The sequence below is a fragment of the Synechococcus sp. CC9605 genome, assembly GCF_000012625.1.
Taxonomy (GTDB): Bacteria; Cyanobacteriota; Cyanobacteriia; order PCC-6307; family Cyanobiaceae; genus Parasynechococcus.
Genome location: NC_007516.1, coordinates 2,286,893 through 2,344,563, shown reverse-complemented (window position 1 = coordinate 2,344,563; position 57,671 = coordinate 2,286,893). Strand labels below are relative to the sequence as shown.

Here is a 57,671-nt window from a genome sequence, read left to right as displayed (position 1 = left end):
CGCAACACCAACGGCATCGTGGGTCCCGTGTCTCTGACCCAGGCGCATCCGGTTTTGGTGGAGAAGCTTCGGGTGGCTCAACCCGGGGTTCTGCTGGAACCCTTTCGGATTTCGGATTGGTGGCTGGTTGTGCGATTGGAGCGTTATTCGCCTGCCACGTTCACCGATGAGGTCTCCGACCAGATGTGCCAAGAGATGTTCGACCTCTGGGTTGATGAGGAAACTGCCGCCAGTTTGAACCAGCTGGCTCCCGAAACGTCGGCGCCGGAAGCCACCAGCGCCTTCACTGACTTCAGCGTCTCGCGATGACCCAGACACCGTCTTTTCCTTTGTTGGAGCATCCGGCGTTCTGTGGCGTCTCCGACGCCTCGGTCTCCAGGTTGGAGCGTGAATGCAACGTGTTGCGTTTTGATCTCGGGGGTCAGTTGTCTGATCCCAATGAGATCCCTGCTCGGATCCTGGTCATCCTCCAAGGCCAGGCCAGGCTGGTCGGACGTCACAACGGCCGACTCACCACGGTGGGCAAGTTCGGCCCGGGCAGTGTGATCGGAGCGGCCAGCCTTCTCGCATGTTCCCCCTGCGAGAACGTGATTGCCGCTGAGGAAGTGATTGCCTGCGGCATCTCTGATGAGCTGTGGCGTGAGCTCTACGCCACGGAAGCCTCATTCCGTCACTGGTGTGATCAACAACTCTGGCCCCAGGAGCTGCTCAAGCTGCTGGAAGCTCTGGAGCAGAACACCCCGGAAGTCGAGAGTTCTGCCCTCGAAAAGCTCGAGGATGCTTTGCAAACCGCAGAGCGTTGTTCTCCTGACCCCGCGGCGGTGGATGCGGCTCTGGCGGCTGGGAAGCTCCTCTTCGTCACAAGTGCCTGGGGTGAGCTGACGTTCGGTCAGCCCATCCGTTCATCCGTGGATCTGCCGGTTTGTGAGCCGTTTTCGCTGCGGTTGGTGGCTCTGCCGGCCTCTGGGGTTTCCGATAAAGCCCAAGAAACGATGGACGACAGCTCTGGCTCACGCGTCTCAGCTTCGTCCATCCAGGACGCAGAGGTGCTGCCCCCCGTCAGCAGCTTCAGTCCTGAGCGCAATGTTGTCGATAGCCTGCGTTTGATTCGGGCCGATGGTTCGCTTCAGGAAACCCTGGCCTGTTTCCAGATGCTGGCGCAGCTGATGAAGCTGCCGTTCCGCCGTGATGCGATCGAGAAAGTCCTGCAGGACAACCTCCGCCGCGGTCTTGCCCCCAATCTCCAGCTCTGTGGTCAGCTGGCGGCAAGCCTTGGACTGCATGTGATGGCGTCACGGGTGCCGGCTCGTGCCGGCACCCGGCTGCAGGTGCCGTCAATGCTGCCCTGGCATGGGGGATTCGCGCTGGCGATTGCCAGCAATGAGCGGGGGCTCAAGCTGGCCTCGCCCAACCAGGGCATTGTGACCTTGGCGCCGGATGATCTGGCCGAGCAGTTCCCTGAGGGGATCGAACTGCTGTTGATGGAACGATCCAACAGCAGCCCCGACCAGACATTTGGCCCCGGTTGGTTCTGGCCCGCCCTGAAGCGCTACCGCGTCGTGCTGATTCAGGTGTTGGCCGCCAGTTTTGTGGTCCAGCTGTTCACACTGGCCAACCCGTTGTTGATCCAGGTGATCATTGACAAGGTGATCAGCCAGCGCAGCCTCGACACCTTGCAGGTGCTGGGCATTGCCCTTGTGGTCGTCACGATCTTGGAAGGGGTGCTCGGCAGCCTCAAGACCTTTCTGTTTGCTGAAACCACCAACCGGATCGATCAGCGCCTCGGGGCTGAGGTGATCGATCACCTGTTGCGTCTGCCCCTGGGCTATTTCGACCGTCGCCCTGTGGGTGAACTCGGGACACGGGTGGCCGAACTGGAGAAGATCCGCAACTTCCTCACCGGTCAGGCCCTCACCACCATCCTCGATGCCGCCTTTTCCGTGATCTACATCGCGGTGATGCTGATCTACAGCTGGCTTCTCACCTTGATCGCCCTTTCGGTTCTGCCGATCCAGATAGGTTTGACCATGCTGGGGGCCCCCCTCTTCCGCCGTCAGTTTCGTGCTGCCGCAGAAGAAAACGCCAAGACCCAGAGCCATCTGGTGGAGGTGCTCACCGGCATTCAGACGGTGAAGGCCCAGAACGTGGAGATGGTCAGCCGCTGGCGCTGGCAGGGGTTTTATTCGCAGTACATCGCTCGCACCTTCGAGAAAACGATCACCGGCACAGCCCTGAATCAGACCAGCCAGGTGCTGCAGAAGATTTCTCAGCTGATGGTGCTCTGGATCGGTGCCTCCATGGTGCTGAATGGCGATCTAACCCTTGGCCAGCTGATCGCATTCCGGATCATCTCTGGGTACGTCACCCAGCCCTTGCTCCGTCTGTCCACGATCTGGCAGAACATCCAGGAACTGCGCGTCAGCTTTGAGCGGCTGGCGGATGTGATTGATACTCCGGAGGAATCCGATGAAGTTGATAAATCGAAGGTGATGCTGCCGCCGCTCCACGGAGATGTGCGGTTTGAAAAGCTCTCGTTCCGATTTCGTCCCGGGCAGCCCCAGGTGCTCAAGGAGGTGAATCTTGAGATCCCTGCTGGCACCTTTGTGGGCATTGTCGGCCAGAGCGGCAGTGGCAAGAGCACGTTGATGAAACTGCTGCCTCGGCTTTATGCGCCAGAGGAAGGCCGGATCTTGATTGACGACTACGACATTGGAAAGGTCGAGCTGTATTCCCTGCGTCGTCAGATCGGCATCGTCCCCCAGGACCCTCTGTTGTTCAGCGGAAGTGTGAGCGACAACATTGCGCTCACCAACCCGGAAGCCTCCAGTGAGGAGATAGTGCGGGCCGCACGTCTCGCCAATGCCCACGACTTCATCATGGATCTGCCCAGTGGCTACAGCACCCCTGTGGGTGAACGGGGTGCAGCACTCAGTGGGGGCCAGCGGCAGCGGGTTGCGATCGCCCGCACCTTGCTCAGCAACCCGAAGCTACTGGTGATGGACGAGGCCACAAGCGCCCTCGACTACGAGACCGAACGGAAGGTTTTCGACAACCTTCTCAGCAGCCTCAACGACCGCACCGTCTTTTTCATCACCCATCGTCTTTCGACTATTCGCCAGGCCGACATGATCGTGATGCTTCACCAGGGAGCTGTTGTTGAGATCGGCACCCACGACGACTTAATCAGCCAGCGCGGTCGCTACTACGCCCTTTACCGCCAGCAAGAGAGTTCCTGATGAAGTTGAATCCTCAAAAGGTGACGGCCCTCGTTAAGCAGGGCTCCAGCAACCTTGTCACCACATCACGTGACCTCCTGCGCCGCTTCGATCCTGGGGCTCCGCAAGACGCAACTGATCTCACGACCTACGACGAGTCGATCCTCCAGCAGGGTCGTTTCTGGATGCGCACCGTCACCTGGGCCCTGATCGGGAGCACTGTGTTCGGGGTGGCCTGGCTGGCCCTTGCACGCACCGAAGAAATTGTTGTTGCCCCTGGACAGTTGGAACCAATTGGTTCCGTTCAGGACATCCAGATGCCTGTGGGTGGTGTGGCCGATCAGATCCTTGTGCAGGAAGGTGATCGGGTGGAGGCTGGCCAGGTGCTGATGAAGCTGGACACCGAAGCCAGCGAGGAACAGCGCAACAGCCTGGAGAAGACGATCAAGCTCAAGCAAGAGCAATTGACGCTGAAGGAGGAGGAAAAACGCAACACCATGCAGATGAATCAGGAAGAAGTGGTGATGCTGGAGAACAATCTCGCGCTTCAGGCTGAAATTCTTGAGCGCTACGAACAGTTGAATGCCGCTGGCGCTTTTTCGGAGGTGCAGTACCTCCAACAGCAAAATATCGTTGCTGAAACCCGCGGCAAACTGTTGCAGAGCAAGGCAGAACGGCTGCGTCAGATTGCTCTGCTCGACCAACAGACGGCCCAGTTGAAGTCGGAGCTTGCCGATCTCAATGGGCGCTTGGTGGAGAGCAGGGTCACCCTGCGTTACCAGCAGCTGAGGTCGCCTGTTGATGGTGTGGTCTTTGATCTCAAGCCCACCTCACGTGGCTTTACGGCCCAATCCACCCAGACGGTGATGAAGGTGGTGCCGATGGGTTCGCTCGAAGCGAAGGTGGAGGTGCCGAGCAACAAGATCGGTTTCGTCCAGGTGCCGCAGGGTTGCCCTGACGATCGTGATGCCTGCATGTCCGCAGACATCAGCATCGACTCCTTCCCCGCCAGTGATTTCGGAGTTCTCAAGGGCAAAGTGATCCGCATTGGCTCCGATGCACTGGAGCCTGATCCTCAGGAGCAGCGTCAAGAACTCAGTTTCCCTGTCACGATTCAGCTGGATGATCAACAGCTCAAGCTCAAGACCGGATCGTCTCTACCCCTGCAGGTGGGCATGAGCCTGACAGCGAATATCAAGCTGCGCAAGGTGTCCTATCTGCAGCTTTTGCTAGGAGAATTTCAGGACAAAGCGGAATCGCTGCAGCATCTCTAAGTCGGTCAAGCCACGCTCCAAACTTGTCATTTTTCGCCTGATGACATAAGTACGAACATTGGCTGATTGGTTCAAGTAAAAACCCCTGCCATGGGCAGGGGTTAGGCTTCCGTTTTTCTCTTCTTGTTGTGTTGGGCTTGTTCAACTGAAGGCTGATCAGCCGTCGATTTTCACGGAAACACTGGTGTGCTCCACAGCTTTGCCGGCGTTGATTTCAAGAATGCCGTCCCGATAGCTAGCCTTGAGCTGGTCGCGATCGAGGCTGTGGGGGAAACGGAAGCTGCGGCTCCAGGCGCCGCTGCGGAATTCGCTCAGCAGCAATGCGTTGCTGTCATCGCTGCCTGTTGCTGTGCGTTCGGCGCTGATCACCAGGTTGCGATCGGTGGCCTTGACGTCGATTGAGTCGCGGTCCACCCCGGGCAGTTCCAGTCGCACGGTGTAGCCGGTTTCGGTTTCGCGGATTTCGGCGTTGGGAACGCGCTCAGCGGTGGCCAGTTGCTGCTCGAGTCGCTCGAACAGATCGAAGGGGGATTGGCGAAGGGTCAGCATGATGATGGCTCCGAAGTATGAACATCTGCGGACTGGGTTGATCGCCCGCCATCACAATCTGCGCCGGTTGGATGAGAACCAGAAGGATGAGAACCGTCCGTTTTGATTCGGTCTCTACCACCAGTTTCGGCTGACACCACAGGGATGGTGTTGAAACCGAACAGGGTTCATGGCCAACGGCTAAAAAAGGCTTCTTTGGGATGGTCAGACAATCGTGAAATCTGATTCGCTGAGTTCAGGTGCGCCCTTTAGTTTCACGAAGAGGCCGCCATCGCCCCAGCCGTCTTTCTTGCCATTTTCGTTGTACCAGAGAAGCCCTTTCTTCTCTTCGTATATAAAGTCTGCTTTCGAATCATCTTGCTTTTTTGCTTCTTTCTTGTTTTTGATTGCTTTTACTTTTAGGTTGTTGCCGAAATCAAAGACGTCCTTGTCGATTAGTAGTGAGTCGCCTTCTTTGGGTGTGAAGTCGAGAATTGTATCTCGTTCTTTTTTGCCAAAATTATTGGGATCTTGAAAGAGGAACCCGTCTGATCCTCCACTGCCTTTGATTTCGTCTTTGCCAGACATGCCAGCAATGATTTCCCCGGAAGATGTGCCGGTAATTTTTTCCTTCTTTTCGGTGCCAACGATGATGCTGTTGATTTCTTTTTCGCGGACTTTGGTGGGATTGATTAATTCAAAGGTGGACGTCTCTTGTTGAGTTGTGGCGTCATCGATGGAAGGAAGCTTTACGTTGCTGCTTTTGGAGGAAGGTGTAGGACTAGTCGAAGGGTCTGGCGAAGGCGAAGGTGTTGGACTAGTCGAAGGGTCTGGCGAAGGTGAAGGTGTTGGGGTTGGTGAAGGTGTTGGGGTTGGTGAAGGTGTTGGCTCGTCAGCACCAGTGAGGTTGACGGTGTAAGTGGCTGATGTTGTGTCAGTGCTGTCAGAGGCGGTGAGTGTGAAGGAATCGGCGGCGGAATCGCCGTCATCGAGAGCTTTTACGGCGGAGGAGTCTGGTGTGTAGGCGTAAGCGCCGGTGGAGGTGTTGAGGGAGAGTGAGCCGTAGGAGCCAGCGAGAGTGGAGACTCCATCGGTGGTGGATCCGCCATTGATGGCGTAAGTGAGGGTGTCTCCATCGGCATCAGAGGCGGAAAGGGTGCCTGTTAGTCCTGATGTTGTGTTGTCTGAGGATCCAGCGGTTTCTGCGATGGAGCCAGCTGTGGGTGTTGTGAGGACAGGCGCGTCATTGACGGCAGTGATGGTGACCCTTGAGGTGACAGCGGAGGAAGAATCGGTGCCGTCATTGACGACCCAGGAGATGCTGCGGTTTTCGGTGTTGGGGTTGTCGGAAGTGTTGTTGTAGGTGACGGATTCGAGAGCTGTCTCGTAGTTGGCAAGGGTGTCGGAGCCTGTGAGGGTTAAGACGCCCGTGGATGTATTCCAGGAGCCTGTGATGGCGGAGGTATCGGAGAAAGCGAGGACATCTTCTGCGGACTGGTAACCGGAGGAGATGGTGATGGTGGCCGATTCGATGTTGGTGTCATCGTCATCGGTGATGGTGAGGCTGGGATCAATGACGGTTGCACCATCACCTTCTGTGAATGCAAGGGTGCCGCTGGCGCTGCCTGTGACGGGCGCGTTATTGAAGTTGGAGACGGTAATCGCGTTTCCTGTGAGGTCCGCGATATCGGTGGATGCATCAGCTCCCGGCGTCCAGTCTTCTGCTGCGGCAATGTTGTAAGTGGTGCCTCCGCCAGAGGAGGTGCCGTTTTTATTTAAGAGTCCGGCAAGTTGGAGTTGATCGGCGGCATTGAGGGTGATTGAGAACTCAGTGGAAGAGGTGAGTTCAACATCATCAGAAGTGAGGGTGTATGTCGCGCCGCCTTCACCGGTGAGGGTGAGTTTTGAGATATCGATATCGTTCGTTGCTCCGGAATAAGCCGGAAGGTCGATTCCAGTGACGGTTAGTGCACCGGTGGATGCGTCGTAGCTGGCGGAGGTGAGGGTGGGAGCGGCAACGTTGGAGACGGTAATCGCGTTTCCTGTGAGGTCCGCGATATCGGTGGATGCATCAGCTCCCGGCGTCCAGTCTTCTGCTGCGGCAATGTTGTAAGTGGTGCCTCCGCCAGAGGAGGTGCCGTTTTTATTTAAGAGTCCGGCAAGTTGGAGTTGATCGGCGGCATTGAGGGTGATTGAGAACTCAGTGGAAGAGGTGAGTTCAACATCATCAGAAGTGAGGGTGTATGTCGCGCCGCCTTCACCGGTGAGGGTGAGTTTTGAGATATCGATATCGTTCGTTGCTCCGGAATAAGCCGGAAGGTCGATTCCAGTGACGGTTAGTGCGCCGGTGGATGCGTCGTAGCTGGCGGATGAAATTACGGGAGCGCCAGGGCTACTAGGCCACCCTGTATAGGCAATGTAGGCGTCACCTCCATGGGGATAGGTGGCAAAGCTAGTGGAGGTTTCTTCGGTGAGAGTGCCGGTGCTCTTGTTAATTGAAAAGAGCTTGCCGCTTGAAAGATTAGTCCCGTACAGTGTGTTGTCTGACGTGACTAGAAGCCCCATCAGCATAGAGGTGGAAGTTGAGCCCAGCTGCGTCGCCCCGGCTGTTGTGGTTCCATCCAGTGAGATCTGATAAAGAGCTCCGTCTCCATCGACGGCAAAAAGATTGCCCTCGATATCGAAGGCAATATCCATCGCGCTTGTTATTTTTGAGTTATCGCTCTTGCTTGTTTCTGCGACGTAGGTTGCGGCACCTGTCGTAATATCAATTGAGTAGATGTAGCCCCTAAGGTCGAGTGCATACATCAAGCCGTCAGAGTCAACGTCCACGGCATGGAACTGGATCGGTCCACCTGGGTCGCCAGCAACGCTTGAGTCTGTGGTGACTTCGATCCCCGCTTGAGTTAGGACGGTTGTGGCGGGATCGGTTGATGACGTGAGATCTACTCTGTAGATCTTGGTACCAGTGCCCGTTGGGTCATGAAAGAAACTGGCGAATTCTTGCGTTACATATAAATTCCCGTCTTGGCTAAAGGCGAGCCCCCAGACCCTGGTCAGATTGTCAGTTCCGTCGTTAAAATTACCAAGGTCTGTGAATGAATTATCGGATTTTTCTACATAACCAAGTTTAGTGCCATTTTCATGGGTTGTGTACATCTTTTCGCCTAACTGGTGCGCCCACCTGCTCAGATGTGCTGAGTCAACCGGAATTGTGATAAGGGTGTCTCCAAGCTTCCACTGTGTAATTGCTTCGCTTGTGCGGCCAAGGACGTTTGTGCTGGCAAAGACTGATGCTCCGGTGAATCCCTCCAGCAGGCTGACGGCCTCCGGCTCGGCGCCATAGCGGCAGCTCCACAAGGCCAGATTTTTGATTCCCCACGTTTCCAGGTCAGCGCGATGCAGAAACAGCGTTTGACGCGTGATTTCGTGCGCGGCCACCTGCAATACCCCAGGTCGTCCATGGCTCACCCAGTGCAGCGTCTCTACTGGCTGCCCCTGCTGTCGCCGCATCTCCAGTGCAGCTGTAACGGTCTCAAGGGGGTGTTGCCCGGCCTTCAGCCAGAGCACAGGTACGAGGGCTTCAGCCAGCAGCTCTCGAATCTTGGGGCATTCGCCATCGGCGACGAGCAGGTTGCTCATAAGGCCTTGATTCATTACGCGCTAAGCTTCTGCAATAGTATTCATTGCTACAAATTTTGTCGCCACTAATTATTCTGCATGTAATGTATATCAATTAACTAGTAAGTACAAAGGTCTATTGATAGCAATGTTGGGTTGTGGCCAATTGCTGATAATTATGACTGTTCCTGGATCTAGACCTTGAAGTGTTTTGGTCGTCTAGATTTTGTTAGAAGTTGGTATTTTCTTGTGGTCGATTGATGCTCAGCTTTGGGCCTTTTGATCTTGTCCACCATGTTGGCTTGCGCATGGATTCACGATGATCGCGGCCTGTTATGCCTGGCTTTCTTCATTGATTCGGAGGTTTTTGTAACCTCTGTGTAATTTGATTCTTGGCTGAATTATCTTTAAGGGCTAGTTAATTACGAGTTGAATTTTCTTCTTGGATGGGTCTCGTTGTATTGTCTCTTCTCGCGCCATGCCCTTGGATTTGTAAGGCTAGAAATTTATCTATTCAATCTGTTTGAGATGCTTGTCTTTGGCTGCGCCGCCTTACCTGTTGCTGTTTTGATGTCGCCGACGGTCATGGCTTCTCATTACTTGAAGTTGGCCAGGCTATTGATATGGCGGTCGTCATAACAGGCGGGGGGTGGTGCTGCCTGAGGATTCGGCTTGGGGTTTGGATCGTCAGACGGGTGATTGGTTGTTCCCGCTGCGGTGCCATCGCGTGAACTGTTCGACTAGTGAAGTGACAAGTACCGGTACTGGATCGGGTGGACCCTTTCCTTTCGCTTCTCATTGTTTTTAAAGCCACCACCAGTCGCTGAAGCAGGCCGCCTGGCCGCAGACCCGTTCTTCTGCATCCCAGAGGGTCCAGATCCGGGCCTTGTTGATCATGAATCGCCGCCCTTTGCGGCTAATTCGAATGCCGCGGTAGTTCTGCACTGCATCGAGGCGCTTGGCCTGGCTCAGTGCGCTGCTGCGTTCCGCCCGTTCGCTGTCCGGGGCGGTGAGCCATGAGGGCATGCCGATCAGTTCATCCCATTGGCTGTCCCACAGCTGCAGAGCCGCAGCGTTGGCGTAACTGAGCTCGGGATCCTGCTCCGTGCCGTGGGCCAGCACCGGAAAGCCGCAGGCGAACAGGTTCTGGCAGATCAGCCGCTTTGAGTGACCCGGTTGGTGTGTGGCGATCAGCGGCCTGCTGAAGGCCCGTTGATGCGATTGCAGCAGCACTCCGGCGAGCTCTTGTTGGTCGGTGGTGAGCCAGGCGGCTTCGCAGGCCATGGCGCCACTCCGCTTCAGCTGCCCGCTGCCATGGCCTGCAGCATCGCCTTCTGGGCACTGGCCTGGCCATGGGCCTTCAGGTTGCTGAGGAAGGTGCTGCGCGCATCGGCGAAGCGTGGGTCCTCCGCCAGCGGTAGCTCTCCGGCAGCATCGAGGCCCGTGTCGCCATCCATGGCTGGGGTGATCACCACCAGGTCGCCATCGAGGCTGCGGTTGTAGCGCCACCACAGAGCCGGGTCTTGAACGGCTGCATGGGGGGGTAAAGGAGTGGCTTTACTGGCGATGTTGCTGTTTGTTTTTTCCTTCGCTTGTTGGGCTAAGTCCGCGAGGGCTTTGCGTCGGTACTCCGCCAGGTCTTCCAGCAGCCTGGCCCGGTTGCGGCCCCGCAGTTGGAACAGCACGAAGGGATCTTCACTGAAGCGATCCCCCATCAGGAAATACACCGCGCTGATGTGTTTGCAGGGGTTGGCTTTGTCTGGACAGGTGCATTCGCTGCGCACCTCCTGCAGCTTGAACGGGAACAGGCGCTTGCCGCTGGCGGCGAAGGCCCGCTCGATGTCGGAGGGCATGATCCCCGCCAGCAATTGGGCCGACCAGCGTGCTTTCTGGGCTAGGGCTTCCAGCACATAGCCCCAGTCCTCATCGTTGAGCACGTCCAGCCAGAGCTTCACCTTGTAAGGCGCTTCATCGGTGCCCTGGACGCGGGCATGCAACGGCGGCCTTCGAAGCGGATCGAGGTCACATGGCCCTCGCGGGCGTAGCCCCAGGCCCGCTCCAGCCGTTTCTTGAAGCGGTAGCCGTTGATCAGCTCCATCCATTGCTCAACCCACCAGGGCTGTTGGCCTAGGCCGTCGTCGCCGATGGCGGTGCTGCCGTTGGAGCTGACGTTGGTGAGGGTCATGGTCAGGTGTCCTCCAAAGAAACGAGATCGCGCAATTGATCGCCACCGAGGCTTCCCAGCCAATCTTCGCCGGAGCCGATCACATCTTCGGCCAGGCGTGATTTCTCGCGGATCATGCGATCGATTTTTTCCTCCACCGAACCGCTGGTGATGAATTTATGAACCATCACTCGGTTCGTTTGGCCGATCCGATAGGCCCGGTCGGTGGCCTGGTTTTCCACGGCAGGGTTCCACCAGCGATCGATGTGGAACACATGGCTGGCCCGCGTGAGGTTGAGGCCCACACCACCGGCCTTGAGCGAGAGCAGGAACAGCTGTGGACCGCGGGGATCCTCCTGGAAGCGATCCACCATCGCCTGGCGTTCGTTCTTGCGGGTGCCGCCGTGCAGGAAGGGCACTTCTGATTTCCAGCGCTGCTGCATCCAGGCCCTTAGCAAATGCCCCCATTCGGCGAACTGGGTGAACAGCAGGGCCCGATCGCCCGCTTCGATCACCTCATCGAGGATCTCCTCCAGCCGCTGCAGCTTGGCCGAACGGCCCAGGAAGCCATCGTCCACGGCCCCTTCGCTCAGGGCCAGGGCGGGATGGTTGCAGATCTGTTTCAGCCGGGTGAGCAGGGCCAGCACCTGCCCGTGGCGCTGCCCGCGCGGCGCCCGGGCAATGGCATCGAGGGTGTCTTCCACGGTCTTGCTGTACAGAGATTTCTGCTCCTTGCTCAGCCCCACCCATTCGCTCAGCTCCACCTTTTCAGGCAGGTCGGAAATGATCGTCTTGTCGGTTTTCAGCCGGCGCAGGATGAACGGACCCACGCGGCCTTTCAGGTCCCGCAGGGACGACATGTCGCCGTAGCGCTCAATCGGCATCCGATAGCGCTGGCGGAAGAAGTCTTCTTCCCCAAGCACCTTTGGGTTGAGGAAGTCCATCAAGGCCCACAGTTCGCTCACCCGGTTTTCCACGGGGGTGCCGGTGAGTGCGATGCGGAAGCGGTTGCTCTTGATGCGGCCGGTGCGGGCCAGATCCCGGGCGGCTTGGCTCTGTTTGGCGCCAGGGTTCTTGATCGCCTGGGCTTCGTCAATCACCACCCCCTGCCAGTCCTGGGTTTCCAGCAGTTCGCTGTCACGCTGCAGCAGCCCGTAGCTGGTGAGCACCAGATCCACCTCCTTCAACGCTTTTTTGAGTTCGGCGGGTGTGGAGGGCCGGCGAGGCCCGTAATGCTCGGTGACCTTCAACTCTGGAGTGAACGATTCCGCCTCCCGTCGCCAGTTGGTGAGCACCGATGTGGGGGCCACCAGCAGCACCGGGCGTTTCAGTTCTTGCTCCGCTTTGAGGTGCTGCAGGAACGCTAGCAACTGAATGGTTTTGCCCAAGCCCATGTCGTCAGCTAGACAGGCCCCTTGATCGAAGCGGTGCAGGAAGGCGAGCCAGCCGAGGCCCCGCTCCTGATAAGGCCGCAGCTGCCCGCTGAATCCTTCCGGGGCCGGCAAGGGGTCGGGGGCCTTCTGCTGGTGGTATTGCTGCAACACCGATTGCAGCCGTGGGCCGGCGTCGAAGCGGTGCACCGGCATCCGCATCAACAGTTCCCCTTCCGTCCCCGTCAGCCGCAGCGCGTCGTCGAGGCTCAGTTCAGGTTTCGCCCCACAGAAGCGTTCGGCATTTTTGAGGTCGTTGGGCCGCAGTTCGATCCAGGCCCCCTTGTGGCGCACCAGGGGGCTGCGCTTGCCGCTCAGGCGCTCCAATTCCCGCAGGGTGAGCGTCACCCCGCCGATCATCAGATCCCACTCCCAGGCCAGACACTCACCCAACGTGAAACCGCTCGAGCGTTCGGGCAGTTCCGCTTTGATCGACAGGCCCAGTCGGCTGGCCAGGCCACCGGAGAGGCTGGGCGGCAGCTCCACTCCCACGCCGGCATCCCGCAGCTGCCGGGCGGCCGTGCGCACCAGCACGAAGGCCTCGGCCGGGGTGAGCTGCATCGTTTCAGGTGTGGCGCTCTCCAGACCCCGCTCAATTGCCGGAAACACGCTCAGGGCGCGGCCCATGCCTTCCAGCAGCACTTCACCCGGTTGGTCCACCCGGATCTCTCCAAGCTGTAGCGGTTCCGCACCAGCCGCCCAGGCCGCGGCGGCCGGGAGCTTCAGGCTGGGGTCAGCTTCCGCCTGCAGCCCGAAGCGCAGCTCCCAGAGATCCTCCCCATCCGGTGGGGTGTGCAGTTCAAGGCAGGTGCGGGCCGCAGCAAAATCGCCGGCGATGCCCTCCCGCCAGTGATGGCTGGCGGTGGCCAGGCGTTCGGCCTCTTCATCGCCGATCTCGATCACCCCGGTCTCCGACCCCAGGGCCTCCTGCCAGAGGGTCAGCAGGGGATCAAGCCCATCGGTGGAGGGTTCAAAGTCCTTGCGCAGCTGCGCGTCCACTAGATCTTCCAGCAGCGTCGCCACCCGCAGGCGTCCGCTGCGGGGCCGGCAGCTGGCCACAGGGTTGGCGGCTCGCATCGCCTCCGGTCGTAACCGGGTGGTGCGGTTGCTGCGGCGCCCCAGGGGTTCCCGCCAGGGCAAGGCGCAGGTGGCCACCAGCGGCAGGCTGGCCGCCAGATCCTCCAGCCGGCGCCGGTCTTCTTCCCGGTTGAGAAGCGGCACCCAACGGGCCCGATGGGGATAGCCCTCCCCTTTGCTGAACTCCATCTGGGGAATCCAGCGGCCCCGGGCCACCAGACTCAAGGCCCAGCGCTGCAGATGGCTCCACCAGCGCAGTTCATCAGCCAGGTCTGGATTGGTGCCGGAGAGCGGCAATCGGGACAGCCACTCCGTGGCTGCCGACGGTTCCACCGCGAGCCCCTGCACCTGCCAGGGCCACCATTCGGTTTGCTTGGGGATCGGTTCGCCGGCCTGCATCGGTAGCCCGGTCCAACCCGGTGGTTCCGGTGTTGGCTCCTCTTTTGTGCTGCGGCTTTTGCGCAGCTTCACCGTGCGGCTCGGCAGGGTGAGGCACGCCGTGGCATCGATGCAGCCGCCGGGCAAGAGGTCGCGTTCGCTCAGCCAGGCCCTGAGGTCTTCATGGCTTAGGGTGAAGGGGTGCAGCGCTGGGGTAAGGCCCGGGCCTTCCGGTGTGGCCACCCGCCAGGTGTCAGCCCAAACGAGCAGTGCCGGTTGACCGGAACTGCTGGAGGTGCGGATGGCGGGAAGCCAGGTGGCGTGCAGCAGGCTCATGGCCGCGACGCGGGCAGGAAGCGGAGGGTGCCGTGGAGCAGGAGAGCACTGCCGATCAACGGCAGCCAGGCCTGAAGAAGCTCCAGTAGTAATGATGTCAGGCCATCGACCTGCCAGTTGTCAAGGGGTAGGGGCATGCCGAGGCTGCGCAACCCGCAGACCGCCCCCACTAGACCCGCCTGCAGATGCCCGTCATCGGGATCCACCCGTTGCAGATGGAAGGCCAGCAGGCCGTAGAAGAGACCGCAACCGCCGGAACGCACCGCAGCTTCCAGACCCCAGGGCAAGCTCAGCAGCCCAGCACTGATGCCGGCAGCCAGCGCCCAGCCGATCGACTGCAGCCGCAGTCGCTGGCGAATCTCGGGATCACTGGGTGGAACGGCCAAGGGCGCCGGCGGTTCAAAGGCGATCATGACGGCAGGATCCCCCTTTCCTGTCATGGTTGCCGTCGCATCGTCGTCTTCTGCAGCGTCTGCACCGCGCAGTGGGGAGGAGATCCGTGAAGCGTTCCTCAACTTCTACGCCGAGCGCGGCCACAAGCGGATGGCCAGTGCCTCGTTGATTCCCGACGACCCAACGGTGCTGCTCACCATTGCTGGAATGCTGCCGTTCAAGCCAGTGTTCCTCGGCCAGCAGGAGCGACCTGCGCCACGGGCCACAAGCTCGCAGAAGTGCATCCGCACCAACGACATCGAGAACGTGGGGCGCACGGCCCGGCATCACACCTTCTTCGAGATGCTCGGCAACTTCTCGTTTGGGGACTACTTCAAGCAACGGGCGATTGAGTGGGCTTGGGAGCTCAGCACCGGCGTCTATGGCATCGATCCCAAGAACCTGGTGGTGAGCGTCTTCCGGGAAGACGACGAAGCCGAGCTGATCTGGCGTGATGTGGTGGGGGTGAACCCCAAGCGGATCATCCGCATGGATGAGGCCGACAACTTCTGGGCGTCGGGCCCCACCGGCCCCTGTGGCCCCTGCTCGGAGATCTATTACGACTTCAAGCCCGAGCTCGGGGATGAGGACATCGATCTCGAAGACGACGACCGGTTCATCGAGTTCTACAACTTGGTGTTCATGCAGTACAACCGCGACGCGGAGGGCACCCTCACGCCGCTGGCCAACCGCAACATCGACACCGGCATGGGCCTTGAGCGGATGGCCCAGATCCTTCAGAAGGTTCCCAATAATTACGAAACCGATCTGATCTTTCCGCTGATCCAAGCGGCCGCCGATCTGGCGGGGGTTGATTACCACCAACTCAACGACAAGGGCAAGACGTCGTTGAAGGTGATCGGCGATCACAGCCGTGCGGTGACGCAGCTGATCTGCGATGGCGTCACCGCCAGCAACCTCGGCCGCGGCTACATCCTGCGGCGCTTGCTGCGCCGGGTGGTGCGCCATGGCCGCCTGCTGGGCATCGACAAACCCTTCCTCGTCACAATGGGCGAGGCAGCGATCGCCCTGCTGAAGGGGGCTCACCCCAGCGTGATCGAGCGTCAGGAGGTGATCCTGGCCGAGCTCCAGCGGGAGGAAGCCCGCTTCCTTGAGACCCTCGAGCGCGGCGAGAAGTTGCTGGCGGAGGTGCTGGCCTCCAAGCCCACCCAGATCAGCGGTGCCCAGGCCTTTGAGCTGTACGACACCTATGGCTTTCCGCTGGAGCTCACCCAGGAGATCGCGGAGGAGCAGGGCCTGGCCGTTGACCTCGATGGGTTCGAGGCGGCAATGGAGGAGCAGCGTCAGCGCGCCAAGGCGGCCGCGGTGAGCATCGATCTCACCCTGCAGGATGCAATCGACCAGGTGGTGGCGGATCAGGCGGCCACCTGTTTCGAGGGGTATGAAGCCCTCGATCACGCCTCCTGCGTGCAGGCGTTGGTGGTGAACGGTGGACCATCCACCACCGCTAAGGCGGGCGATGCGGTTCAGGTGGTGCTCGACACCACGCCGTTCTATGGAGAGGGCGGCGGTCAGGTGGGCGATCGTGGGGTGCTGGCGGGCAGTGATTTGATCGTTCGGATTGAGTCGGTGAGCCGCAGTCGCGACGTCTTCGTCCATGCCGGGCGGGTGGAACGGGGTGAGCTCGCCCTGGGCGACACCGTGAAAGCTCAGGTGGACCGCGCCTGCCGGCGTCGGGCCCAGGCGAATCACACAGCCACCCACCTGCTGCAGGCTGCGCTCAAGCAGGTGGTGGATCCAGGCATCGGCCAGGCCGGATCACTGGTGGATTTCGATCGCCTGCGCTTCGACTTCCACTGCCCCACGGCGGTGACGCCGGATCAGTTGCAGCAGGTTGAAACCCTGATCAACGGCTGGATCAACGAAGCCCATGCGCTGCAGGTGCAGGAGATGGCGATTGATCAGGCCAAAGCGGCCGGTGCGGTGGCGATGTTCGGTGAGAAATACGCCGATGTGGTGCGGGTGGTCGACGTGCCCGGTGTGTCGATGGAGCTCTGCGGCGGCACCCACGTCACCAACACCGCGGAGATCGGCCTGTTCAAGATCGTGGCGGAAAGTGGCGTGGCGGCCGGCATCCGTCGGATCGAAGCCGTCGCTGGTCCTGCCGTGCTCGCTTATCTGAACGAGCGCGATGTGGTGGTGAAGCAGCTGGGGGATCGCTTCAAGGCCCAGCCGGCCGAGATCGTGGATCGTGTGGCGGCCCTTCAGGAGGAGCTCAAGGCCACCGGCAAGGCGCTGGCCGCGGCTCAGGCGGAACTGGCGGTGGCCAAGGCCGGTGCTCTGGCCGCAAAGGCCGAGGCCGTGGGCGACTTCCAACTGCTGGTGGAACGCCTTGATGGTGTGGATGGCGCCGGTTTGCAGGGCGCAGCCCAGAGCCTGGCGGATCAGCTGGGGGATGGTGCTGCCGTGGTGATCGGCGGTCTGCCGGATCCCGGCGACATGGGCAAGGTGATCCTGGTGGCCGCCTTTGGCCAGCAGGTGATCGCCGCCAAGCTTCAGGCCGGCAAGTTCATCGGCGGGATCGCCAAACAGTGCGGTGGTGGCGGTGGTGGACGCCCGAACCTGGCCCAGGCCGGCGGTCGTGATGGTGCTGCCCTGCCTGGTGCTCTTGATGCAGCTCAAGCTGAGCTGACGTCGGCCTTTCGTGCTTTGTGATTCTCCCCCACGCCTTTATTAATCTTCATTGAATACACACCCTGAACGCAAAAACAAATACTTTATCCCGCTTCAACCACCTTTGTCTGGCCTTGAATATAGGTCTGAAGCACGTGGTTGGGGATTGACTCACGCTCAGATTTTCCTGAAAGTAGATAGTCGAGAATGGCTTCTCCACTTTGTGGATTAGTGGCAAACGGAACCTGATAGACATCGCAAAGGCGCCCTAGGGCTTCAATGTCGGCATGGTGAGGATGTGGTGAGAGTGGGTCTCTGAAAAAAATCACGCCAATAATGTTTCGCGTTGAGATGAGCGTGCCAACAGCTTGGTCGCCACCAAGAGGTCCCGAAGCCACTTTTTTGCTCAGGACAAGACCTGTTTTTTTGTAGAGCATGCTTCCGGTCGTACCCGTTGCCATGAGTGGAAATTTTTCCAATTTTCTGCTGTGCATGCCGCAAAATTCCATCAAGCTTTCCTTCATGTTGTTATGGGCAATCAGTGCCAAATATTTGCGTGTATCGGTGTAGTTTTCTGCGGCTTTCTGCTGTTGACGTGCGCGTGTGATGGTTCGAAAGTATTCTCTGAATTTCAGGGCAAGTGGCTGGTTTTTGTTGAGAAGGTCTTCGAAGTCGTGAACTGAAAATCGTCCAACCGTTGTCTGTTCGATAGTTCGAGTATCTGCAGTGCGTGTTGCCTCGTCAGAAAAAAGACTTTCCCCAACTATTGAGCCTGGTTTTTCAATAGCGAGTTGTCGATCTCCGTCAATGACCTGAACCAGTCCATCCAGGATGAACACCATGCTGCAGGAGGGTTCCCCTTTTTTCATCAAAACTGTTTCTGCTTGAACTGTCTCGATGGATAGATGCTCAGCGAGTCTTTCAATCTCATCGTGGCTGAAGCAATGCTTCAGGTTGCCTTCCTGCTGAAGAATTTCGATCAGTGCGTTGCGATTCATGTCTGAAGCGACATTTTCCTCACTTTAAGGCCTTTTTTCCTATCAATCTTGTTGTTTGTTGGAGCGTCCTGATGGTGTGGATTGCATCGGCCTGTAGGGAGTGGTCCAAAACTTACCAAGTAGGTTCGGAGAAGTTGTGCCCTTTTGATTGTTGTCTTTCAGATCTTGAAGGCTTAGTTAAAGCACTACTGGTTCTAACTTGCGGTAAGGCAATGATCACCGACAAGAGTTCTGGATCCGTTGGTCTCGATTAGACTGTGATTGGTGGAGTGTTCACTTAGGCTTGATTTGTTTTGGGACTAGATTGTAGTGAGAGAAGTGATGAGTATCTAAAATTTATGCATTTATAGTTCTCATTAGGTTGTAGTCGCGAGAAAATAGCATAACATTTTTGGTAAAAAATTTGGCTTGGTCGTATGCTTCTTTCGGCTAATAGTTGCTGCTTTTGCCAGTATGCTTAATACTATTTATCTGGTCGTCTTTTGAAGGGTTTGCCTGATATTTGCTAAATTAAAAATCTCTCAATTTGAATTTTCATTCAGCTGTTTGGAGGGGGATTTTCTTTTAGTCCAGATTTTTTGGGCCGCATCGGTTGTGGCCTCAAGGGATGTCTGAGAGTTATTTGCTGCTTAATTTCAGCATAAAGTTCATTTGTTGCTGCTGATAAGCCGACGCTGATTTTAGTCGTGGCGCTTAGAGTGCTTATTTAGAAGCGTCTATTGTGATGCATCAGGTTTGAAAATAAAAATTTTGAATTAGTGCTTAGAAATTTTTATTCGAGTTTTGGGGTGGGTTTAGGCGCAGGTTTAGGCGCAGGTTTTGGCGCAGGTTTAGGCGCAGGTTTTGGCGCAGGTTTAGGCGCAGGTTTTGGCGCAGGTTTTGGCGCAGGTTTTGGCGCAGGTTTTGGCGCAGGTTTAGGCGCAGGTTTAGGCGCGGGTTTGGGCGCAGGTTTAGATTCTTTGACTGAATTTGTTGTGGGATTGTCTTTTTCTTCTAAGTCTTCGTCTGCTTTGTTCTCTTTTTTGGGAAGTTTGTTGTCAGGGACAACGAGATTGTTGGCGCCGCGAAGTCGTGGATACGGAGTTCTTGCTTCAATCAACCAGTCAGAGCCCAGGATGGCCAGCAAGGTGCGGTTAGGTAGCCCATAAAGCTGTTGGTAGATCAGGTTGATTACATGGCTTTCTGGCAGGAGGTTCTGCCCGCCCATGGTCTCGATGATCAACTGAGAGAAGCGTTCTTTGCTCATCATCTGTTGACTCAGCAGTGTTCCATCTGGGCTGAATCTCGCCTCTTCACCAGCTTTCAGGCGAATGATGGCGTCGGCATTGCTGATCAAGTTGTTGAGGTTAGTGCTCGAGATCGTTGTTGCTTCAGATGTCGGTTGTGAGAATGTCTGGCCTCGATCTTGATTGAGGGCCACTTGTGTCGCCCTGCCGGTGTTGAATTCGCCGGCTTGCCATGGTGCGGGTGATGCGGGTGTTTTGGCGCGAAGGTTCGGGTCGTTGACAAACCCTCCATTCGTGGCGAATCGATAGTTGACCTGACCGCCCACCACTGTGTCGAGCAGCTTGTCGTATTGACCGTAGGCGGACAGGGTTACTTGGTCGCCGACAGGTACATTCAAGCCGACCCGTCCACCGCCATAGGAATCACCTGTGCCGTGGAGCACGTAGGGCGAGAGTGACAGGGTGATGGATTGGTCGCCCAGATCAGCCACGGGGATGCCGACCTGGCCGATGGCGAATCCCAGCTTGTTCGCGCACTGATCCAGAGGGATGCCTCCCGTAACGCCGAACTGCCAGCGATCTTTCTGCCACTGGCCTCCCACCGCGAGCTGAGAGTGGAAACATCCAGGTCCATCCCAGCCGTCGTAGCCAATCAACAGGGAGCTGATGCTGCGGTCATCGGGGTTGAACCACTTGTATCCCAGTTCTGTACTTGCGCCCCAAGCACCATCAAAGTTGCTGCTGGCCGTTGAGTAGCTGTAGAGAAGCGTGCTGCCCAAGTTCTGGCTGAGCGGGACGAACACTGAGGCGTCGCCAAGGATGAGGCCTGCAGCCTCCCCCAAGGCACTTCCAGAACTGTTGCTGCCCCAGCTGCTTGCACCGAAGCCGATCACTGGGTTCAAGGTGGGGTACAACGAGAGGATGTCAGTGCTGCTCAGGCTGGCTGGTGTTTCCAGGGCATCACCCACCGTTGCTTCACCACTCAGCACTGCGAGGTCATAGTTTCCGTCTTCTCGGACGCTCAGAACGTAGGTGGTGCCCCGGATTCCCAGCACTTTTGTTCCCAGACAACTGTTCTGAGGGCCGTTGACCAGCACCTGACCGCGATCCAGGCGAAAGCAGTCTTCCCCTAGACGGATCAGGCTGTTGTTTCCCAGAAAGCCGAGTGCCCGTCGGTCAAACAGCACTTCGGCCCTGCTGCTGCCGGTGCTCAGTTCCTGGCCACGGTCTGCGATGTCATCAACCGTTGCCGGTTGTTGGTCGATGAACACTTCTGTGCCATCGATGATCCGTCGAATTGTGGCATTGTTGAACGGAGTTGCTACCGCTGCTGCAGGAAACAGAGACGCCGCGCAAGCGATAGCCAACAACTTTCTGTACACGAACACCAACCGTTGACCACAGATTCGTCTTACAGATCTGTGTCCTGTCGGGTGACCTCCGCGGTGTCAGTTTTTAGTGCGAACACCTGTTGCTGGCCTTGCCCACGTATTGGAAAGGTGCCCAGGTTCTGCACACGCCAATCACTGGGTAGATGTTCTGCCACCGCAGCACTCATCACAATCGACTGGCCGCATTGCTTGGCAATCGCCTCCAATCGGCTGGCTGTGTTGACGGCATCGCCGATGACGGTGTAATCCATGCGGCTGGAGCAGCCAATGTTGCCGCTCACAACCCAGCCATAGCTGAGCACCACCACTTGCTTCCATGGTGATTGCCCTTGAGAGACCCAGGTGCGATTTAGAGCGGCGAGGCGCTGCTGAAGGGTTATCGCCGTTTTGACTCCAGCAATCACGTTGGTGCTGCTTGTTTTTTGTAGCGGCGCTCCAAACACCGCAAGAACAGCATCCCCAACGAATTTATCAACGGTTCCTCCCTGCGAATGTACGGCGTCCACCACCTCGCTGAAGTAGGTGTTGAGTCGATCAACCAGTCCTTTCACATCACCTCGTTGGGTCATCTCCTGGGTGAACGTTGTAAAGCCACGAATGTCGCTCATCAGAACTACTACATCCATCAACTTCCCACCCAGCAGTTCATCGGCTTCTTCTGGCTGGTCGGCGATCTCGGCTGCGACTGCGGGAGAGAGATAACGACCCAGCGTTCGGCGCAAACGTCGCCGTTGCCACTGGAGTCGAAGGGTGGCGTCGGCGCTGGAGACAATCCCGGTCAGGATCAGGCACACCGTAGGCCCCAGCACTGGTAGCAGGAGGCCGCCCCAGGCAATCAGCCAGGCACCTGCTGTCACGAGGACACCGGAGGCTGCCAACAGGACTCCAAGTCTTGGCAGAGGCCGCTCCTGGCGCGATGTGGAGATGCCTGCAACGAGCACCAGAAGCGCCATCGCAAGATTCCAGCCCGGTGGAGCAGGTATCCAGCGAAGTGAGCGATCTTCCAGTCGGTTGGCGACCTCGGTGGCATGCAATTCCACGCCCGGCATACCTTGTGCACCTGAGAAGACGGCTGGATGGAGGTCTTGAAACACGGCTGCTGTCGGTCCCACGAGCACCGTGGCATCCCTGAGCACGCCGCTTTTCTTGATCGTGAGGAAGGCGTTGGCGTCGAGAAGTTCCCAGATCGAGATGGTTGGAATCGTTCCAGGAGGTCCGTAGGGATCCAACAGATCCAAGAGTTTGTCGTCGAGATTGATGTCAGCGTTGGCAAGTTCGAGCAAGGTCTTGGCCAGTCCATCGGGGACGGAGGAACCCAGGTGCTGGCGCATCTCCGCTGCACTGTGTCCAGGCCGCCGACGAATCACACCGTCTGGATCTGGAGATCCATTGAGAAGCCCTCGGTTCAGTGATTGGTCAGCTGGTTGTAGGGCGGGAGTCAGGTCCAGCAAGGACATGCTTGCCACGGGGCCCCGGCCGCTCAACACCTGCACACCAAGTGCCACGCGGTCGCGATAGCGCCTCAATGCACCGGCGAATGCTGCATCGTCGTCTGTTCCGTGGCTGCTGGGTGCTTCGAACAGCAGGTCAAATCCAACGGCGGAAGCGCCTGCTTCAAACAGACGTTCCAACACTTTCACGTGCACCCTCCTTGGCCAAGGCCATTGGTTCAGGTTTTGGAGCAGAGGGTCACGGCTCAGGTCGGCGTTGGCAGCTTGCTGAAGGCTGAAGTCGTCGATCGCAACGATCACCACTCCTTTTGGTGCATTTCGGGGCCCTCGGGTTTCTTGGACCCAGTCAGCAAAGCGCAGGTCAAGTTGGCTTAACCGCTCCTTACCGACTCCCCCGACCGTGAGGACCAATCCGCTGAGCAGCAGCGTTGGGCCAAAACGTCGAATCCATTCGAAATGGTGTGACCGTTTCATGGCTTTTCTGAGACTTGCACTGTGGAGGTGATTCCCGTTCAATGCCATTCCACTTGAGAGTTCATTGGCATAGACAGCAGCCGTTCAGTGGGAGCGGCCTGTTGAAAGAGCACGTCACTTCAAGATGGCTTGCGGATGTGTTGTCAGAGCTGTTGGTGTGCGATCTACTTCTGTAGATAAATGGCCATCCTGATGTTGGTGCTTGTCGCGTCGTACCCGCATTTCATTTCTGAATCATGTCTGCGCTCACCCCCGAGGACCTCGCCTCCACTTCTTTGTTCGCCGACTTGGCTGATGAGCAGCGCATGCTTCTTCTGGATCGACATCGTGAGACGAGCCATCAGGCGGATCAGCTGATTGTTATGGAGCAGGACTGGGGCGAGTCAGTTTTTCTGCTTCGATCCGGTTTGGCCAAGGTGCGTACCTACACCGCTGATGGCGACGAGGTGGTGATGTCGTTGCTCGGGGATGGCGATGTATTCGGCGAGATGGCCGTTCTCGATGGCTCGGCTCGCTCCGCTGATGTAGTCGCTCTGACGCCACTGCATTTGGTCAAGCTTCGCTCGGCACCATTTGCAACTCTGTTGCAGCAGCAGGCGAACTTTGCCCTCGCCTTGGCTCGTTTAGAGGCCTCTCGTCTGCGTGATTTGAATCAGCGCTTTGCTTTGCAGAGTGCTGATGCCACAACACGATTGCTCGACGCCCTCGCTTATCTGGCGCGTAAGTCCGGGCCTGAGGCGCAGCCCACCGCCGTGATCCCACCACTGGCGCAGAAGGAGATTGCTCTGATCGCAGGTTTGGCCCGAGAAACAGCTTCCAGAACGCTCAGCAAGCTGCGAACGCGGGGCACAGTGATCGTGACGGATGAAGGCGGCTTGCAGCTGGCGGATCTCAAGCCACTCGTGAAGCGGGGGCTGTTGCCTCAGTCTTGAAGGTAGGTCGTTTGTCGCAGGCTGCTTTCGAGGTGATCCAGCAGACGTCTTGACTCATCGATGCGGAGCTGGCCGTTGTTGATGGCCGCTTCCGCCGCCACCCGCAAGCGCTCCAGCAAGGTACGGGGGTCGTGCTCCATGGCCTCCAGCACATCGGCATTGGTGTCGCCCCGCACCACGTGGTCAATGCGATAGCTCCCTCCTGGACTGAGGCGAATGTGCACGGCATTGGTGGTGCCAAACAGGTTGTGCAGATTGCCCATCACCTCTTGGTACGCCCCGCTGAGGAACAAGCCGATCAGATAAAGGTTGTCACCGTCGAGCTCGTGGAGCTCCAAAAGTTGCTTTGGTTGTCCGTCTCCGATGAAGCGATCGAGGCGTCCATCGGAATCGCAGGTGAGGTCGGCGAGGTTGGCCAGTCGGGTCGGTCGTTGATCCAGCTGCTGGATGGGCACCACCGGAAACAGTTGATCGATGGCCCAGGTGTCTGGTGCTGAACGAAAGATCGACAAGTTGGCGTAATACGTTCCAGCCAGAGCCTTGTTGAGGGCTGCGAGCTCCTCAGGAATGGCTTGATCCTGGGGCAGTCGCTGGGCAATCCCATCGGCACAGGCCCACGTCAGTTGTTCAGCGGTGGCGCGGTCGGGCAGACTCATGTAACCGAGCCGGAATGCGGCCAGCGCATCCTGCTTGAACTTCAAGGCGTCGTTCCAGGCTTCCTGCAGCCGCACCAACTGCGCATCCGTGGTTGCCGATAACTCCTGAATCGTGGCGAGGGTGTCCCGCAGGTTGCGAACGGTCAGTGGTTCATCTCCGCTGGCTTTGGGAACCGATGCCGGCAGTGAGCTGCTTCCCAGAACGTCGAACACCAGCAGGGAGAAATGGCTGGCAATGGCACGGCCGCTTTCGCTCACCAGCGTGGGTACCGCAACACCATTGGGTTCGCAGCATTCCCGCACCGTGGCCACAACGTCGTTGGCGTAGTTCTGCAGCGAGTAGTTCGTGGATGCTGCAGACGCGGTGCGGCTGCCGTCGTAGTCGATGCCGAGTCCACCACCCACATCGAGGAACCCCATCGGGGCCCCGAGTCGGGTCAGCTCCACATAGATCTGTCCCGCCTCTTGGAGAGCGTCTTTAAGCACGGCAATGTCGTTGATCTGGCTGCCGATGTGGAAGTGCAGCAAGCGCAGATCTTGGAGCAAATTGTTGTCCCGCAGCCGCTCCACCGTTGCCAGCAACTCGGGAATGGAGAGGCCGAATTTGGCCTTGTCGCCAACCGAACTGCCCCAGCGCCCCGTGCTGCGGCTGGAGAGCTTGGCCCGCACACCGATGTAGGGCGCTGCCCCCAGGCTCTTGCTGGCTTCAATGATCCGGTCCACTTCGTCCGGCTGTTCGATCACCACCACCGGCTGCCGTCCCAGACGTCGCGCCAGGATGGCGGTCTCGATGTAGAGCCGATCTTTGTAGCCGTTGCAGATCAACAACGCCTCGGGGTCGTCCAGCAGTGAGAGGGCGATCAGCAACTCCGCCTTGCTGCCTGCTTCCAGCCCAAAGTTCCAGCGCTTGCCGCAGCTCACCAACTCCTCCACAACATGGCGTTGTTGGTTGCACTTCACCGGAAAAACGCCTTGGTACCGGCCGGCGTAGCTGTACTGCGCGATGGCGCGTTCAAAGGCGGCGTGGAGCCGCTCCAAGCGGTCTTCGAGGATGTCGTCGAAGCGAATCAGAAGTGGCAGCGCCAGGTTGCGGCTTTTCAGCTCTGAAACCAGATCCACCAGATCGAGGCTGCCGCCGCGATCTCCCTGGGGTTGAACACTGATGTGTCCGCGCCCATTGATCGAAAAATACGGATCGCCCCAGCGGTCGAGGCCGTACAGCGCAGCACTGTCCTGAATCGACCAGTGTTCGCTGTCTGACACTTGTGTTTGCGTGAAGTGGATGGCCGGAATCTAGGGACATTCCCCGCACGGCCCAAGGCCTGTGCTTGCCAAGCGGGGTGGCCAGCGTTGACGATGGCGGCGCTTTTTGATTACACGAATCCATGGCCGAACGCACGTTCATCGCCATCAAGCCCGATGGTGTCCAGCGCGGGCTGGTGGGCGAAATCCTCGGCCGCTTTGAGCGCAAGGGTTTCAAGCTGGTGGGCTTGAAGCAGATCACCCCCAGCCGGGCATTGGCTGAGCAGCATTACGGCGTGCATAAGGAGCGTCCTTTCTTCGCTGGTTTGGTCGACTTCATCACTTCGGGCCCTGTGGTGGCCATGGTGTGGGAAGGCGACGGTGTGATCGCCAGCGCCCGCAAGCTGATCGGTGCCACCAAGCCCCTAGAAGCTGAACCCGGCACCATTCGCGGTGACCTGGCGGTCAATATCGGACGCAACGTCATTCACGGGTCTGATGCTGCCGAAACCGCCCAGTTTGAAATCGGCCTCTGGTTTCAAGCTTCCGAGCTGAACGACTGGAGCCCTTCCGACCAGGGCTGGCGCGTCGAAGGCTGATCGGCTGACGGTTCGTTCTGCTCTGCATACCCTCGGGACGAAGTCCCGGGGGTTTTGTTTTGAATGCTGAATCGCTGCTGTTGTTGCAGGCCCTCGAAGGGGTGGTGAATCAGGCATTCGCGGATGTTCAGCCCTGTACCTTTGCTCCAGGAGAATGACTGGTGCAGGAAGGCGAGGGAGCCGATGGCTTGCTCCTGATTTCGTCGGGTGTGGTGCAGGCCCAATGGGCCGATTTGGTTGATGCTCAGGGGCCGCTCTTGGGTCCAGGCAGCGTGCTCGGTGACATCTCTTATCTGCTCGACGGTGTGGCGCGCGCCAGTGTGATTGCCCTGGAGTCTGTCGACGCTCTGCGGTTGTCTCGCCAGGGTCTTGATACCTTGATGGAGGGAGATCCCGCCCAGGGGCAGAGGCTGTTTCGAGCTCTGGCAGCCATCAATGCCCAGCGCTTGTTGCTCCAGACCCACTCTCAAATGGGCGACGGCGTGGCCGGACACGGGGCTGCTTCGTTGATGCCCGAACCTTTGGCTGCGGCCGTGCAGCGCTTTAAGCAATGTGCGGCTGCGGTGGAGGTGGATCTACGCCGCAGCAGCCCCGATCCAGTGCTGAGAAGCGATTTGATGACTGCCTTCGACACCTAGGTGTGTCTGACCGGCAGCCTGTTTCCGCCACTCTCGGGAGGGACTCCGGCGCCTGACACTGCTGCCCTCCAGGCGTTGCGCCTTGAACTGCTGCCCTATCTGCTGCTGACCCGCTCCGCAGAACGGATGTACCGCAAGCCGAGGGGCTATGCGGGGGATTTCCTCACGATTGCTTGGATGTATGCCGACGAGCCTGGCAGAGCAGGGGAATTGGGCACTCTGCTGGACCGATGTTTTCTTAATCAGCCGGCGGCGCGGGCTGTGCGCAACCGGCGAGGGCTGTTGCGTGAGGAGTTGCAGCGGGCTCTCACCCTCACGGATCAGAGGCCCTTACGGGTGACAAGCTTGGCTTGCGGCCCGGCTGCGGAAGTGTTCGACATCCTCTTGCACAATCACGATTTGCCTGCCCAGGTGCGCTTAACCCTCGTGGATGTGGATCAGCAGGCCCTGGAGTTCGTCCGTGAGCGGTTGATTCGCGAGGGGCTGGAGTCGGTGGTGCGCTTGGAACGCCGCAACCTGCTGCATCTCTGTATCGGCCGTCAGCAGCTGGAGCTGGAACCCCAGCACCTGATCTATTCCATCGGCTTGATTGATTACTTCGATGATCGAATTGTTACGCGTTTGCAGACCTGGATGCGTGGCTGCCTGGCCCCAGGAGGGCGCTCCATCCTGGGCAATTTTCACATCAGCAACCCCACGCGCGTATTGATGGATCATCTGCTCGATTGGCGACTCATCCATCGGGATGAAGGCGACATGGAGCGGCTGGCGGAGGCTGCGGGCTTCGCTCCCGGCACAACGCAGTGCCGTTTGGAGGAGGCCGGCGTCAACCTATTTGCGGTGTCAACGCGTTGAGCAGCCAGGCATTGGCTCCATCCCTGCTCCATCACCAGGACCAATCGGCGACACCGATGGGGCTCAAGCGTTAGCCACGATGCTCTGGGTACAACCACAGATCCTTGGGTCCGTTTGACAGATTGTTTATTGATTTCTACAGGCCTCGAGGTTGCTTCTGCTGCTTGATCCTCTGCTCATGCGCATTTCAGAGCGGGCTCGAGGCAGGTTATGAGTTGACGTGGCCGATTCCTGATGACTGCCCTACTGAAGTTTGATAAGCCTGAAGTTTCAGACGAGCTTTGCACCACTGAAACGATCTCGAGTCTTTCCACTATTATTCAGGCAGGGATGGTCATGGAAGATAGTAATGATCTTGCTGTCAGCATGTTTGACGTAGATTTCATGTAGAGAGATTCAATTGTGCTGGAGGGATCAAGGGCTTATTGATGATGAAAGTTGTGCTGGATCTTGCTCATGCCAATTCAAAACCGTCATTCGGATACAATCTGCGATTCCAAGTAAAACAATCGAGCTAGGTATTGATTCAAAGAACTAGCCTCTAGATCCATCACAATAGATGGCAGACACCCTGGGCATTGAGGATCAAATGCAACAATCTGTTGAAATTCTATTGTCCATCGCTAAAATATTCAATATATTCATGTTTACGTGATGATAAAGAAAATTTTTCGGACAATATCTGCCTATTTTGCTCATTTAAGTCAAGCTAAGGTGATTGATATTGATTATTTTGAAAGACTCTTGTCATTGGCTAGAATGGGCTTTAAATTGCCAGTAATAAAGGAAATGAAATATCCTCGAGCCGTCAAGCAGATTTGATTAACTTGCTGATCAAATCAAATTCACAAATTGGAGCTGATCTAATCTGCTTGCATCAATTGAATTATAAGGAAAACGGTTATTTTGTTGAATTTGGTGCGTACGATGGTATTGATCATAGTAATACTTTATTGCTAGAATCTGAGTTTAATTGGACTGGTCTTCTTGTAGAGCCTTGCAAAAGAGTCAATTATTAATTGAGAATCAATCGACCACAATGCTTGATTGACGGCTCCTGTATTACAGGAAAAAGCAATACAAATGTGGAATTTATTGATTGCACTGATGGTGAATTGTCTACACAAAAAAAGTATCTAAAAAAGGGGGCAATATCTAATAGGAGAATTAAAAATACAAGCCATAAGGTTCCTACCTTATCCCTAATAGACCTTCTAGATAAGTATTGTGCTCCAGCTCACATCGAGTTTTTATCAATTGATGTTGAGGGTGGCGAACTTGAAATATTGAAAGCATTTAATTTTCACAGGTATACATTCTCTATGATAGCGATTGAGCATGGCTGGACTGATTCCGAGGCTAAAATGGATAAGATTTTAAGTCAAAATGCATATAAGAGCAATTCAAGAATCTTCCGAAGATAGATGCTTGGTATTTTTTAGAATCGTGAAGCTGAATCAAAGATAGGAGATATCTCATGTTCCTAGAGGGTTGAAATCAATACAGGGATAGCTTTTATTGTTTAAGCATGGCATCTGCAATCTGGTGCAAATGTGAGAGGCTCAAATGTCGTGCTGTAGTTGCTCGAATTCAATATAATTTGAGTACCTTTTGTTGCTATATCAAGACCAAGAAGGTATCTGATTACCTCATTCACTGCCATTGCGGAAACAATCGTGTTCAGAGGTCCATAAGATGTTGCTTGTACTTTCTTATTGATTTGCCGGCCAGATGGAACATTCCCCTGGAGAATCCTACACTGATGACACGGTGTTTCGCCGGGAATTATAAAAGGGCCTACCATTCCATTGATTTCAGCGTACCCAGCTGAAATATAGGGTGTATTGGTATCTAGAGAGGCTGCATTTGTCCATTCTTGAATGAGCTGAGTTGGAGTATCTGCTGATAATATCCAAGCATCGCAATTTCCGAAGAATGCCAGAATATCGTCTGGGCCATTAATTTTTGACCGAGTTGCTTCAATGATTGTGGCGCTATTTCTGGCATTGATTCTCTCTTTGATCTGGTCTATTTTAGGCAGGCCAATGTCTTGCTCTTCTAGTAGCACGACTCTTGGTAGATTGGTTTCCTCTAAAAGGTCATCATCTGCCAGTGAAAGAATTCCAATACCTGCGGCGGCAAGGAGCAGTGCACAGGTGGATCCAATCCCGCCGGCTCCAATTAAGCCAACCTTCTTTTCTGCCAGACAGCCATAGTGTTCGCGATTGACATTGAAAATATCATAATATAATTCATGACGGTCATATCTTCCAGCCTTTCTAGGCTCTTCCAGAATATTTAGGTCAATTAATTCTTGCCATATCTGGCTGATTTCACTTGGCTTCCAGTTCTGGTTTTCCTGTGTTAATTTTTCAATTACTTCTTCTAGAGATTGTGGCTTATTTAGAATCTCTAGAAGAAGGGCAAGAAAGGGTGGTGGGCTTTCCAGGATAAAGTGTCGTGGTGGTGCCATCCCAAAGGTCAACCCACCGTTACGATCTTGTCTAATTGAGATTGATCTCTTAAGTTGTAATTGCATAATGGTTTTGGAGTGGCTTAACTATTGTAATTAGCTGTTTGCTATTTAGTGATTTTTTATCAATTCATCATGTCAGCCCAGAGTTGATTTTTAGCCACTTTGTCGAGTCGCTTGGGTTGTAGGAGTGTTTTGCGTGAGGTGCGTGGTTTGAAGAACGTGCGGCGGAAGAGGCCAGCAGCAACGTCAGAGAGCTCTTCATTCGAGAGTTGACGGTCGTTAGGTTGAGTCATTTTCAGAGAATGTGAGAGAAGTTCAAGCTGTTGATCAGCTTGTCTATAGGATCATCGAAGTGTGGAAGTGATGTGTTGATGTTGATCAAGGGGGTCTGTGATGTTGATCAAAGATGGTGAAATGAGCGACTAAAAAGCTACCGCTGCTGCTCTAAACAAAAGAGAGCAACAGCGGTAGCTGAGATCGAGGAGATGAATGATCGCGAGAGCGATCAATTCATCATGTCAGCCCAGAGTTGATTTTTAGCCACTTTGTCGAGTCGCTTGGGTTGTAGGAGTGTTTTGCGTGAGGTGCGTGGTTTGAAGAACGTGCGGCGGAAGAGGCCAGCAGCAACGTCAGAGAGCTCTTCATTAGAGAGTTGACGGTCGTTAGGTTGAGTCATTTTCAGAGAATGTGAGAGAAGATCAAGCTGTTGATCAGCTTGTCTATAGGATCATCGAAGTGTGGAAGTGATGTGTTGATGTTGATCAAGGGGGTCTGTGATGTTGATCACATCCCAACTGGTCTAGTCCCTCTTCATTCTTATATTTTGCATGCTATATCTAGCTATTAGATGCTGATGTCTAGAAAAATCCTGCTACGCTAGGAATTCCTGCCTTGCATTCTGTATTCTCTTTTGGTTAATCCATAGACGATGTGATCGATATAGCGATCTTTGATCCATTCACTTTCCTTTAGGAGGCCTTCTCTTCTCATCAAGAGCTTTTCGGCGATTTTTCTACTGGCGATGTTGTTTTCTGCGCATCGAATCTCAATTCGATTGAGCCTAACCTCTTCGAACAGGTGCTCGATGAATTTCTTGCTGCATTTCTGCATCAGTTTTTTGCCGGAGTACTCTTCACCAATCCAGTAGCCGATCGATGTTTTTTTATTGCCCCAGTCAATAGTATGGGTTGCAATACATCCCGAAAGTCTTCCCTGAACAAAGATGCCATAGGTGATCTCATTTTGTTTTTGCATCTCCTCCTGTTGGTGTCTAATAAAACTCGAGCTGTCTGTCTGTGACTTCACGCTTGGAACCCAAGGCAACCATTCCGCTAAGTATTGATAGTTTGATCTAACTAGATTGTATAATTCTTCTGAGTCCCATTGCATTAGGCCCCTTAGGATGATCCCTTCTTCAACAATTAATTCAGAAGTAGTGGCTTTATCTCTCAAAGTAATATCTCTCTATCTGTGTTGATTCTGTCTCATTTGCCTCGGGCTTAAGCATCCACTCAGCTTCTTTATGCCTTCTCTCGATGAGCCGTAGATTGATGGGTAGGGTTGAGTCCAGGCATTGAAATTTTGCATGTCATACCCCCCGGTTGAACCAATTGCGATCCAATCTCCTATTCTTAAGTCCGAGGGGGGGCCTTCAAGCTCATCAATTATTAAGTCTGATTCAAAGCAGTTGCAGCCATAAACTTCGTATGGGGTACTCTGCTCCTCATCAATTTCTTGCCTCAAAAAAATCACCGGGTGATACCATGAGTGCATTGATTTTACTAAATTTAACCCAGCATTTGTGACGACAATATTCCTATCTTCTCTTTTCTTGATCTGCTCTACTCTAGCCAGCAAGAGTCCATTGTCCTCAACTAAGCACCTGCCTGGCTCAATCACAACCGTTTTATTGTTGAGGCTCAGATTTTTCTTCGAGATAATTGATTTGATGCAACTAGAGAATGCTTCAGGCGTAGGTAGTTCCTCACTCTCATTCGCTAGTGCTGTATTTGCTGGAAACCCTCCTCCAAAATCAATCCAGGATAATTCATGCCAAGTCTCCGTTATGCAATCGATGCATGACATGATACTTTCTCGGTATTGATTTATATTGGTAATATTTGAACCACTATGCAGGTGAAGGCCTGAAAAGGATATTCCTGTACGCTTCATGATCGTCGTTGCTTCTTTGAATTCACTCCTTGTCAGTCCAAACCTTGAGTTTATTTTGTTTTTATAGGGCATGCTTAGACGCGCACCTACCTTTAGCTTGCTTGGATCGGATGTGATCTCAAGCAGATCGATTAATTCTTGTACTGAATCGACCTGAATATTTACGTTTAGCTCCGCAGCTCTTTTGTGCTCCTTTTTTGATTTGACAGGTCCATCGAAGTAAATATTGTTCGGCTCAAAGTTATCGGATAGTGCCCATTCCAATTCTTGGCCACTCACGACCTCGGCCCCCATTGATTTTGAATGCATGAATGTTGTAATGGCTTGTAGGCTATTTGTTTTAAATGAATACGCTAGCCTGACCTTTTTGAAATCTGCATCGAATGCTGATTTCAGGCGCATGATCGAATTTTCTATTCCGTCAAAGTCGATAAGATAAAAAGGCCCCGTTTCCGAATCTCTGATTTTCGCAGTGATCTCAGAGAGTGTTGGCTCTGTCATTTCTTTGTCCAGATTTGAATGCAGAAGCCTTGATAGTCTCGATGTTTATTCAGTGTTGATCTTATTCTCAGCAGTTTTGCGTAGCAGGCGTCTAAAATATCGTTGTCTTTGATTTTCTCCCTAAGCTCTTGGGTGTAGATTTGCTGCTTGATTAGCTTCTCGACCATTATTTTGTCGTATGTTGGTAGCTCATAATGTTCTTCCCACATCTTGTGAAATTGTTTAGAGAAGAGTTTGTCCCAATATGCTGCCGTCCATTCGGGATTTGGCTTGAATCCAATGGCTTGATACACCTCTTCCAGTAGCTCTTCTGGGGGTTCTTTTGTGTAATAAAAGCTTGAAATACAAAGTATCCCTTTTGTGCGGAGTGTTCGCGCACATTCCCCGAGTGCTGCTTCTCTATCTTGGATAAAGCTGAAATTACATCCGCCTAGAACGTGAGTGAATGTTTTCTCTTTAAATGGAAGATTACATGCATCAGCTACTTGGTAACTTAAGCGGTTCAGCTTATTTGTTTCTGCTTCTTGCTGGGCTCCTTTAATTGCTTTGCTAGAGATGTCTATGCCGTCAGCGCTGCAGCCCGTGCTCAGGGATATTGTTCTTGATGAAAATCCGGTGGTGCATGCTAAATCAAGAATGTGGCTATCTTTGTTGATGCATCCATTCTCTGTCCATGCGGTGGTTGTTATTTCTCCTCCAGGCGGAGTGTTCTTCTGATTGATGAAGGCTACAAAATCTGGATAGTTTAATTCTTCGATATCCTTCTTCGAGATTTTATGATTTGTGCTCATGGTGTTGATGTGATTGATTAAATTCTCTACCCTTTATGACCCTGTCGCGGTGATGTGGGTCACGTTTTGCGTTGATGCTGCTCACATCTTCGCTTAGTGTCCATTTAGCCAGAGGCTCGCAAATTGGCCATGAGGCTTCATATCGATTTACTTTTTGCTATCTGCGTTCGCCCTCAGCCTGTAGGAAAGGCCTTGCAGCTTCATCAGATGGTGGCTCTTTCCCTCGTGTGTAGAGAGTTGTAATCTCTTTAGCTCTTCGTTTGTAGACGCTTCTACTGTCCGGTCTATTTCGACGGTTGCTGCTGCCGTATCTATGCTTCTCTTGCGTGTGTTGTCGGCTTTCTCGGCAATTTGCCTTTTCTTGTTTACTGTGAATCCATCAGTAATTGCGTGTAGAGGCCTGATGTTTCCGTAATAAGTTGTTCATGATTTCCTTGTTGAAGGATGTTTCCTTGATCCATGACTAGGATTAGGTCGGCATCGCGAATTGTGCTCAGCCGGTGAGCCACAATCACTTGTGTGCATCCACGGCGGGCGAGGTTTGCAATCACCTTTTGCTCAGTATCGGCGTCTAGAGCGGACGTTGCTTCATCCATGATCAGGATGCTGGGGTTGGTGACTAAGGCTCGGGCCAGTTCAAGTCGTTGACGTTGCCCTCCTGAAAGGTTGCGGCCGCCTTCGCTGAGCACAGTATCGAGTCCATTGGGCAGGCCGCGAACTACGTCGAGAATCTCCGCATCCCCGCATGCCGTCAGCAGTTCGCGCTCATTGATCTCTGGATTCCAGAGACTGAGGTTGTCGCGCACGCTGCATCCGAAGAGCTGGATGTCCTGTTGCACCATTGCCAGTGAGCTGACGGCCACCGCACGCGGGATGGAGAGCAACGTATGGCCGTCGAAGAGCAGCTCTCCTGTACTGGGCTGATGCAGGCCTCCCAGTATTTTGGCCAGCGTACTTTTACCGCTGCCGCTACTGCCGACAAGGGCAACCCGCATCCCTGCCTCAATCGTGAGAGAAAGGTTGTTGATCAGCGGGGCTTGGATTGTGGTGAATGCGAAGCTCAGTTGCTGGAGCTCGATGCGTCCACTTAAGCGAGTTGGTGTGTTTGCTTGATCCTGGCCTGAAGCATTTGTAATTAACGGATCACGTGGTTGTTCGAGAACATCCTCGAGTCGGAGAACACCTGCTTCAAATTCAGGTAGATCCTGCACGAACCCGATCAAACTCTCGATTTGCCCTTTCAGGCTGAAGGCAATGGTTTGGGCGGCCAGAAGCATGCCCAAAGTCAGGTCTCCCCGGATGACGAGAAGAAAGCCCAGAAGGAGGACGGCAACCTCATTAAATGTGGTCAGACCGTTGGGAACTAGTCGCAATTTTGCATTGCGAAGTTGAATGGCCTGAAGGGTGTTGAGCAGTCGACTCTGGTATCCCGCAAAGCGGCGGAATACATCGTGTTCGATTGCAGCAGCCTTGATCGTTTCGATGTCGCGCATGGCACTCACCACCACGGCACCGCTTTTGGCTGCATCCTTCTCCAGCGTGAGGCTGGCATCCTTTTGGGTGCGAAGGTTGAGTTGCACCACGATCGCGTTGATGGAGGTTGTGCTGATGATCAGTACACCTAGCCATGGGCTGTAGAGAAAGGTGAGGATGAGATAGAACACCAGCAGCAACAAGCCAGTGACCATCGGGATCAGACGTCCTCCGATGAACTCGGCGATGCTGGCGTTGATCTCCATCCGACCAGCGATATCCGATGCATGGCGCTGGCTGTAGAAGCGTTCAGGTAGGGCGAGGATTTGATGCTCGAAGCCAATGGCGAAACGCCGGGTCAGGCGCTTTTCCAGCCGGCGGGTCCCCACCAGTTGCAAGTGCTGGAGCACGACTTGCACCCCAATGCTCAGGGCCATCGCCCAGAGCATTGGTTTGAGCCATTGGTTCATGTTGTTGCCTATTACCTCGTCCAGATAGATCTGTGCGAAGACCGGCATCACTAGCTGCGGCAGAATCAGCAGAAGCCCGGCGATCAGGATGAACAGAGCCGCGCTCGGTTCGCTACCGAGGCGCCGCAGCACGATCGGCCAGACCGACGGAGCTTTTCCGCCGCGTTTGAAATCGGGCCCAGGTTCCATCGTCAGGACGATGCCCGTATAGCTGCGGTCGAAGTCCTCTCGACTAACGCTGCGGCGGCCAAGGGCGGGGTCGTTGAGGGCGACGCGATCGCCACGAAATCCCTCGAACACCAGAAAATGATTGAACTCCCAGAAGAGGATCGCCGGCGGCTTCAACTCTTCCAGAGCCGTTAGTCCTTTTTTGAATCCCTTGGCCTCCATCCCAAGGCGGCGGGCCGCACGGATGAGATTGGCTGCATCGCTTCCGTCTCGCGAGACGCCACACATCTCGCGCAGTTGGGTGAGGGGAACGTAGCGCCCGTGGTGCTGCAACATGATGCTCAGGGAGGCAGCACCGCACTCGGTGTTCTCCATTTGCAGAACCGTGGGCGTTCGCACCATCAGTAGATCCCCGTGAGATCCCGCAGGATCGGGATCACGTAGCTGATCGGGCGCCGTTCTTCCACGAGAACCCGAACCTCTGTCGGTGTTCCTGTGGTGAGTTGCATGGCTGGTCCTGGGCCACCACCCCAGTCGTAGCCGCTGATGGTGGCTGGATCTCTCTGTAGAGAGGTTTGGACTTCAATCAGCGGTCCCTTTGGATCGATCCTTATCGCGTCGAGTAGGGACTCGAGCCCTAGACGTTTGGTCAGGGCATTGTCACTCACTGGTAGTCGTCGGATGCTGAGGACCTTGCCTTCGATTCCACCGTGGCGTTGTTGTTTGGTGCTGGTCGGGCTGATACGTACCCGTTGGCCCACGCTCAGGCGTTTGCCATCTCCAGCAGGGAAGAAAGCCAGACTTTCCAGCGGGGCTTGCCCTGGATTGGCCTCGATGGTGAACACAGTGGTGCCCTGTTGCAGCACCTCGCCTCTGTGAACGTTGCGATCAATCACACAGCCGTCGATTGGAGCGCGGATCTGGGCGATTCGTGCGATTTCCTCATTGCGCGCTTCGACCTTGGCTCGTTGTTGCAGGATCTGTTGCTCCCGCTGACCATTGCGGGCTTCGAGGGAATCCACCAGGCTGCTGAGTTCCTTTTGGCGTTCGCTGAGTTTATCGATTGACATCGCTCCTAATTCGGCCAGGTGTTTGATGCGCGCGATATCTGACTCTTGTTGTCGGATTCGGATCGCTCCCAATTGGTCTTCGTGTTGGTCTTGATTGATGAGTTGTTCCAGTTGCCGTTCGGCTTCCTGTTTGGTGACTTCCTGGTTGACGGGGTCAACCCTTGCCATCAATTGGCCGCGCTGCACACAATCTCCGATCGCCTGATTCAGTTCAAGAATTCGGCCAGCTAATTCGCTCTGAACCACCATGAGACTGTTGGTGCGGATCAGCACTCCCTTGCCGCTGATCCGCACGGGCAGTCGGCCAAAAATGGACCAGATTGCGATCGTGAGACAGAATCCACCCAGGGAAAGGAGAAGCAACCACTGACCTGGACGAAGCAGTCGCAGCGGTTGATCGAGTTGTTCAGGACTGGACAGTGCATCCAGTGCTTTTTTGCGGAAGAGGCTCATGTGATCTGCCGTTCCATCATCCGGGAAAACAGCCCCTTGGCTTGCATCAGGGTGTCGCAGCTGCCCTGCTCCTGCACCTGGCCCTGCGCGAGGACAACGATCTGATCAGCCTGTCGGATCGTGCTAAGGCGATGGGCGATCACAATCCGGGAGATGGAGAGTGATGCAAGGCTGCGCGTGACGATCGCCTGAGTGCGGTTGTCGAGGGCGCTGGTGGCTTCGTCAAAAATCAGGATTCTGGGCTGACGTACGAGGGCCCGCGCGATTGCGACCCGTTGTCGCTGGCCGCCCGAAAGAGTGCCGCCTCCTTCCGGAACCATGGTTTGCATGCCCATTGGCATGGCCCTGATTTCATCGGCCAGGCCTGCTAGCTCGGCCGCGTGCCATGCCTCCTGTTCATCGATCACGCTGCCGCCTGCGATCGCTTCCATCAGGGTGCCGTTGAAGAGGGTGTTCGTTTGGAGCACCGTTCCGATCTGTCGCCGCACGCTGTCGATCCTTAGACCGTTGAGCGGTTGGCCATCGAAACGGATTTCACCGTCTTCCGGGGCTGCGAAGCCCAGTAGCAGGCGAACCAAAGTGGATTTACCTGACCCCGAGGGGCCAACAATGGCGAGTTGCTCCCCCGTTTTGATCTCGAGACTCACGCCATCCAGCACGAGCGGTAGCTCTGGTGCATAGCGATAGCTCACGCGATCAAGCTGTACGTGGCCTTGCAGAACGCCTGCTTCCTCAAGCAATTCGGCAGTTTCTGGTTCGGTTTGGAGGATCGGTCGGGCCCGTTCGTAGATCACAGGCATGTCGAAGGCGCCAATCAACAGTCCGGCGAAGCCGGCGGCCGCACCGATGAAGGTGCCAAATGCCGAGAAGAAGCCGAGGAGTTGTCCCACGTTCGGCGCATTCAGGGTCGGAGCATTGGCTGCCTCAGCGATTAATCGCGTTACAACGATGTATATGAGCAAGGTGCCGAGGTTGGGCATGACCGCCTTCAGCAGGGAGGCACTGGCTTCCTTGGCATCAAGTGCATTTTCAAGATTGACGATCTTCTGGAATTCCTGACCCCACCATCGGGCCGCAGCCTGTTCAGCGCCGGCCAGGCGCAGCTTGGCTACAGCACCGAGCAGTTCCAGATTTCGGCTTTGTGCCTGACCTTCCGCTTCTTCCTGTTGTCGTTGCAAAGGCCTCGACTGCAGACCAATCAGCGCAGTGGGAAGGAGGATCAACGCGGCTACCACCAGCGCTAAGGCTGTCAGCTTCACGCTGATGCGCAGCATGAACAGGATGTAGATGCTGGTCAGCACCAGCCGCAGTAGCCCTCCCTCCAGAAGTTGTTGGATCTCAGCGCGTAGTTCGTCGAGAGCACCAAAGCGCAGCTGTAAGTCACCAACATTTCGCGTTCGGAAAAAGTCGGTTGGCAGGCGCAGCAGGCGGTGCATGCCGGCCAGTTGCGAGCGGGCGGCACCCCTTTGCTGGCTGAGTTGAACGGCCCTGGTTTGCACCCATTCGAAGCAGACGCGGGCAATGCCTGCTGCCACCAGGATCAGGCTGATCTGGAGCAGCAGGCCCAGGTCTCGATCGGGAAGAGCCTGGTTGGTGATCACCGTGTTGAACGTTGGGGTGAGAAGGGAAAGCAGGGTGGAGAGCAGCATCACGCCAACTCCCAAGCGGAAGCCCCCACTGAGGAATCCCAGAGTGGTGCCGGTGAGCAGTCCGGCAATCCCCATGCCGAAAATCCAACGGGCGGCTCCAACGTCTCTGCCGATTGCCAGAAGGAAGCCGATGATCACTCCAAGCAGGAGTCCGCCGATCACGAACGCTGTGGTGTGGCGTGGCTTGCCATAGGCAAACCGCAGCAATCCAAGAGTGCTCTGATCCTTTGAGCCGAAGGCTGGGCTGACCGACAGCATGCGGGGGGAAAGATTCTCGAGCCATGGGCTGCACTGGTGTAGCGGTAATGGCCTGGACATCTGTCCAGGCAGCCAGGCGCGATACCCCTTGGCAGTGGATTTGAGCACCACGATGCTGCCGGGTGTTTCGGATTGGTCGTCTTGTTCGTCGACAAAACCGATCAGGTCTCCACAGTCGTGATTCAGATCGCTCGCATTGATCACCACCTCCCGAGCGAACAGATCCGTGCGATTGAGCAGTTGTTGCAGCCGACGTCTCAGGTTCGGATCGGCCAGGTGAGAGGGAAGCGGTAGCAGCTTGCCTTGATCCCTGCAGACCAGGGAGAGTGCACTGAAGACCGGATCGCTCAGGTGCTTCCCCTGTTGCGTTGCACCGTCGGGGGATTCAAGATTGTCTGCGCCGCTGATCTCCATTTCCACGAACAGCTCCTGTTCGCTTCCATGGCTCAGAGGTTGATAGCTCTGCAGCAACGTCTGATGACGCTGGTCAGAGACGCCATGCCGCGCGATCAGTTTCTCGATTAACTCCTGCTTGCTTGGGGGGAGCGAGACGTCTTCACCTTGTTCTTCACCAAGCTCTTCGCTCAGGCGTTGTCCTAACCACTGACGGCCCTCTGTGTCGTCGCCATCGGCCAGCAACTCCACCCGGCTTGTTTGGATGGCTTGTAGTTTCAGTTTGATTTCGCTTGATATCGGCTCTGGCAGGCCTGGATAGATGCGTTCAGCTTCCAGACGCAGTAGTGCGAAGTCGCGCTCGCCAGAGGAGACGAGCAGCATCTCCCCCTCTATGATCCGAAAGGGCAAGGCAGGCCATGGCTCCTGTCTGCCTGCACCCCAGCTCATGGCTCTGTGGTCTCCTTGGTCTGAAAGTGATTGCAGAGCCAGTCGACGTGGCGAGCGGCTCGACTGATGCCTGTGAGCTGAGCGAGATCGAGACGATCGATCTCGCTCAGCTCAGCTTGTTGGCTGTGGGTTACGCCTCGGTAGCGTTGGAGTTGATCCCGACTGTGTTGGGAGAGCAGGCAGGCCAAGCCTCGATCAAAACGGCAGGGGAGGGAAAGGTCGCTCTCCAGTTCGGCCAAAAGGAGTGTGCCATTGATCGTCAACAGAGCCATGCCATCGGGGCAATGCACGCCTGCTGAGGCCCCATGTTGCTCCTCCAGTACCAAACTCATTTCCCCCTCAACAACTCTCCACGGCGGGTGCTCCCGACGACTTGGTTGACCTCAGAGAGGGTGACCAGGATGTCCGCACTTCCGCTCAGGATGGGATGAAGAGCTGGTGTGGGCTCGCCCTCCAGGAGCATCAAGAGCCTTAGCTGCTGCTCTCCTTCCTGAATCAGTCGCGTGGAGCCTTGGATCGTCCCAGTCACTCCTGTGGACTTCAGCCAGTTCAGAAGTTTCGGACTGCTGCGCTCGAAGACGCTGAAGGGCGGCATGGCTTGGAATGATGGCTGCCTTGGGCGGTTCAGTGCCAGGTTCTTTTCAGGATGGCTGTGGGATGGCATTCATGCAGCCCTTGGGGCGGAAAGAAAAACTCAATCAACGCTTCTTAGGGTTCAGAGTGCCAGCGATCCCAGCGGAAACTGGGCAACAGAGCCGCGAGATCCTTGCGGGGTGCACTACCACTGGCCAGATCGGCGATCAACTCCGCGGTTGCTCCTGCCATCAGCACACCATTGCGGTGGTGGCCGCAGGCCAGCCACAGTCCAGCGATCGGACTCTCACCCAGTAAGGGGCCTTCGTCGGGTGTGCAGGGACGAAAGCCCCACCAGCGTTCCATCGGCGGCCAGTTGATGGCTTCTGGCAGCAACGCGGCAATGCCCTGTTCGAGGGTGGTTTGCCCCTGGGGTGTGAGTCCTTCGTTGAAGCCTGCGTTCTGTTCCGATGTGGCTCCCACCACCACCAGGCCATCTTCTCGCGGCACGAAATAAGTCCCCGGACCGAAGATCACCCGCCGCAGAGCACCTCGAGGAGTCTGCAATGACAACATCTGCCCCTTCACCGGAAACACCTGAAGCTCCGGTAGCAGTTGGGCACTCCAGGCGCCGCTACAAAGCATGGCTTGGCTGCAAGAGAGGGTGGACAAGGTTCCTTCCAAGTCCCTCGTCCGGACACCTTTCAGTTGGCCGTGGTTTTGCAGTAGCTCCTGCACCTCCACTCCTTCTTGGAACTGCACACCTCGGTCGACACAGGCGCTCTCCAGCGCTCGCATGAGCTGGCGTCGGTTGTCGATTTGTCCGTCTTGGGAGAAGAGAAGCCCAGCGGACCATTCAGGGGCCAGCCCAGGGAGTTCCTGTTCCAGCTGCTCGCGATCCAGTGGTTCGCCAAAAGCGGCTGTGGGGTAAAGGTCTCGCTCTTTGTCGCTGCGGAACGGCACGACGATGCCCGTCGAGCGCAGACCGCAAGGCAGGCCACTGTCAGCCTCGATCTGGGCCACCCAGCTCGGCACTCGTCCGAGGCTGAGTTGCCCCAGTTGCAGTAGAGGGCCGCTGAGACCTTCGGCATGGGGGGCGAGCATGCCTGCAGCAACAAACCCCGCGGCTTCACTGCGTCGTCGGCTGAGCACGGTGACGGCAATCCCTTTGCGCGCTAGTTGATGGGCGATCGCCAGGCCCATGAGGCCACCGCCGAGCACTAGAACCGGTTCAGAAGAAGAGCTGCGAGCGGCGGTCATGGCGGGATCGAGGCCGGTGGATGCGTCTTGGCAGCCTCTCAGCTTGCCGTTTAGTCCTCTTCCATAGGATTGCGGTCTCTGACAGACCCTCACAGCGGATGCCGGCACCTGCAGCAAAAGACCAAGCCTGGGAAGCCGTGATCGGTCTGGAGACCCACGTGCAGCTGGGAACCGACAGCAAGATCTTCACGGCTGCCTCCACCACCTTCGGTGATGAACCCAACACCCATATCGATCCAGTGGTGTGCGGGTTGCCTGGCACGCTGCCGGTGCTGAATCAGAAGGTTCTCGAGTACGCCGTGAAGGCAGCGATGGCGCTGAATCTGAACATCGCTGAACACAGCAAGTTCGACCGCAAGCAATATTTCTATCCCGATCTGCCTAAGAACTACCAGATCTCTCAGTACGACGAACCGATCGCTGAAGAGGGCTGTATCGAGGTGGAGGTCGCTGAAAAAGGCAAGGACACTTACCTGAAGACCATCGGTATCGAGCGTCTTCACATGGAAGAAGACGCCGGCAAGTTGGTGCATGCCGGCAGCGACCGCCTGGCGGGTTCCACCCACTCGCTCGTGGACTACAACCGGGCCGGTGTGGCCCTGGCCGAGATCGTCAGCAAGCCGGATCTGCGCACGGGCCGCGAGGCTGCGGAATACGCCTCGGAGATCCGCAGAATCATGCGTTATCTGGGCGTGAGCGACGGCAACATGCAGGAGGGATCCCTGCGTTGCGACGTCAACATCTCCGTGCGTCGGGGCCCGGATGCGCCCTTCGGAACGAAGGTGGAAATCAAGAACATGAACTCGTTCTCGGCCATCCAGAAGGCCTGCGAGTACGAGATCAAGCGTCAGATCAAGGCCTACGAGACCGGTGAGCCGATCGTTCAGGAGACCCGCCTCTGGGATGAGGGCAAGCAGCTCACCAAGAGCATGCGCAGCAAGGAAGGGGCCAGCGATTACCGCTACTTCCCGGATCCAGACCTCGGCCCGATTGAGGTGAGTGCGGATCAGCGGGAATCCTGGCGCGCTGAATTGCCTGAGCTGCCTGCCGCCAAGCGCCATCGCTACGCCGATGAGCTTGGTCTTTCCCAGTACGACGCGCGGGTGCTCACCGATGAGCGGCCGATGGCCGACTACTTCGAGGCGGTTGTGGGCGCTGGCGCTGACGCCAAGCTTGCGGCGAACTGGATCACCGGCGACATCGCTGCCCATGTGAACAGCAACCGGCTCAGCTATGCCGAACTGCCCTTCCGTCCTGAGAAGTTGGCCGAGATGGTGCAACTGATCGATGGCGGCAAGATCAGTGGCAAGATCGCCAAGGAGATTTTGCCTGAGCTGCTCGAGAAAGGCGGCTCACCCAAGGCGATCGTCGATGAGCGTGGCCTTGGCATTATCAGCGATCCGGCGGCGATCGAAGCCATCGTCGATGAGCTGCTGGGGGCCCATCCCGATGAGGTGGAGGCCTTCCGCGGCGGCAAGACCAAGCTGCAGGGCTTCTTCGTCGGACAGTTGATGAAGAAGACCGGTGGTAAGGCGGATCCCAAGCTCGCTAACCAGATTCTGAGCAAGAAGCTCAAGGTTTGATGAGTGGAGCGACAGCCATTCCCGATGCCTGGAAGGAGTGGCTGCTGCAGAACCGTGATCGCGGATGTGATCCTGAAGGATTGATGCAGCGGGCCCTTGAGCAGGGCTTCGCGCGCGAGGCGATAGTTGCGGTCCTTCAGTCGTCGACGCCCGATTGGTTGGCCTGGTTCGAGGCCCCACTCACCCGGCCGGATCACCGGCCTCGCGCCTGGCGGTTGGATACCTCACTGGCCCAGGTCTATGAGCTGCCAGGACTGCTCAGCCATGAGGAATGTGAGCAGGTAATCGACGCCATCAACGCGTCACTGCAGCCGTCAACGGTGACCCAAGGCAGCAGCGATTACCGCACCAGCCGCACCTGTCACTTGCGCCAGAACCATCTCCAGATGGCGGCGAACCTGGATCAGCGTTTTGCGGCCTTGTTTGGCGTGGATCCGCGCCTCTCGGAACCGATTCAGGGGCAGCGCTACGACCCCGGGGAATACTTCAAGGAACACACAGATTGGTTTTCGCCGGGGACGGAGGAATACGCCACTCTCACCGACATTGGCGGTCAACGCACCTGGACGGTGATGGTTTATCTCAACACTGTGGAGCGGGGTGGAGAGACGTTGTTCCGCCGCCTGGGGCGCTCGTTCACGCCTGTGCCTGGTACAGCATTGGCCTGGAATAACCTCCAGGCCGATGGAACCCCCAATCACTTCACCCTGCATGAGGCCCTGCCAGTGGAGGCGGGCCAAAAATGGGTGATCACCAAGTGGTTTCGCGCCGACTTCGGTCGTAATGATTGACTCAACGAGGCTGTGTTGGGCCTGCGTACTGGGACAGGGGGCCGTTGTAAATGTTTTGCGTTATTGAGCGTCCATCGGGGGAAACTCGCAGCACGGTAACTTTTGTTGGCGGCGCCCCGGATTCCTGCCAGCCGGGTTGTCCGCCTGGGAAGTGAAAAATGAATCCAGAGGCATCACGCTGGGCAAGGCATCGATTGTTAGAGACCCCCCGGTACATGCAGCGTCCCGGTCGATAGTTTGATAGCCCGCCATTCATGCGGATTGCTGTATCGCGGGCCAAGTTGAGTGCTCGTTTTGGTGCATTGGTATCGGTCTGAGCCTGAGAAGGAGATGGGAGGGTGAGGGCTGGGCTGAGCAGAAGAATGGTCAGAGCAAGGTGTTTGAAGTTCATGATTAATTGTCTTTTGAGTTGCTTTGATTGAACAGGCCCGAGCTTAAAAGCCAAGCAGGCCAAAGATTTGATCGTTGATTTGCTTGATAAAGCTGTTGTTTTGATTCTCTTTTGTGGGTTCTTTGTTGGCCTCTGCGTTGATAGCAGTTTCGGGGATCATGCCAGAAAGGTGAATGAATTTGCAGACCTCTTTTGTGACGCAAAATTCTATTCTAGCTTCCGTGCTGTCGGTTTCAATGCGAATGCGACTTTCTTCGGCGGAGCCGGGGTGTGCGGCTGCAGCTGTGCTGAGTGCAGCCAGGAGGATCGGTGCAAAAGTTTTTCGGAAAGACATTGGTTGGAATGCTTGTAGTGATTTTTTGGTGGTGTGGAGCTGCAGTGAGGTTTGTAGAGAGTCAGAAGGTTTGAGCAGGTTGGGCTGGGTAGGGGTAGGGCCCATAGCCCGCGGGATTGACCACGGGGGGTTGGGGATAGCCAGGCACGTAGTTCACGGTTGTGGGTGCGCCGTGAACAGGTCGGGCCTGCTGGGCCTGGAGTTGCAGCTGGAGTTTCAACAACTCCAGTTCATGTTGTTGCTTGATCAGGGCGAGTTCGGCGTCTGAAGGGCCAGAGGAATTTTCAGCTTTTTGGTTTTGGCTGTTGAGAATCAGCCCGGTGATGAGATTGCCTCCAAGGCCGATCAGCTGCGAATTTCTGTCATGACGACGGTCTTTAGAGGCTTCCTCTTGGACGACATCGATGGCCTCGCTGCAGTCGCGGCCACCGCCTGCGACGCCAGGGAGGACGACAAAGCCTTCATCACAAGCGCCTTTATCGCCGAAGATGTCCTTGACGAAGGACTGGGCGTGAGCGTCGGGAGCGGAGAAGGAGAGAAGGGAAGCGCCGGCAGCGATGGAGGCAGCGGCGAGGCGGAGTGAGGTCATGGTTTTAACGCTGTGTGTGAGGGATGTTGTGTTGGGCATGAACTCAAGATCTCTCGCTGTGGCGTTTGATGTGATGACCGTGCTCTCAGCGATCTGTGATTTCGCTCACAGCCATCAAAACAGCTGCGATGCAGATGTTTTTGGGTTAGCTAAGGCATGAAAAAGCAGCCCTGAGTGACGGTCAGGGCTGCAGTGAGGTTTGTAGAGAGTCAGAAGGTTTGAGCAGGTTGGGCTGGGTAGGGGTAGGGCCCATAGCCCGCGGGATTGACCACGGGGGGTTGGGGATAGCCAGGCACGTAGTTCACGGTTGTGGGTGCGCCGTGAACAGGTCGGGCCTGCTGGGCCTGGAGTTGCAGCTGGAGTTTCAACAACTCCAGTTCATGTTGTTGCTTGATCAGGGCGAGTTCGGCGTCTGAAGGGCCAGAGGAATTTTCAGCTTTTTGGTTTTGGCTGTTGAGAATCAGCCCGGTGATGAGATTGCCTCCAAGGCCGATCAGCTGCGAATTTCTGTCATGACGACGGTCTTTAGAGGCTTCCTCTTGGACGACATCGAGGGCCTCGCTGCAGTCGCGGCCACCGCCTGCGACGCCAGGGAGGACGACAAAGCCTTCATCACAAGCGCCTTTATCGCCGAAGATGTCCTTGACGAAGGACTGGGCGTGAGCGTCGGGAGCGGAGAAGGAGAGAAGGGAAGCGCCGGCAGCGATGGAGGCAGCGGCGAGGCGGAGTGAGGTCATGGTTTTAACGCTGTGTGTGAGGGATGTTGTGTTGGGCATGAACTCAAGATCTCTCGCTGTGGCGTTTGATGTGATGACCGTGCTCTCAGCGATCTGTGATTTCGCTCACAGCCATCAAAACAGCTGCGATGCAGATGTTTTTGGGTTAGCTAAGGCATGAAAAAGCAGCCCTGAGTGACGGTCAGGGCTGCAGTGAGGTTTGTAGAGAGTCAGAAGGTTTGAGCAGGTTGGGCTGGGTAGGGGTAGGGCCCATAGCCCGCGGGATTGACCACGGGGGGTTGGGGATAGCCAGGCACGTAGTTCACGGTTGTGGGTGCGCCGTGAACAGGTCGGGCCTGCTGGGCCTGGAGTTGCAGCTGGAGTTTCAACAACTCCAGTTCATGTTGTTGCTTGATCAGGGCGAGTTCGGCGTCTGAAGGGCCAGAGGAATTTTCAGCTTTTTGGTTTTGGCTGTTGAGAATCAGCCCGGTGATGAGATTGCCTCCAAGGCCGATCAGCTGCGAATTTCTGTCATGACGACGGTCTTTAGAGGCTTCCTCTTGGACGACATCGATGGCCTCGCTGCAGTCGCGGCCACCGCCTGCGACGCCAGGGAGGACGACAAAGCCTTCATCACAAGCGCCTTTATCGCCGAAGATGTCCTTGACGAAGGACTGGGCGTGAGCGTCGGCAGGAGCAAGGGATAAGGCTAAGGCGCCAATTGCGAGAGATGAGGTTGTGATGGTTTTGAAAGACATGGTGATTGTGTGTTGGCTGAGTTGCCCTTGGCATCGGGCTGATTTCACTGTCCGCGGGTTTGCCGTTTGGGGATTTGATCCCGGTCTCCATGGCGTGTGAGCTTGATCACAGCTCTGCTGTGGGGCTCATCTTCAGCAGTTCTCTTGCCTGTGGTTGCCAGGCTCCTGGATGGCCTTGATTGGCAACCACGTGGTCAGCCAAGCCGCGTTTCTGGTTCAGGGGCCATTGGGCGGCAATGCGGGCTTGAGCTGCTTTAGGGCTCAGGCCGTCCCGTGCGATCAAGCGCTCGAGTTGCTGGGATTCATCGCAGTCGACCAGCCAGATTTCGCTGCAGAGCGACTCCAAGCCCGCTTCGAATAACAGCGGAATCATCAGCACAACGGCTGGCGTATCGGCATGCAAGCTGAGCGCTTGATCGAAGCGCTCCCGCACGATCGGGTGAATTAGATGCTCAAGCCAGCGCCGCTCAGCGGGGTCATGAAAGACGATGCGCCCCAGGGCAGCTCGGTCGATGGCTTCGGTTGCCTCCGCCCGGACCGTTGAGCCGTACCGCTGCATCACGCTGTTCGTGGCGGGATGACCGGGCGCGAGGGCCTCTCGGGCGAATTGATCCGCATCCAGAACCGGCAGCCCTTGCTGCGCCAACCAACGGCCCACGCTGCTCTTGCCGCTGGCAATCCCGCCTGTGAGTCCGATGCGTCGTTGCGAGAACGGCTCGCCAGGCGCCATGGTGTCGGAGCAGGATGCACCCAGTGTCTCGCGGCGGATCAGCGGTGGCGATGGCTTCTTCTTGGCAACCGATCCCGGGTGGTTTGACGGCACCGCATGGGTTCCAGGCGGCCGGCATCGTTGCCGGCCTGAAGCCCTCGGGTAAGCCTGATCTGGCGCTGGTTCTGGCCCCGGAGGCGGCGGTTTGTGCAGGCACCTTCACCACATCAGTGGTGCGGGCGGCCTGTGTTGACCTCTGCCGTGATCGCCTCGTGAGCCAAGGCGGCCAGGCACGTGCTGTGTTGATCAACTCCGGCCAGGCCAATGCCTGCACAGGAGATCGCGGGCTGGTCGACAGCCAGCGCGCCACCCAGGTGCTTGCTGATCAGCTCGGCGTCGATTCGGAGTCGGTGTTGATCTGTTCCACGGGCGTGATCGGTGTGCCGATTCCGATGACGACCCTTCTGGCCGGTTTGGCGCCTTTGGTTGAGGCGTTGGATGACGCGGGTGGCGATGCCGCTGCCAACGCCATCCTCACCACCGATCTGGTGGACAAGCAGGTGGCGCTGGAACTGGAACTGGAGCTGGAGGGGCGCCGGGTGCGCATTGGAGGCATGGCCAAGGGCTCGGGAATGATTCATCCCGACATGGCCACGATGCTTGGCTTTTTCAGTTGCGATGTCGGCGTCGATGCCAGTGTCTGGCAGGGGATGGTGCAGCGTGCGGTGCAGCGTTCCTTCAACGCCATCACCGTTGATGGAGACACCAGCACCAATGACACCGTGCTGGCCTTTGCGGCAGGCCCATCGCTGGCCGAAGAGCACCATGCCGTTCTGGAACAGGGCCTGACCCAGGCCATGCAGCAGCTGGCCCAGGCCATTGCCCGGGACGGCGAAGGTGCCACCTGTCTGATTGAGGTGCAGGTGGAGGGTGCAGTTGACGAAGCCGCGGCGTTGCAAGTGGCGCGCACAGTTTGTGGTTCGTCCCTGGTGAAGACCGCAGTCCATGGCCGGGATCCGAACTGGGGGCGAATCGTGGCGGCTGCGGGCCGCTCCGGTGTGTCTTTCGATCCGGATGCGGTTGCTCTTTGGATTGGTCCGCATCAACTAATGGTGGCTGGCCAACCCGTGGCCTTTGATCGCCCTGCAGCCAGCAACGTTCTGAGGCAAGAGCACGTTCCGATTCGCCTCGGCCTGGGGGATGGAACCGGCTGTGGTCAGGCCTGGGGATGTGATCTGTCGGATCAGTATGTGCGAATCAACGCCGATTATACTACGTAAGCCAAGAATCCTGTGATCGCAGCCGTTCTGAGGGGTTAAATTTTCTATTTAACACCATCGTAACACCCTTCAACAACGTAACTGTTGCCTACTCCAGTCTACCTAAAGCAAAAAAACTGCAGTTAATATCGGGGCAACATGTACAGATATAGAGCCAATGATTTCTGGGAATTGTTCATTGGTTGCAATAGTTCCCCAGATGTGCTTCGTCGCTAGGAATAAGTCCGACAAAGTAATACTTGCTAGGTATTTTCCATTTTTAATTAACATAATCATGCCCAATTAGGCTTTTAGGTTTACCCCTATGGGGGCAATAATATTGTAGATATATACGCAATACACCCTCTTAAATTTATGTGATATTTTTGCGGCTTACAATGCATATGCCCCGTTACATCTTAGTGTATGAAAAAGGTTGAACTCTCGTCATGAAGTGGAATTTTAAGTCCCTTGGCTGGTATTTGCTCGCCGATATCTTAGTTATCGTTACTTGGAGAATCTGGATACCAGACTGGTTTGAAGCAGACAGAATTATCCCGTTTTTGATTGCAACTATTCTCATCTGGCTATGGGATTGCAGAAAGAAGAGGTGAGAACACACAAGAGCGGAGATTTATATTATTTTTTTGGGATTTTATGGAATGTGCCTAAACGAACATCGCCTGACTACTGATACTGCTATCGACAGCACATACACCTTCCATCTCCGATGTCAGAAGAGCAACTCAAAGCCTATCCCTGCAGAAAGAATGAAGACAAAGAAGACGCAACTTGTACTAATGAACAATGATCCCCTTCAAGCTATTTTACGCAACATTATCAACTCCTAACATCGATAGAGCGGCAGCATGGTATAGAGAGAAACTTGAATTCGAACAACTTTTCCGATTTGATTTTCCCGAATTTGGCACGAGTGTTATTCATCTGGGTAAACACGACTTTGGTATAGAACTGATCCAACAAGAGGACTCAGTTCCCTGTCCAATCCCCCAGGGAACTCCACCAGGTCATACAAATGTGCAGGGTCTGACACAGATTGGCTTTATGGTTGAAAATCTTGACCAATTGATTGCAGATCTTGAGGCAAAGGGTGTTGAAAAAGCATGGGAAAAAGGGAGAATCCGGCATTTGGCGTAAATTTTCAATTTTTCCTAGATTGTGATAGCCGCCTCTTGCAATTTGTTCAACTACGTACTGATGTGGTAGAACAAATGAAAGGCCTAGTACAAAAATCGGGCTTTAAATTCTCTTATCAATAACGTTTAAGAAGTTTTCTTTTTTTAGTTACTCATTCTTTCTTGGTTTAAAACGATGGCTCCAATCACCGCTGATCAAGTTCGTGAACTCGGAACACGATTCTATGAAATCATTGATAATCACGAGGCAATTGAGAACTTCATAGATGTCCTAGATGTTGATAATTCAGGCTACAAAATTATTCTTCCTGGCGTTGAATTGAATGACAGAGCTTCAACTGATTCATGGTATCACAGAATGATCGGCGGCTATTTTAATGGTTCTCATATGATTTATTCTGTAGATCTTGAGTCAAGCTCAGAAGAAACGGCGGTCGCCAAAATTGTTTTGATCTGGTCGGCAAGTGTCTGGAAAGCACCCTCGTCGAAGAGCCAATCAGTCAATATTTTGACCTATACAACTTGGACTGTAGGGAAAGTGTCCGAAGGAGGTGTCGGTGGCTTAAAGGTTCTCGCGTACGAAATTGACAGACTTGATTTTGCACCCGGTACATCGCAGCAAACTCCCCACTGATGAGGTGAAAGTCGAAAGATGAGTTAAAAGTGATAGCAATCAAAGGATAGGGATTTTTATTGCTTCAATGATTATCAAACTTTAATTCATTCATCAACCAGAGCATCGCAAGTTCTGAAGTGCTCGATACATACGATTTCGGGACATGGCGTATGATTCGCTAGTCTTTCTATTGCTATGAATTCTTCTGCCAACCCCCTTGTGGCGATATTGGTTGATAGTTTCTATGCTAAAGTTGCTGATCAGTCTGATAGAAATACTGCAAATAAAATAATTAGCCCAACTGTAAAGTTCTACGCTTCAGGTAGTGATGCCCCTGTAGATTTTGATAATTTTTTTAGTTATGTCTCTATGTTTCAAAGAGCCCTTCAGTTTAGGCATATTATTCTCGAAACTTTAGTTGATAGACAGACTGTGCTGATATACTGGCGTGTTGAAGGAACTCACAAGAACGAATTATTGGGTTATGCTCCTACCAATAAAGCTATTGTCTATACAGGTATGTCCTTGTTTTATTTTGATGACCGGAATCTTATCTCAAAGGCAGTAACTTGCTTTGATGAGAAATCTTTCATTGAGCAGTTGCGTGACAGTTCTGAACCTGAATGATTTGCTTTTGTCAAGACTCTAAGACCTCAGGGTCTCGTTACTGCCAAATTGATTTTTTATTGCTAAGACTAGTAATGGATAAGTCAATCCGTTCAACTCAGTCTTGATGTCATGATTCACCAGCATATTCTGGCGCCTGGGATGGTGAGCTGGGATTGACGATCCGATATGCGGAGTATCTGCTCGATCCAGAGCGTGTTGCTTGAGGCGGCTGAGCCAGTGTTTTTCAGCGTCTAAATCTTTGGCTAGGGCAGAAAGGGATGGCTCCTTTCATGGCACGTTGTGTTGTCTTGAAAGTACAAAACGCAGTCCTAGACTTAAGTCGAAGTAACTCTAGGCTCAATCGATTTGTTCGGACTGCAAGCAGACACGAGCAAAGAGATTATTCCAAGTGCAATCGCGCGCTTCATGTGGTCAGCCCTTAGAGGAGTTTTCAATGATTCTGACCACATTCGTCAATAAGACCACTTCTTGTAAGCAAAAAACATCACTGATGGCGGTGAGTGTTACCGATGAATTAGCCGCCTTTGTCAATAGTGGAATGTCTCCTCAACTCATCCTTGATGAACCCAGCGACTGCAAGCAAAGCCTTATTCGGCAATAAATCTAGCGGTTAATGATACAGTGGGTTGTATAAGATACATAATTAAAGCTTGCCAAAAAGCTAATATCAAAAAATATTTAAATTTCCAAGGCATGTCTGGCTTTTTTAGACCTGGAAAATCTAATCGCACAAGTATTGAATTCCTTTTGGCTGATTTCATAAATGATAGAGATTCTAAAAGCTTGCTTGAACCCTTTTATGAAAAAAAATTGGATACACTTGCTAATTGCCAATGGGGAGATAAAGGACCTTTAGAAAAAGTTGTTAGATCGAACAATGATTTAAAAGAAATTCTAAAAAATCCTAAGATTTATAAGAATTCCATTTGCATAATAGAGCCGGCTAAGCATGTCGGCACTAATCCAAAAGGGAACGAGGTTAAAGCCTCTATAAATATTGCTTACTTATCTCAATACATAGCAGACTGCGATTCAATATTGATACCACTTTGGGAAACTGGTCCCTTAAATAAAGAACTTTTAATAGAATTGATAAAAAGTTGTACTATGTGCTTCATAGAGGGTGGATATCCAACTTTAAAAGATTATAAAAGCTTTGATGATGAGAATATTAATCTAGAAGATTTGCAAGACGTTGCGGAAGAAATTATCCTCTCAAGAGACTCAAGCTCATCCCCGACTATATTTATCTGCTTAGGTCATCAACTTGCCGCTCAGGCTCATATAGAATTAATTAAAAGGGCGACAGATCAAATTTTAAGTTTTTTGATTAATTTTGAGGGAAATAATTTCTATCTCAAAAATCTCAGGAAGAAGTGCGAAGAAATAATTTTGGTTGGAGAAAATTTATGTATTTATAAAGACGAAAAAATAGTTGCAAATGGTTGGAATCATAAATGTTTTGCAGTTGCACTTAACCTTAAGCCTGAAGTTGGGAAAGTGGACCTAGAGAGATATTCACATTCTGGATTACATCCTAGTGATGAATTTTCTAATTTGCTTATGAGTCACGAGCTTTCTCATGAACATGAACTTGGTATTGTCGAAAAATTTATTACTTATGAAAAAAATCTCCATATAGAAATGTTTCACAGCGATGTGGTTAATCAGGAAGCAATTCTTTTTGCTAATTGGGCATTTGGAGAATTGCATAAATCAGTTTATCCTATAAAAAAGAAGATATTGATGTCAGAGATATCTTGGATTCTAAATCTACCAACATCTGTTGAAATTGTTTGTTCAACTCGTGTAAATGGAGAAGTCTGCACGGAAGTAGCGGCTACTTGTATAAACTATTTGGATTATCAAACTCAAAAAATTAGAAAATCGTTTACCTTTCAATTTCACCCTGAGTTGCTAGAAGATTTATCAACCTTTCATAAAAATATGCCTGATTTTAAAAATTTGAAAGATGATGATGGAATTAGATTGCTTTCAAGAGTAATGTACCAGATGTTGATTGATTAGACGTGCTGTGCTCGAATGGGAAGGGTGGATTGCCAGTCGAAAAACTGTTGAAATGATATGAGTATTATCCGCCGGATGTCATTTCGGCATTATTAAGCACTGATTAGTGAAATAAAAAATCTATTATCGCAGGGGTTTTGGACAGTCGCTAGAGAAAAACTAATTGGACATTGCTATTGTTGTGGGCTGTGCTCTCGAGTTCGAGCTCAAAGCCTATTCGAGTTGGCTGGACGACTGGCTTGTTCGAAATGTAGCTACGCAAAACCATCAAAGCAGAAAACTTGATGAACCAGGATTCATTAATCAAATTATTATTAAAGATATCCTGTTATTTAAGATGAATATCTACGAGCAGATTTTTTCAATTTGCAAAAAATTGACTAAATCCTGTTAGTAAGGCTGTGAGAATTGAAGAAGATTGTCCTCGGGGTCACGAATAAAGAAATGCTTCTGTTTCAATGGTTTAATGTCAACCATGTCCCACGCGATATCAATGTCTCCTCGTTGCTTTACCTTTGCAACAAAGGATTCAAGATCATCTACAAAAAATTGCAATTGAGATGCACCTTGTCTTGGGCTGTGACCAGGTGGATTTGGTCGGACAAAGGCTTCAAACTTTTTGTCTTTGAGAAATTCAATTCTGATGCCTGAATTTGTTCCGCCTTTTACAGTGATAACGGTGGTGCCATAGTCAGGGAATACATTTAAGCGATCAATTTCGAAGCCAAATGCTTCTAAATACCAGTTAATTGTGTTGTAAATATCGTTAACAACAACTGTAACTGAAAATTCTGAGTGAAGTTTTAAAAGACTGCGAGATTCAGAGACATCAACCTCGTTAAGTTCGCGTTCTAGAAATGTGCCAATATCGCTATCGCTGGCCAGAAGGCTACGGTTTGGAGTAAATTCTTCAAAATTTTCTTCACAAATTTTTTTTGGACAATTTTCAAACGAAGTTGGCATTTTCGTTTCGGTTCTCTTGTCAAGTTAGGGAAAGTAGTACGAAGTAGTAAGTTTCTTTACAATATTTTAATCATTCTGAGTCTTATTTCTTGCTAAAACTTTATTTTTTAAATGGTTGTCAGCCCGTGCATTGACAGGGGATTTTTATTACTTCAACATTCTGACTAACCCATAAATCAGCCTTCAATACCTGGCACCATACTTGATAATTTCTCGGTATTAGATTTAGTAAGTCAAGATTAGACAATCGGAAGATGAGAATACTGCTTGCGCCACTTCTTCTTGCAGTCTCACTGCCAGCATTCGCTGAGGGAAAACCAAAGACTTATAAGGAATGCATTAAGAATGCGTCGGACAACAATACAAAGTGGTTTGAATACAAAGACGACGTAAACAAGTGCAGAGCTGAATTTGGCATAGCCGGCGAGTACTGAATTATTTATATAGGTGTGGAAAGTTAATTCGACGTTGCTCTAACCCATAAGCAACAACTGCATCCATCTCTGCTTGAGTTGGATTGTCTCCTAGAGCAGCACGACGAATTAGATATTCTCGATTGCGCTCATCGTGTTGTGGAGATGGTGAATGTGATTCTTTTACCTCCTCCACAATCTCTTCTAATGGCGCCGAATCTTTGATTGGTACATCATCGACATCATCAATAGGATTTAAAGGCATTACAGACGCTTCTGGCGAAGTCTGAGGCAATACATCTTTATCTGCGTCTTTGACGTTACGGACTTGCTTTGGATTTTGCCGTTCTTGGTCCATCCTCTGACGCAACTCAGCACTACTTGGAAGATCTCTCCCGAGTGCTTTCTCCATCAATGGAAAGATGATGTTGTCGCTAATGACATCAGACAGTGGTTCAACCAGCATCTGTGAAGCAGCACCAGCAACAGCAGTTAACAGGTTTCCTCTTATTTGTGGTTGGTAATGAACACTGCCACCTTTGATGACAATTGGTGATTGTGAACGAAAGGAAGGAGCAGAAAACTTTCCTGATGGATTCAGAGTAGGAACTGCTTTGCTTCCCAACACTTGATGTTGAGCATTTCGAATAACTGCTTGCTGTCGTGACATTGCATCAGACAACTGACGTTTGCTTATAGTTGCTGTTGGTTTTTCGATATAGCGTGTATTGGGATTGTTCTGCTCAGCGATACGTCTTGCATCTTCTCTACCTAAGTCATTGAAGGAAGAACTTTTCTCTACCTTCTGCAATGGTGCTTGGATTGGTTCATTCTGATATTAGACACCAGCAGTTGGCTCACGCATAGCGCGTTGCCGATGGTATTGATGACATTAAATACTGCTCCATTGAACGCCCAATACTCATGGGAATATCTTTGTGTCGACTGCAACCCGCCTGAATGGCAGTTGCTGAATTTTGCTTATTATGAGAAGGCTAAGGATATGTGTAAATTATCTCGGACCCAACTCGATTACATTCTCTCTATAAAGAAAGAGCGAGTAATGAGTTTGATTATTTTGGGCTTGATGAACACGAATGGACAAAAGGTATTGCAGAGGGAACGGGTATATTTTTCGCGGCAAATCCAGACATTGATTCCAATCAAAAAGCTGCTAATGATTTTTGCAAGTTTATGACACGGTCCATTGATCACTGGATGAAGGGCTATATTCATGAGCGATATTGACATTTTTTTGTTTATTCAAGAAGCGCGTACCAATAATAATAAAAAGGTGATCTCCATCGTGATGATGACTGCCCACCAAAAGGGTATGAAAGAGTAGAGCATAAATAATGCAAGTAAGACAAGAGTAAATTTCATCAATTCTCTTCTTATATTTTACCCTAATTTGCTATAGCGAATCGTTCAATCTTTCCTGGATTCCATTCTAATTTAACAAAAAGCTTCATTTGATGCCAACTTACCAGCGTTTTCTTCCCTTAAGTTCTGGTATTCCCCAAGAGGTATCTAGCTTGCGTTTTTTGTATAGAAGTAAGTCGCCTTTATTGTCTGTATAGTAAAAGTCGATTTCGTTGCCAAATGCACCAATATTGTACTTTTTTTCAATAATGCATTTGTAATATCACAGGCATATGGATAAATATTGGTGATTTTTTCAATTGTATTTCCCTTGACCCAAAAATAGTTTACCAATTCACTTCGTTCTAAAAATCTCCCTATTTTCATTATATATTGCGCGTGTCGAGTTAAATTAAAGCAGTCTTTTGTATTTTTTGGTCTATACCTTCTCTTTCGTACTTCTAAAAGCGAATACCCTCAAGATATCTAAACTCTTCTTTGGATAATGTATTCGGTGCCGATGGTGAGTAGATGTCTGAATACTGGTATTCGGCAAGAGATTCTGAACTTTCGGCAAATGACAGTAATGTCGCAACTATTAAGGTTTTCGTAACCGCCCTAAGCACTTTCTCGATTGCCTGCTGAATCACTTTACTCTGCTTTTGGTGTGGCATGGTGAGTAGTGGTCAATGAGAAAGATTCATACCGATGCCAATGTAAACTTCTCAATGCTGTTTGATATTGCTCAGTTTTGTTCTGAAAGAATCACATTTTTGGTAGTGAAAGGCCTTAAGGCGAAATACTGTCGTTAACCAAATGATTTTGCACATATTAGTTGCGAACTGACTGTATGAGTAGATCAAGTGGATCTAGATACATCTCTTTTCGTTTGAGGTTTAGTTCTTTCGTTCTCTCTCGGTCATTCCAGGAAGTGGTGTACTCATCGCATAACTCTCTTCCTGGAATTCGTTTGTAGTAAATGCGTTGCTTGATTGGTCGATGAGAGCATCTTGCAAAGCCTTCAGAGGCAGGTGCTGTTGAAAAAACTCACTCAAGTTACAGCAACTATCTCCAAGATGCGCAACAAGCATTAGTACTCTTCCATAGAGTTTAAAAAGAAATGTGTTAATATTGAAGAATATTGATTATTTAATTGTTCGTGGTTAAAAATCCCTATAATGATTTGCCTCAAAGTGCATTTTGGAAAACTGGGGTTGCTCAGGAAAATCCTAATGCTATAGAAGGTATTTACAAAAAAAAGTTTGACATATCTTCCAAGGCGCAGATCGCAACTGCGGGTTCCTGTTTTGCTCAGCATATTTCGCGTCACCTAAAGAAAAATGGATATAACGTTCTAGATGTTGAGCCTCCCCCGCCAAGTCTTCCTAAGGATTTGCGTCAAAAGTTTGGATACTCAATGTATTCTGCGAGGTACGGTAATATTTACACAGTCCGCCAATTAATGCAGCTTGCGCAAGAGGTTGCTGGCGAATGGTCTCCACAGAATTATATTTGGGAAAAGGATGGCAGATTTTTTGATGCACTGCGCCCCGCTGTCGAGCCTCAGGGTCTTAGCTCCTTAGTAGACGTTCAGTGCCATCGTCACTTCCATGTCTCAAGAGTCAAAGAGCTTTTTAAAAAGTTGGATGTGTTGATCTTTACTC

General features: G+C 53.8%; 44 protein-coding genes and 1 pseudogene (2 of these 45 running past the window's edge). 18 read left to right on the top strand and 27 right to left on the bottom strand.

Annotation, left to right across the window (positions count from 1 at the left end):
- The 3 genes in view from SYNCC9605_RS12590 to SYNCC9605_RS12580 are tightly spaced (each overlapping or abutting the next) and all read left to right on the top strand, a layout consistent with a single transcriptional unit that may run on beyond the window.
- Window positions 1-309 carry the final stretch of a peptidylprolyl isomerase gene (locus SYNCC9605_RS12590; RefSeq protein WP_257929529.1) on the top strand. Its footprint begins 441 nt before the window's first position, so 309 of the gene's 750 nt are visible here — the last part of the coding sequence; the start codon falls outside the window, past its left edge; its stop codon occupies window positions 307-309.
- Complete coding sequence (locus tag SYNCC9605_RS12585) at window positions 306-3,236, top strand: peptidase domain-containing ABC transporter (RefSeq protein ID WP_011365450.1); 2,931 nt, start codon at window positions 306-308, stop codon at window positions 3,234-3,236. The genes SYNCC9605_RS12590 and SYNCC9605_RS12585 overlap by 4 nt, the downstream gene beginning before the upstream one ends.
- On the top strand, window positions 3,236-4,489 hold the full coding sequence (locus SYNCC9605_RS12580; protein WP_011365449.1) for an HlyD family secretion protein: 1,254 nt from the start codon (window positions 3,236-3,238) through the stop codon (window positions 4,487-4,489). The genes SYNCC9605_RS12585 and SYNCC9605_RS12580 overlap by 1 nt, the downstream gene beginning before the upstream one ends.
- A 156-nt stretch (window positions 4,490-4,645) precedes the next feature.
- Here the strand turns inward: SYNCC9605_RS12580 and SYNCC9605_RS12575 are convergent, their stop codons facing one another.
- The 6 genes and pseudogenes from SYNCC9605_RS12575 to SYNCC9605_RS12550 form a co-directional block, all read right to left on the bottom strand.
- Entirely contained in the window at window positions 4,646-5,038 is a 393-nt protein-coding gene (locus SYNCC9605_RS12575; RefSeq protein ID WP_011365448.1) for an Hsp20/alpha crystallin family protein, read from the bottom strand.
- A 204-nt stretch (window positions 5,039-5,242) separates the two neighbouring features.
- The gene (locus SYNCC9605_RS12570) at window positions 5,243-8,659 is read right to left on the bottom strand and encodes a DUF4347 domain-containing protein (protein ID WP_198002459.1); all 3,417 of its coding nucleotides are present in this window, start codon (window positions 8,657-8,659) and stop codon (window positions 5,243-5,245) included.
- A 783-nt stretch (window positions 8,660-9,442) separates the two neighbouring features.
- Complete coding sequence (locus SYNCC9605_RS12565; protein WP_011365446.1) at window positions 9,443-9,922, bottom strand: MEKHLA domain-containing protein; 480 nt, start codon at window positions 9,920-9,922, stop codon at window positions 9,443-9,445.
- A 14-nt stretch (window positions 9,923-9,936) separates the two neighbouring features.
- A pseudogene (locus SYNCC9605_RS12560) lies at window positions 9,937-10,823 on the bottom strand (SWIM zinc finger family protein).
- Between the two features lie 2 nt (window positions 10,824-10,825).
- Window positions 10,826-14,023, bottom strand: coding sequence for a DEAD/DEAH box helicase (locus SYNCC9605_RS12555; protein WP_011365445.1), 3,198 nt, complete (start codon window positions 14,021-14,023; stop codon window positions 10,826-10,828).
- Window positions 14,020-14,436: a hypothetical protein gene (locus tag SYNCC9605_RS12550; RefSeq protein WP_011365444.1), complete on the bottom strand. Its 417-nt coding sequence runs from the start codon at window positions 14,434-14,436 to the stop codon at window positions 14,020-14,022. Before SYNCC9605_RS12550 ends, SYNCC9605_RS12555 begins: the two co-directional genes overlap by 4 nt.
- Window positions 14,437-14,461: 25 nt before the next feature.
- Here SYNCC9605_RS12550 and alaS point away from each other — a divergent pair, with 25 nt between their 5' ends.
- Window positions 14,462-17,131, top strand: a complete 2,670-nt coding sequence (alaS, locus tag SYNCC9605_RS12545; RefSeq protein WP_011365443.1) for an alanine--tRNA ligase — start codon at window positions 14,462-14,464, stop codon at window positions 17,129-17,131.
- 62 nt (window positions 17,132-17,193) lie between these two features.
- On the opposite strand, the gene SYNCC9605_RS14165 is transcribed toward alaS, so the two are convergent.
- The 3 genes from SYNCC9605_RS14165 to SYNCC9605_RS12530 all read right to left on the bottom strand — a co-directional run bounded on the left by SYNCC9605_RS14165 (window position 17,194) and on the right by SYNCC9605_RS12530 (window position 22,629).
- Window positions 17,194-18,087: a methylglyoxal synthase gene (locus tag SYNCC9605_RS14165; protein WP_011365442.1), complete on the bottom strand. Its 894-nt coding sequence runs from the start codon at window positions 18,085-18,087 to the stop codon at window positions 17,194-17,196.
- Between the two features lie 772 nt (window positions 18,088-18,859).
- Window positions 18,860-20,680: a hypothetical protein gene (locus SYNCC9605_RS12535; RefSeq protein ID WP_198002458.1), complete on the bottom strand. Its 1,821-nt coding sequence runs from the start codon at window positions 20,678-20,680 to the stop codon at window positions 18,860-18,862.
- Between the two features lie 44 nt (window positions 20,681-20,724).
- The gene (locus tag SYNCC9605_RS12530) at window positions 20,725-22,629 is read right to left on the bottom strand and encodes a CHASE2 domain-containing protein (RefSeq protein WP_041435290.1); all 1,905 of its coding nucleotides are present in this window, start codon (window positions 22,627-22,629) and stop codon (window positions 20,725-20,727) included.
- A 236-nt stretch (window positions 22,630-22,865) separates the two neighbouring features.
- On the opposite strand from SYNCC9605_RS12530, the gene SYNCC9605_RS12525 reads away from it, so the two are divergent.
- Window positions 22,866-23,561, top strand: a complete 696-nt coding sequence (locus SYNCC9605_RS12525; RefSeq protein ID WP_011365439.1) for a Crp/Fnr family transcriptional regulator — start codon at window positions 22,866-22,868, stop codon at window positions 23,559-23,561.
- On the opposite strand, the gene speA is transcribed toward SYNCC9605_RS12525, so the two are convergent.
- Window positions 23,552-25,480, bottom strand: a complete 1,929-nt coding sequence (gene speA / locus SYNCC9605_RS12520) for a biosynthetic arginine decarboxylase (RefSeq protein ID WP_011365438.1) — start codon at window positions 25,478-25,480, stop codon at window positions 23,552-23,554. The genes SYNCC9605_RS12525 and speA overlap by 10 nt on opposite strands.
- 122 nt (window positions 25,481-25,602) lie before the next feature.
- Between speA and ndk the strand changes: the two genes are divergently transcribed.
- The 5 genes from ndk to SYNCC9605_RS14160 all read left to right on the top strand — a co-directional run bounded on the left by ndk (window position 25,603) and on the right by SYNCC9605_RS14160 (window position 28,975).
- Complete coding sequence (gene ndk / locus SYNCC9605_RS12515; protein ID WP_011365437.1) at window positions 25,603-26,058, top strand: nucleoside-diphosphate kinase; 456 nt, start codon at window positions 25,603-25,605, stop codon at window positions 26,056-26,058.
- Between the two features lie 161 nt (window positions 26,059-26,219).
- Window positions 26,220-26,696: a cyclic nucleotide-binding domain-containing protein gene (locus SYNCC9605_RS12510; protein WP_041435287.1), complete on the top strand. Its 477-nt coding sequence runs from the start codon at window positions 26,220-26,222 to the stop codon at window positions 26,694-26,696.
- Window positions 26,697-27,551, top strand: a complete 855-nt coding sequence (locus tag SYNCC9605_RS12505; RefSeq protein WP_011365436.1) for a class I SAM-dependent methyltransferase family protein — start codon at window positions 26,697-26,699, stop codon at window positions 27,549-27,551.
- 234 nt (window positions 27,552-27,785) lie between these two features.
- Complete coding sequence (locus SYNCC9605_RS15635) at window positions 27,786-27,941, top strand: hypothetical protein (protein ID WP_156783137.1); 156 nt, start codon at window positions 27,786-27,788, stop codon at window positions 27,939-27,941.
- Between the two features lie 653 nt (window positions 27,942-28,594).
- Window positions 28,595-28,975: an FkbM family methyltransferase gene (locus tag SYNCC9605_RS14160; RefSeq protein WP_198002457.1), complete on the top strand. Its 381-nt coding sequence runs from the start codon at window positions 28,595-28,597 to the stop codon at window positions 28,973-28,975.
- A 98-nt stretch (window positions 28,976-29,073) separates the two neighbouring features.
- On the opposite strand, the gene SYNCC9605_RS14155 is transcribed toward SYNCC9605_RS14160, so the two are convergent.
- From SYNCC9605_RS14155 to thiO, 10 genes are all read right to left on the bottom strand, one after another.
- The gene (locus SYNCC9605_RS14155; protein WP_257929513.1) at window positions 29,074-30,024 is read right to left on the bottom strand and encodes a HesA/MoeB/ThiF family protein; all 951 of its coding nucleotides are present in this window, start codon (window positions 30,022-30,024) and stop codon (window positions 29,074-29,076) included.
- 879 nt (window positions 30,025-30,903) lie between these two features.
- The gene (locus SYNCC9605_RS12500) at window positions 30,904-31,479 is read right to left on the bottom strand and encodes a GNAT family N-acetyltransferase (RefSeq protein WP_011365432.1); all 576 of its coding nucleotides are present in this window, start codon (window positions 31,477-31,479) and stop codon (window positions 30,904-30,906) included.
- A 12-nt stretch (window positions 31,480-31,491) separates the two neighbouring features.
- Window positions 31,492-32,700, bottom strand: a complete 1,209-nt coding sequence (locus SYNCC9605_RS12495) for a diaminopimelate decarboxylase (protein ID WP_011365431.1) — start codon at window positions 32,698-32,700, stop codon at window positions 31,492-31,494.
- The gene (locus SYNCC9605_RS12490; protein ID WP_011365430.1) at window positions 32,697-33,491 is read right to left on the bottom strand and encodes a class I SAM-dependent methyltransferase; all 795 of its coding nucleotides are present in this window, start codon (window positions 33,489-33,491) and stop codon (window positions 32,697-32,699) included. Before SYNCC9605_RS12490 ends, SYNCC9605_RS12495 begins: the two co-directional genes overlap by 4 nt.
- Window positions 33,492-33,856: 365 nt before the next feature.
- A complete protein-coding gene (locus tag SYNCC9605_RS12485) occupies window positions 33,857-36,004 on the bottom strand; it encodes an NHLP family bacteriocin export ABC transporter peptidase/permease/ATPase subunit (protein WP_011365429.1) in 2,148 nt (715 codons plus the stop codon).
- A complete protein-coding gene (locus SYNCC9605_RS12480) occupies window positions 36,004-37,125 on the bottom strand; it encodes an HlyD family efflux transporter periplasmic adaptor subunit (protein WP_011365428.1) in 1,122 nt (373 codons plus the stop codon). Before SYNCC9605_RS12480 ends, SYNCC9605_RS12485 begins: the two co-directional genes overlap by 1 nt.
- Window positions 37,122-39,809, bottom strand: a complete 2,688-nt coding sequence (locus SYNCC9605_RS12475) for an ATP-binding cassette domain-containing protein (RefSeq protein WP_257929509.1) — start codon at window positions 39,807-39,809, stop codon at window positions 37,122-37,124. Before SYNCC9605_RS12475 ends, SYNCC9605_RS12480 begins: the two co-directional genes overlap by 4 nt.
- Before the next feature lie 62 nt (window positions 39,810-39,871).
- Entirely contained in the window at window positions 39,872-40,207 is a 336-nt protein-coding gene (locus SYNCC9605_RS12470; RefSeq protein WP_041435285.1) for a hypothetical protein, read from the bottom strand.
- Window positions 40,204-40,470: a hypothetical protein gene (locus tag SYNCC9605_RS12465; protein ID WP_041435282.1), complete on the bottom strand. Its 267-nt coding sequence runs from the start codon at window positions 40,468-40,470 to the stop codon at window positions 40,204-40,206. Before SYNCC9605_RS12465 ends, SYNCC9605_RS12470 begins: the two co-directional genes overlap by 4 nt.
- 113 nt (window positions 40,471-40,583) lie before the next feature.
- On the bottom strand, window positions 40,584-41,708 hold the full coding sequence (gene thiO, locus SYNCC9605_RS12460) for a glycine oxidase ThiO (RefSeq protein ID WP_041435279.1): 1,125 nt from the start codon (window positions 41,706-41,708) through the stop codon (window positions 40,584-40,586).
- 98 nt (window positions 41,709-41,806) lie between these two features.
- Between thiO and gatB the strand changes: the two genes are divergently transcribed.
- Window positions 41,807-43,291, top strand: a complete 1,485-nt coding sequence (gatB, locus tag SYNCC9605_RS12455) for an Asp-tRNA(Asn)/Glu-tRNA(Gln) amidotransferase subunit GatB (RefSeq protein ID WP_011365424.1) — start codon at window positions 41,807-41,809, stop codon at window positions 43,289-43,291.
- Window positions 43,291-44,082 carry a prolyl hydroxylase family protein gene (locus SYNCC9605_RS12450; RefSeq protein WP_011365423.1) on the top strand — a complete coding sequence of 264 codons (792 nt, stop codon included), beginning with the start codon at window positions 43,291-43,293 and terminating at the stop codon, window positions 44,080-44,082. Before gatB ends, SYNCC9605_RS12450 begins: the two co-directional genes overlap by 1 nt.
- Window positions 44,083-44,516: 434 nt before the next feature.
- Here SYNCC9605_RS12450 and SYNCC9605_RS12445 read toward each other — a convergent pair whose 3' ends face one another.
- The 5 genes from SYNCC9605_RS12445 to coaE form a co-directional block, all read right to left on the bottom strand.
- Window positions 44,517-44,807: a hypothetical protein gene (locus tag SYNCC9605_RS12445; RefSeq protein WP_011365421.1), complete on the bottom strand. Its 291-nt coding sequence runs from the start codon at window positions 44,805-44,807 to the stop codon at window positions 44,517-44,519.
- A gap of 61 nt (window positions 44,808-44,868) precedes the next feature.
- Window positions 44,869-45,396, bottom strand: a complete 528-nt coding sequence (locus SYNCC9605_RS12440; RefSeq protein ID WP_041435276.1) for a hypothetical protein — start codon at window positions 45,394-45,396, stop codon at window positions 44,869-44,871.
- 209 nt (window positions 45,397-45,605) lie between these two features.
- Window positions 45,606-46,133 (bottom strand): hypothetical protein, encoded by a 528-nt coding sequence (locus tag SYNCC9605_RS12435; RefSeq protein WP_041435273.1) that lies wholly within the window; start codon window positions 46,131-46,133, stop codon window positions 45,606-45,608.
- A 209-nt stretch (window positions 46,134-46,342) separates the two neighbouring features.
- On the bottom strand, window positions 46,343-46,870 hold the full coding sequence (locus SYNCC9605_RS12430; protein WP_011365418.1) for a hypothetical protein: 528 nt from the start codon (window positions 46,868-46,870) through the stop codon (window positions 46,343-46,345).
- A gap of 106 nt (window positions 46,871-46,976) precedes the next feature.
- The gene (gene coaE / locus SYNCC9605_RS12425) at window positions 46,977-47,600 is read right to left on the bottom strand and encodes a dephospho-CoA kinase (RefSeq protein WP_011365417.1); all 624 of its coding nucleotides are present in this window, start codon (window positions 47,598-47,600) and stop codon (window positions 46,977-46,979) included.
- 50 nt (window positions 47,601-47,650) lie between these two features.
- On the opposite strand from coaE, the gene argJ reads away from it, so the two are divergent.
- From argJ to SYNCC9605_RS14970, 5 genes are all read left to right on the top strand, one after another.
- A complete protein-coding gene (gene argJ / locus SYNCC9605_RS12420) occupies window positions 47,651-48,859 on the top strand; it encodes a bifunctional glutamate N-acetyltransferase/amino-acid acetyltransferase ArgJ (protein ID WP_041435270.1) in 1,209 nt (402 codons plus the stop codon).
- A 786-nt stretch (window positions 48,860-49,645) separates the two neighbouring features.
- Window positions 49,646-49,996, top strand: coding sequence for a VOC family protein (locus SYNCC9605_RS12415; protein ID WP_011365415.1), 351 nt, complete (start codon window positions 49,646-49,648; stop codon window positions 49,994-49,996).
- A 174-nt stretch (window positions 49,997-50,170) separates the two neighbouring features.
- Entirely contained in the window at window positions 50,171-50,629 is a 459-nt protein-coding gene (locus tag SYNCC9605_RS14975) for a hypothetical protein (RefSeq protein ID WP_011365414.1), read from the top strand.
- Window positions 50,630-50,806: 177 nt separating this feature from the next.
- A complete protein-coding gene (locus SYNCC9605_RS14145) occupies window positions 50,807-51,238 on the top strand; it encodes an ester cyclase (protein ID WP_011365413.1) in 432 nt (143 codons plus the stop codon).
- Between the two features lie 696 nt (window positions 51,239-51,934).
- Window positions 51,935-53,269 carry a hypothetical protein gene (locus tag SYNCC9605_RS14970; RefSeq protein ID WP_071813071.1) on the top strand — a complete coding sequence of 445 codons (1,335 nt, stop codon included), beginning with the start codon at window positions 51,935-51,937 and terminating at the stop codon, window positions 53,267-53,269.
- Between the two features lie 390 nt (window positions 53,270-53,659).
- Here SYNCC9605_RS14970 and SYNCC9605_RS14965 read toward each other — a convergent pair whose 3' ends face one another.
- Together SYNCC9605_RS14965 and SYNCC9605_RS14960 are read right to left on the bottom strand one after the other, a co-directional pair.
- Window positions 53,660-54,232: a VOC family protein gene (locus tag SYNCC9605_RS14965; protein ID WP_011365411.1), complete on the bottom strand. Its 573-nt coding sequence runs from the start codon at window positions 54,230-54,232 to the stop codon at window positions 53,660-53,662.
- A gap of 435 nt (window positions 54,233-54,667) precedes the next feature.
- Complete coding sequence (locus SYNCC9605_RS14960; protein ID WP_011365410.1) at window positions 54,668-55,456, bottom strand: hypothetical protein; 789 nt, start codon at window positions 55,454-55,456, stop codon at window positions 54,668-54,670.
- Between the two features lie 1,710 nt (window positions 55,457-57,166).
- Here SYNCC9605_RS14960 and SYNCC9605_RS12390 point away from each other — a divergent pair.
- Window positions 57,167-57,671, top strand: partial view of a GSCFA domain-containing protein gene (locus SYNCC9605_RS12390; RefSeq protein WP_011365408.1) — the 5' portion only. The gene runs 554 nt beyond the window's last position; the window shows 505 of its 1,059 coding nt (coding positions 1-505); its start codon is at window positions 57,167-57,169; its stop codon lies off the right edge, out of view.

Excerpts from the sequence above, each read along its gene's own strand:
- SYNCC9605_RS14975 (WP_011365414.1), top strand. The coding sequence starts at position 50,171 with ATGGCTCCAATCACCGCTGATCAAGTTCGTGAACTCGGAACACGATTC.
- SYNCC9605_RS12440 (WP_041435276.1), bottom strand. The coding sequence starts at position 45,396 with ATGACCTCACTCCGCCTCGCCGCTGCCTCCATCGCTGCCGGCGCTTCC.
- SYNCC9605_RS12435 (WP_041435273.1), bottom strand. The coding sequence starts at position 46,133 with ATGACCTCACTCCGCCTCGCCGCTGCCTCCATCGCTGCCGGCGCTTCC.
- SYNCC9605_RS12575 (WP_011365448.1), bottom strand. The coding sequence starts at position 5,038 with ATGCTGACCCTTCGCCAATCCCCCTTCGATCTGTTCGAGCGACTCGAG.
- gatB (WP_011365424.1), top strand. The coding sequence starts at position 41,807 with ATGCCGGCACCTGCAGCAAAAGACCAAGCCTGGGAAGCCGTGATCGGT.
- SYNCC9605_RS12495 (WP_011365431.1), bottom strand. The coding sequence starts at position 32,700 with ATGACAGAGCCAACACTCTCTGAGATCACTGCGAAAATCAGAGATTCG.
- SYNCC9605_RS12470 (WP_041435285.1), bottom strand. The coding sequence starts at position 40,207 with ATGAGTTTGGTACTGGAGGAGCAACATGGGGCCTCAGCAGGCGTGCAT.
- SYNCC9605_RS12565 (WP_011365446.1), bottom strand. The coding sequence starts at position 9,922 with ATGGCCTGCGAAGCCGCCTGGCTCACCACCGACCAACAAGAGCTCGCC.
- SYNCC9605_RS12445 (WP_011365421.1), bottom strand. The coding sequence starts at position 44,807 with ATGTCTTTCCGAAAAACTTTTGCACCGATCCTCCTGGCTGCACTCAGC.
- thiO (WP_041435279.1), bottom strand. The coding sequence starts at position 41,708 with ATGACCGCCGCTCGCAGCTCTTCTTCTGAACCGGTTCTAGTGCTCGGC.
- SYNCC9605_RS12570 (WP_198002459.1), bottom strand. The coding sequence starts at position 8,659 with ATGAGCAACCTGCTCGTCGCCGATGGCGAATGCCCCAAGATTCGAGAG.
- SYNCC9605_RS15635 (WP_156783137.1), top strand. The coding sequence starts at position 27,786 with ATGACTGCCCTACTGAAGTTTGATAAGCCTGAAGTTTCAGACGAGCTT.
- ndk (WP_011365437.1), top strand. The coding sequence starts at position 25,603 with ATGGCCGAACGCACGTTCATCGCCATCAAGCCCGATGGTGTCCAGCGC.
- SYNCC9605_RS14155 (WP_257929513.1), bottom strand. The coding sequence starts at position 30,024 with ATGGCACCACCACGACACTTTATCCTGGAAAGCCCACCACCCTTTCTT.
- SYNCC9605_RS12525 (WP_011365439.1), top strand. The coding sequence starts at position 22,866 with ATGTCTGCGCTCACCCCCGAGGACCTCGCCTCCACTTCTTTGTTCGCC.
- SYNCC9605_RS14165 (WP_011365442.1), bottom strand. The coding sequence starts at position 18,087 with ATGAATCGCAACGCACTGATCGAAATTCTTCAGCAGGAAGGCAACCTG.
- SYNCC9605_RS12465 (WP_041435282.1), bottom strand. The coding sequence starts at position 40,470 with ATGCCGCCCTTCAGCGTCTTCGAGCGCAGCAGTCCGAAACTTCTGAAC.
- SYNCC9605_RS12580 (WP_011365449.1), top strand. The coding sequence starts at position 3,236 with ATGAAGTTGAATCCTCAAAAGGTGACGGCCCTCGTTAAGCAGGGCTCC.
- SYNCC9605_RS12480 (WP_011365428.1), bottom strand. The coding sequence starts at position 37,125 with ATGAGCCTCTTCCGCAAAAAAGCACTGGATGCACTGTCCAGTCCTGAA.
- alaS (WP_011365443.1), top strand. The coding sequence starts at position 14,462 with ATGGTTGCCGTCGCATCGTCGTCTTCTGCAGCGTCTGCACCGCGCAGT.
- SYNCC9605_RS12430 (WP_011365418.1), bottom strand. The coding sequence starts at position 46,870 with ATGTCTTTCAAAACCATCACAACCTCATCTCTCGCAATTGGCGCCTTA.
- coaE (WP_011365417.1), bottom strand. The coding sequence starts at position 47,600 with ATGGCGCCTGGCGAGCCGTTCTCGCAACGACGCATCGGACTCACAGGC.
- SYNCC9605_RS12550 (WP_011365444.1), bottom strand. The coding sequence starts at position 14,436 with ATGATCGCCTTTGAACCGCCGGCGCCCTTGGCCGTTCCACCCAGTGAT.
- SYNCC9605_RS14965 (WP_011365411.1), bottom strand. The coding sequence starts at position 54,232 with ATGCCAACTTCGTTTGAAAATTGTCCAAAAAAAATTTGTGAAGAAAAT.
- SYNCC9605_RS12475 (WP_257929509.1), bottom strand. The coding sequence starts at position 39,809 with ATGCTGCTCGTCTCCTCTGGCGAGCGCGACTTCGCACTACTGCGTCTG.
- argJ (WP_041435270.1), top strand. The coding sequence starts at position 47,651 with ATGGCTTCTTCTTGGCAACCGATCCCGGGTGGTTTGACGGCACCGCAT.
- SYNCC9605_RS12585 (WP_011365450.1), top strand. The coding sequence starts at position 306 with ATGACCCAGACACCGTCTTTTCCTTTGTTGGAGCATCCGGCGTTCTGT.
- SYNCC9605_RS12485 (WP_011365429.1), bottom strand. The coding sequence starts at position 36,004 with ATGGTGCGAACGCCCACGGTTCTGCAAATGGAGAACACCGAGTGCGGT.
- SYNCC9605_RS12450 (WP_011365423.1), top strand. The coding sequence starts at position 43,291 with ATGAGTGGAGCGACAGCCATTCCCGATGCCTGGAAGGAGTGGCTGCTG.
- SYNCC9605_RS14145 (WP_011365413.1), top strand. The coding sequence starts at position 50,807 with ATGAATTCTTCTGCCAACCCCCTTGTGGCGATATTGGTTGATAGTTTC.
- SYNCC9605_RS12490 (WP_011365430.1), bottom strand. The coding sequence starts at position 33,491 with ATGAGCACAAATCATAAAATCTCGAAGAAGGATATCGAAGAATTAAAC.
- SYNCC9605_RS12555 (WP_011365445.1), bottom strand. The coding sequence starts at position 14,023 with ATGAGCCTGCTGCACGCCACCTGGCTTCCCGCCATCCGCACCTCCAGC.
- SYNCC9605_RS12415 (WP_011365415.1), top strand. The coding sequence starts at position 49,646 with ATGATCCCCTTCAAGCTATTTTACGCAACATTATCAACTCCTAACATC.
- SYNCC9605_RS14970 (WP_071813071.1), top strand. The coding sequence starts at position 51,935 with ATGTCTGGCTTTTTTAGACCTGGAAAATCTAATCGCACAAGTATTGAA.
- SYNCC9605_RS12530 (WP_041435290.1), bottom strand. The coding sequence starts at position 22,629 with ATGAAACGGTCACACCATTTCGAATGGATTCGACGTTTTGGCCCAACG.